Annotated in this window: 56 protein-coding genes (1 of these 56 running past the window's edge); 27 read left to right on the top strand and 29 right to left on the bottom strand. The window is 62.7% G+C overall.

Annotated features, from left to right (window positions below; all coding sequences use genetic code 11):
* Nucleotides 1–224 precede the first annotated feature (224 nt).
* From JVX98_RS11525 to JVX98_RS11510, 4 genes are read left to right on the top strand one after another with little or no spacing between them, the layout of a single operon-like run.
* Entirely contained in the window at nt 225–1,013 is a 789-nt protein-coding gene (locus JVX98_RS11525) for an adenosylcobinamide-GDP ribazoletransferase (RefSeq protein WP_205238670.1), read from the top strand.
* 35 nt (nt 1,014–1,048) lie between these two features.
* A complete protein-coding gene (locus JVX98_RS11520; protein ID WP_043626030.1) occupies nt 1,049–1,270 on the top strand; it encodes a DUF1289 domain-containing protein in 222 nt (73 codons plus the stop codon).
* Nucleotides 1,267–1,968 (top strand): TIGR02281 family clan AA aspartic protease, encoded by a 702-nt coding sequence (locus JVX98_RS11515; RefSeq protein ID WP_205238669.1) that lies wholly within the window; start codon nt 1,267–1,269, stop codon nt 1,966–1,968. Before JVX98_RS11520 ends, JVX98_RS11515 begins: the two co-directional genes overlap by 4 nt.
* Before the next feature lie 57 nt (nt 1,969–2,025).
* Complete coding sequence (locus JVX98_RS11510; RefSeq protein WP_246765002.1) at nt 2,026–2,715, top strand: permease; 690 nt, start codon at nt 2,026–2,028, stop codon at nt 2,713–2,715.
* A gap of 13 nt (nt 2,716–2,728) precedes the next feature.
* On the opposite strand, the gene JVX98_RS11505 is transcribed toward JVX98_RS11510, so the two are convergent.
* From JVX98_RS11505 to JVX98_RS11470, 8 genes are all read right to left on the bottom strand, one after another.
* Nucleotides 2,729–3,490 (bottom strand): ABC transporter permease, encoded by a 762-nt coding sequence (locus JVX98_RS11505; RefSeq protein WP_192446301.1) that lies wholly within the window; start codon nt 3,488–3,490, stop codon nt 2,729–2,731.
* Nucleotides 3,487–4,413 carry an ABC transporter ATP-binding protein gene (locus JVX98_RS11500; RefSeq protein WP_205238668.1) on the bottom strand — a complete coding sequence of 309 codons (927 nt, stop codon included), beginning with the start codon at nt 4,411–4,413 and terminating at the stop codon, nt 3,487–3,489. Before JVX98_RS11500 ends, JVX98_RS11505 begins: the two co-directional genes overlap by 4 nt.
* Nucleotides 4,414–4,519: 106 nt before the next feature.
* Nucleotides 4,520–5,005 carry a YeeE/YedE family protein gene (locus tag JVX98_RS11495; RefSeq protein ID WP_192446303.1) on the bottom strand — a complete coding sequence of 162 codons (486 nt, stop codon included), beginning with the start codon at nt 5,003–5,005 and terminating at the stop codon, nt 4,520–4,522.
* Entirely contained in the window at nt 5,002–5,409 is a 408-nt protein-coding gene (locus tag JVX98_RS11490) for a YeeE/YedE family protein (protein WP_205238667.1), read from the bottom strand. Before JVX98_RS11490 ends, JVX98_RS11495 begins: the two co-directional genes overlap by 4 nt.
* Nucleotides 5,406–5,738: a metalloregulator ArsR/SmtB family transcription factor gene (locus JVX98_RS11485; protein WP_043626019.1), complete on the bottom strand. Its 333-nt coding sequence runs from the start codon at nt 5,736–5,738 to the stop codon at nt 5,406–5,408. Before JVX98_RS11485 ends, JVX98_RS11490 begins: the two co-directional genes overlap by 4 nt.
* A 600-nt stretch (nt 5,739–6,338) precedes the next feature.
* A complete protein-coding gene (locus tag JVX98_RS11480) occupies nt 6,339–7,577 on the bottom strand; it encodes an extensin family protein (protein WP_205239431.1) in 1,239 nt (412 codons plus the stop codon).
* 322 nt (nt 7,578–7,899) lie between these two features.
* Nucleotides 7,900–8,451, bottom strand: a complete 552-nt coding sequence (locus JVX98_RS11475; protein WP_205238666.1) for a Kazal-type serine protease inhibitor domain-containing protein — start codon at nt 8,449–8,451, stop codon at nt 7,900–7,902.
* A 238-nt stretch (nt 8,452–8,689) separates the two neighbouring features.
* Nucleotides 8,690–10,504, bottom strand: coding sequence for a methyl-accepting chemotaxis protein (locus JVX98_RS11470; protein ID WP_205238665.1), 1,815 nt, complete (start codon nt 10,502–10,504; stop codon nt 8,690–8,692).
* A 273-nt stretch (nt 10,505–10,777) separates the two neighbouring features.
* On the opposite strand from JVX98_RS11470, the gene JVX98_RS11465 reads away from it, so the two are divergent.
* The 3 genes from JVX98_RS11465 (at nt 10,778) to JVX98_RS11455 (ending at nt 12,525) form a co-directional block, all read left to right on the top strand.
* Nucleotides 10,778–11,167 (top strand): acyl-CoA thioesterase, encoded by a 390-nt coding sequence (locus tag JVX98_RS11465; protein WP_192446307.1) that lies wholly within the window; start codon nt 10,778–10,780, stop codon nt 11,165–11,167.
* Nucleotides 11,168–11,178: 11 nt separating this feature from the next.
* Complete coding sequence (locus tag JVX98_RS11460) at nt 11,179–11,769, top strand: hypothetical protein (RefSeq protein ID WP_205238664.1); 591 nt, start codon at nt 11,179–11,181, stop codon at nt 11,767–11,769.
* Nucleotides 11,770–11,889: 120 nt separating this feature from the next.
* On the top strand, nt 11,890–12,525 hold the full coding sequence (locus tag JVX98_RS11455) for a TerC family protein (RefSeq protein ID WP_205238663.1): 636 nt from the start codon (nt 11,890–11,892) through the stop codon (nt 12,523–12,525).
* 102 nt (nt 12,526–12,627) lie between these two features.
* Here the strand turns inward: JVX98_RS11455 and JVX98_RS11450 are convergent, their stop codons facing one another.
* Complete coding sequence (locus tag JVX98_RS11450; RefSeq protein WP_192446310.1) at nt 12,628–12,981, bottom strand: DMT family protein; 354 nt, start codon at nt 12,979–12,981, stop codon at nt 12,628–12,630.
* Nucleotides 12,982–13,466: 485 nt separating this feature from the next.
* Here JVX98_RS11450 and JVX98_RS11445 point away from each other — a divergent pair, with 485 nt between their 5' ends.
* Nucleotides 13,467–13,910, top strand: coding sequence for a TIGR02594 family protein (locus JVX98_RS11445; protein WP_192446311.1), 444 nt, complete (start codon nt 13,467–13,469; stop codon nt 13,908–13,910).
* A gap of 66 nt (nt 13,911–13,976) precedes the next feature.
* Here JVX98_RS11445 and JVX98_RS11440 read toward each other — a convergent pair whose 3' ends face one another.
* Entirely contained in the window at nt 13,977–14,492 is a 516-nt protein-coding gene (locus JVX98_RS11440; RefSeq protein ID WP_205238662.1) for a GNAT family N-acetyltransferase, read from the bottom strand.
* A 72-nt stretch (nt 14,493–14,564) separates the two neighbouring features.
* Complete coding sequence (locus tag JVX98_RS11435; RefSeq protein WP_246765001.1) at nt 14,565–15,065, bottom strand: GNAT family N-acetyltransferase; 501 nt, start codon at nt 15,063–15,065, stop codon at nt 14,565–14,567.
* A 252-nt stretch (nt 15,066–15,317) separates the two neighbouring features.
* Here JVX98_RS11435 and JVX98_RS11430 point away from each other — a divergent pair, with 252 nt between their 5' ends.
* Both JVX98_RS11430 and JVX98_RS11425 read left to right on the top strand, forming a co-directional pair.
* The gene (locus JVX98_RS11430) at nt 15,318–17,072 is read left to right on the top strand and encodes an adenylate/guanylate cyclase domain-containing protein (RefSeq protein WP_205238660.1); all 1,755 of its coding nucleotides are present in this window, start codon (nt 15,318–15,320) and stop codon (nt 17,070–17,072) included.
* A 6-nt stretch (nt 17,073–17,078) separates the two neighbouring features.
* Nucleotides 17,079–19,250, top strand: a complete 2,172-nt coding sequence (locus tag JVX98_RS11425) for a CHASE2 domain-containing protein (RefSeq protein ID WP_205238659.1) — start codon at nt 17,079–17,081, stop codon at nt 19,248–19,250.
* 166 nt (nt 19,251–19,416) lie between these two features.
* Here JVX98_RS11425 and JVX98_RS11420 read toward each other — a convergent pair whose 3' ends face one another.
* The 3 genes from JVX98_RS11420 to JVX98_RS11410 form a co-directional block, all read right to left on the bottom strand.
* A complete protein-coding gene (locus JVX98_RS11420; RefSeq protein WP_205238658.1) occupies nt 19,417–20,427 on the bottom strand; it encodes a FecR domain-containing protein in 1,011 nt (336 codons plus the stop codon).
* A gap of 227 nt (nt 20,428–20,654) precedes the next feature.
* Complete coding sequence (locus JVX98_RS11415; protein ID WP_205238657.1) at nt 20,655–20,831, bottom strand: hypothetical protein; 177 nt, start codon at nt 20,829–20,831, stop codon at nt 20,655–20,657.
* 153 nt (nt 20,832–20,984) lie between these two features.
* Nucleotides 20,985–22,046 carry a hypothetical protein gene (locus JVX98_RS11410; protein ID WP_205238656.1) on the bottom strand — a complete coding sequence of 354 codons (1,062 nt, stop codon included), beginning with the start codon at nt 22,044–22,046 and terminating at the stop codon, nt 20,985–20,987.
* A 145-nt stretch (nt 22,047–22,191) separates the two neighbouring features.
* Here JVX98_RS11410 and uvrB point away from each other — a divergent pair, with 145 nt between their 5' ends.
* On the top strand, nt 22,192–25,131 hold the full coding sequence (gene uvrB / locus JVX98_RS11405; RefSeq protein ID WP_205238655.1) for an excinuclease ABC subunit UvrB: 2,940 nt from the start codon (nt 22,192–22,194) through the stop codon (nt 25,129–25,131).
* 587 nt (nt 25,132–25,718) lie between these two features.
* On the opposite strand, the gene JVX98_RS11400 is transcribed toward uvrB, so the two are convergent.
* The gene (locus JVX98_RS11400) at nt 25,719–27,809 is read right to left on the bottom strand and encodes a hypothetical protein (protein WP_205238654.1); all 2,091 of its coding nucleotides are present in this window, start codon (nt 27,807–27,809) and stop codon (nt 25,719–25,721) included.
* Nucleotides 27,810–28,234: 425 nt separating this feature from the next.
* On the opposite strand from JVX98_RS11400, the gene tyrS reads away from it, so the two are divergent.
* A complete protein-coding gene (gene tyrS / locus JVX98_RS11395) occupies nt 28,235–29,494 on the top strand; it encodes a tyrosine--tRNA ligase (protein WP_205238653.1) in 1,260 nt (419 codons plus the stop codon).
* Nucleotides 29,495–30,094: 600 nt separating this feature from the next.
* Here tyrS and JVX98_RS11390 read toward each other — a convergent pair.
* Nucleotides 30,095–30,442, bottom strand: a complete 348-nt coding sequence (locus JVX98_RS11390; protein WP_192446323.1) for a helix-turn-helix domain-containing protein — start codon at nt 30,440–30,442, stop codon at nt 30,095–30,097.
* 162 nt (nt 30,443–30,604) lie between these two features.
* Between JVX98_RS11390 and JVX98_RS11385 the strand changes: the two genes are divergently transcribed.
* On the top strand, nt 30,605–31,486 hold the full coding sequence (locus JVX98_RS11385; RefSeq protein WP_256442674.1) for an NAD(P)-dependent oxidoreductase: 882 nt from the start codon (nt 30,605–30,607) through the stop codon (nt 31,484–31,486).
* 276 nt (nt 31,487–31,762) lie between these two features.
* Here JVX98_RS11385 and JVX98_RS11380 read toward each other — a convergent pair whose 3' ends face one another.
* Nucleotides 31,763–32,350 carry a J domain-containing protein gene (locus JVX98_RS11380; protein ID WP_192446325.1) on the bottom strand — a complete coding sequence of 196 codons (588 nt, stop codon included), beginning with the start codon at nt 32,348–32,350 and terminating at the stop codon, nt 31,763–31,765.
* Between the two features lie 622 nt (nt 32,351–32,972).
* Between JVX98_RS11380 and JVX98_RS11375 the strand changes: the two genes are divergently transcribed.
* Nucleotides 32,973–33,185, top strand: coding sequence for a cold-shock protein (locus tag JVX98_RS11375; protein WP_034788487.1), 213 nt, complete (start codon nt 32,973–32,975; stop codon nt 33,183–33,185).
* A 109-nt stretch (nt 33,186–33,294) separates the two neighbouring features.
* Here JVX98_RS11375 and JVX98_RS11370 read toward each other — a convergent pair whose 3' ends face one another.
* Both JVX98_RS11370 and dusA read right to left on the bottom strand, forming a co-directional pair.
* Nucleotides 33,295–33,612, bottom strand: a complete 318-nt coding sequence (locus tag JVX98_RS11370; RefSeq protein ID WP_205238651.1) for a hypothetical protein — start codon at nt 33,610–33,612, stop codon at nt 33,295–33,297.
* Nucleotides 33,613–33,636: 24 nt separating this feature from the next.
* Nucleotides 33,637–34,734 carry a tRNA dihydrouridine(20/20a) synthase DusA gene (gene dusA, locus JVX98_RS11365; RefSeq protein WP_205238650.1) on the bottom strand — a complete coding sequence of 366 codons (1,098 nt, stop codon included), beginning with the start codon at nt 34,732–34,734 and terminating at the stop codon, nt 33,637–33,639.
* 383 nt (nt 34,735–35,117) lie between these two features.
* On the opposite strand from dusA, the gene JVX98_RS11360 reads away from it, so the two are divergent.
* The gene (locus JVX98_RS11360; protein WP_205238649.1) at nt 35,118–35,873 is read left to right on the top strand and encodes a hypothetical protein; all 756 of its coding nucleotides are present in this window, start codon (nt 35,118–35,120) and stop codon (nt 35,871–35,873) included.
* A gap of 115 nt (nt 35,874–35,988) precedes the next feature.
* On the opposite strand, the gene JVX98_RS11355 is transcribed toward JVX98_RS11360, so the two are convergent.
* Nucleotides 35,989–36,789: a glycosyltransferase family 25 protein gene (locus JVX98_RS11355; RefSeq protein ID WP_205238648.1), complete on the bottom strand. Its 801-nt coding sequence runs from the start codon at nt 36,787–36,789 to the stop codon at nt 35,989–35,991.
* 396 nt (nt 36,790–37,185) lie between these two features.
* On the opposite strand from JVX98_RS11355, the gene JVX98_RS32550 reads away from it, so the two are divergent.
* From JVX98_RS32550 to JVX98_RS11325, 7 genes are all read left to right on the top strand, one after another.
* Entirely contained in the window at nt 37,186–37,308 is a 123-nt protein-coding gene (locus tag JVX98_RS32550) for a hypothetical protein (RefSeq protein WP_256442673.1), read from the top strand.
* Between the two features lie 190 nt (nt 37,309–37,498).
* Nucleotides 37,499–37,891, top strand: coding sequence for a hypothetical protein (locus JVX98_RS11350; RefSeq protein WP_192446331.1), 393 nt, complete (start codon nt 37,499–37,501; stop codon nt 37,889–37,891).
* 110 nt (nt 37,892–38,001) lie between these two features.
* Nucleotides 38,002–38,238, top strand: a complete 237-nt coding sequence (locus JVX98_RS11345) for a hypothetical protein (RefSeq protein WP_246765000.1) — start codon at nt 38,002–38,004, stop codon at nt 38,236–38,238.
* Between the two features lie 196 nt (nt 38,239–38,434).
* Nucleotides 38,435–38,671: a DUF982 domain-containing protein gene (locus tag JVX98_RS11340; RefSeq protein WP_192446332.1), complete on the top strand. Its 237-nt coding sequence runs from the start codon at nt 38,435–38,437 to the stop codon at nt 38,669–38,671.
* Between the two features lie 326 nt (nt 38,672–38,997).
* Nucleotides 38,998–39,204 carry a hypothetical protein gene (locus tag JVX98_RS11335; protein WP_034788476.1) on the top strand — a complete coding sequence of 69 codons (207 nt, stop codon included), beginning with the start codon at nt 38,998–39,000 and terminating at the stop codon, nt 39,202–39,204.
* Between the two features lie 254 nt (nt 39,205–39,458).
* A complete protein-coding gene (locus tag JVX98_RS11330; protein ID WP_192446333.1) occupies nt 39,459–40,145 on the top strand; it encodes a fumarylacetoacetate hydrolase family protein in 687 nt (228 codons plus the stop codon).
* 75 nt (nt 40,146–40,220) lie between these two features.
* Complete coding sequence (locus tag JVX98_RS11325; protein WP_205238647.1) at nt 40,221–40,751, top strand: gamma carbonic anhydrase family protein; 531 nt, start codon at nt 40,221–40,223, stop codon at nt 40,749–40,751.
* Between the two features lie 50 nt (nt 40,752–40,801).
* On the opposite strand, the gene JVX98_RS11320 is transcribed toward JVX98_RS11325, so the two are convergent.
* The 3 genes from JVX98_RS11320 to JVX98_RS11310 are packed head-to-tail and all read right to left on the bottom strand — an operon-like array spanning nt 40,802 to nt 42,922.
* On the bottom strand, nt 40,802–41,197 hold the full coding sequence (locus JVX98_RS11320) for a Fur family transcriptional regulator (RefSeq protein ID WP_192446335.1): 396 nt from the start codon (nt 41,195–41,197) through the stop codon (nt 40,802–40,804).
* Nucleotides 41,197–42,027, bottom strand: a complete 831-nt coding sequence (gene znuB, locus JVX98_RS11315) for a zinc ABC transporter permease subunit ZnuB (RefSeq protein ID WP_205238646.1) — start codon at nt 42,025–42,027, stop codon at nt 41,197–41,199. The genes JVX98_RS11320 and znuB overlap by 1 nt, the downstream gene beginning before the upstream one ends.
* A complete protein-coding gene (locus tag JVX98_RS11310) occupies nt 42,020–42,922 on the bottom strand; it encodes a metal ABC transporter ATP-binding protein (protein WP_205238645.1) in 903 nt (300 codons plus the stop codon). Before JVX98_RS11310 ends, znuB begins: the two co-directional genes overlap by 8 nt.
* Nucleotides 42,923–43,107: 185 nt before the next feature.
* On the opposite strand from JVX98_RS11310, the gene znuA reads away from it, so the two are divergent.
* The 3 genes from znuA (at nt 43,108) to JVX98_RS11295 (ending at nt 45,796) form a co-directional block, all read left to right on the top strand.
* Nucleotides 43,108–44,094, top strand: a complete 987-nt coding sequence (gene znuA, locus JVX98_RS11305) for a zinc ABC transporter substrate-binding protein ZnuA (protein WP_205238644.1) — start codon at nt 43,108–43,110, stop codon at nt 44,092–44,094.
* A gap of 287 nt (nt 44,095–44,381) precedes the next feature.
* Nucleotides 44,382–45,584 carry a GTP-binding protein gene (locus tag JVX98_RS11300; protein ID WP_205238643.1) on the top strand — a complete coding sequence of 401 codons (1,203 nt, stop codon included), beginning with the start codon at nt 44,382–44,384 and terminating at the stop codon, nt 45,582–45,584.
* A complete protein-coding gene (locus JVX98_RS11295) occupies nt 45,584–45,796 on the top strand; it encodes a hypothetical protein (protein WP_192446340.1) in 213 nt (70 codons plus the stop codon). Before JVX98_RS11300 ends, JVX98_RS11295 begins: the two co-directional genes overlap by 1 nt.
* Nucleotides 45,797–45,830: 34 nt before the next feature.
* Here JVX98_RS11295 and JVX98_RS11290 read toward each other — a convergent pair whose 3' ends face one another.
* Together JVX98_RS11290 and JVX98_RS11285 are read right to left on the bottom strand one after the other, a co-directional pair.
* Complete coding sequence (locus tag JVX98_RS11290) at nt 45,831–46,232, bottom strand: RcnB family protein (RefSeq protein WP_034788451.1); 402 nt, start codon at nt 46,230–46,232, stop codon at nt 45,831–45,833.
* A 124-nt stretch (nt 46,233–46,356) separates the two neighbouring features.
* Nucleotides 46,357–47,985, bottom strand: a complete 1,629-nt coding sequence (locus tag JVX98_RS11285) for a glycoside hydrolase family 43 protein (protein ID WP_205238642.1) — start codon at nt 47,983–47,985, stop codon at nt 46,357–46,359.
* Between the two features lie 345 nt (nt 47,986–48,330).
* Here JVX98_RS11285 and JVX98_RS11280 point away from each other — a divergent pair, with 345 nt between their 5' ends.
* Both JVX98_RS11280 and JVX98_RS11275 read left to right on the top strand, forming a co-directional pair.
* Nucleotides 48,331–48,906: a TRAP transporter small permease subunit gene (locus tag JVX98_RS11280; protein ID WP_205238641.1), complete on the top strand. Its 576-nt coding sequence runs from the start codon at nt 48,331–48,333 to the stop codon at nt 48,904–48,906.
* Nucleotides 48,903–50,747 carry a TRAP transporter large permease subunit gene (locus JVX98_RS11275; RefSeq protein WP_205238640.1) on the top strand — a complete coding sequence of 615 codons (1,845 nt, stop codon included), beginning with the start codon at nt 48,903–48,905 and terminating at the stop codon, nt 50,745–50,747. Before JVX98_RS11280 ends, JVX98_RS11275 begins: the two co-directional genes overlap by 4 nt.
* A 311-nt stretch (nt 50,748–51,058) precedes the next feature.
* Here JVX98_RS11275 and JVX98_RS11270 read toward each other — a convergent pair whose 3' ends face one another.
* The 4 genes from JVX98_RS11270 to JVX98_RS11255 form a co-directional block, all read right to left on the bottom strand.
* Nucleotides 51,059–51,472, bottom strand: coding sequence for a cupin domain-containing protein (locus JVX98_RS11270; RefSeq protein ID WP_205238639.1), 414 nt, complete (start codon nt 51,470–51,472; stop codon nt 51,059–51,061).
* 143 nt (nt 51,473–51,615) lie between these two features.
* Nucleotides 51,616–52,722, bottom strand: a complete 1,107-nt coding sequence (locus JVX98_RS11265) for a TRAP transporter substrate-binding protein (RefSeq protein WP_205238638.1) — start codon at nt 52,720–52,722, stop codon at nt 51,616–51,618.
* A gap of 278 nt (nt 52,723–53,000) precedes the next feature.
* On the bottom strand, nt 53,001–54,029 hold the full coding sequence (mgrA, locus tag JVX98_RS11260) for an L-glyceraldehyde 3-phosphate reductase (protein ID WP_043625145.1): 1,029 nt from the start codon (nt 54,027–54,029) through the stop codon (nt 53,001–53,003).
* Between the two features lie 129 nt (nt 54,030–54,158).
* On the bottom strand, nt 54,159–54,352 hold the 3' end of the coding sequence (locus JVX98_RS11255; protein WP_205238637.1) for a Gfo/Idh/MocA family protein. It continues 985 nt past the right edge of the window; only the last 194 of its 1,179 coding nucleotides appear in the window; its start codon lies off the right edge, out of view — the gene reads right to left on this strand; its stop codon occupies nt 54,159–54,161.

Raw genomic sequence — 54,352 nt, 5'->3', positions numbered from 1 at the left:
GAAGCTCTATCTACGCCCCTCATAGAGGTCGCTGAAAATTCGGGCAACGACATTTGCGTCAATCGGCGTCGCCGCCTCGATCCGTCAGCGGTTGCAGGCGGCCGGTGAAAGGTCTTGGAAAAGTGTGGCCGGTACGCACCGGCGGGCCCGTCCGGCTTGCGAGACTCGCCGCAGTCGGCGAGTTTGGCAGAGGCCGGCTCAATGGCCGCAACCTTGGAGGAGCCATGGGCTTCGTTGGCGATTTCTGTGACGATGTGGCGCGGTCGATCGGCTTCTTGAGCCGCATCCCCATGCCCGCGCGCCATTTCGAAGGCTATGACGGGCGCTTGAGCCGCGCCGTGCGCGCCTTCCCGCTCGCCGGCCTGCTGATCGCCTTGCCGTCGGCCGCCGTCGCCATGGGCCTCGTGGCGCTGCAGGTGAGCTCGCTCTTTGCCGCCTTTGTCGTCGTCGCCATCCAGGCGCTTGTCACCGGCGCGTTGCACGAAGACGGGCTTGGCGACACCGCCGATGGCTTTGGCGGCGGCCGCGACCGCGACGCGGCGCTTGCGATCATGAAGGACAGCCGCATCGGCACCTATGCGGCCGTCGCCCTGATCCTCTCCTTCGGTCTGCGCGTCTCGGCGCTCGCCTCGATCCTGCCGCTCTTTTCACCGCTCGGCGCTGCCATGGCCATCCTTGGTGCCGCGTGCCTCAGCCGCGCCGCCATGGTCTGGCACTGGTCGTCGCTACCGCCGGCACGCAGCGGCGGTGTCGCGGCAGCAGCCGGCGCGCCCGAGCCGACGGCCACGCGCTTCGCGCTCGCCTCGGGCGTTCTTGTCGCGATGCTGCTCTTCTATCTTGCGCAGGTTCCAGCGCTCGGCCTCGTCGCAGCGCTCGTCGCATTCCTTGCCACCGTCAAGGGTTTTGCTCGGCTGGCAATGCGCAAGATCGGCGGACAAACGGGCGACACGATCGGAGCCACGCAGCAACTGACCGAAATCGCCGTACTCGGTGCCCTTGCGCTGACGGTTTGAAACATCGATATATCAAGGGAAAACTGAGCACGCCCATGGAATCTCCCTGCATTCTCGTCTGTTCGATCGATGACAAGACCGGCTACTGTTTCGGCTGCGGCCGCACCCGCGACGAAGTCGGCCGCTGGACGCTCTATACCGATGCCGAACGCCGGGCGATCATGAGCGCGTTGCCTCAGCGCCTCGAGACCGTCGAGCGCAAACCGCGGCGTGAAACCCGGCGCACGCGCATGGCGAGGGAACGCGGCGAAGCATGACCCGTCTTGCCATCCTGCTCTCCATCCTAGCCATCGGTCTCGTCCTGCTGATCGTCAACCACGACACCGGCCGCACAATGGGGCTTGCCAACGACCAGTTCGGACAACTGGTTTCGCTCGGCGCCATCGCCACGCTGATCGGCGCCGGCATCCTGCAAAGCCGCCACCGCTTCGGCGAAGGGCTGCGCCAGATCGCCATCTGGCTCTTCGTCGTTCTGGCGCTGGTCTCGGCCTATGTCTACCGCTTCGAGCTGCAGGGCTTCGGCAACCGCCTGCTCGCCGGCCTGATCCCCGGCCGCGCCACCATCATCACCGACAGCGAAGGCCAGCAGGAAGTGGTGCTGCAGAAGATGCTGAACGGTCATTTCGAGACCACCGCGACGGTCGACGGCAAGGACATCAGCATGCTGGTCGATACCGGCGCCAGCAGCATCGCGCTCACCTATGAAGATGCGGAAAAGATCGGCCTCGACCCGGGCAACCTCAATTACATCGTCACCGTCATGACTGCCAATGGCCGCGCGCAGGCAGCCCCGGTGATGCTTCAGGAGATTTCGATCGGCCCGATCACGCGCCGCAACATCGGTGCGACCGTTGCAGCCGAAGGCAAGCTCGACCAGAGCCTGCTTGGCATGAGCTTCCTGTCGACGCTGGAAATGCTGCAGATGCGCACCGACGAGTTGCGCCTGCGCGACTGACCGCACATCCGGCCGGTCACTGCTCCGGCCCGATCAATCCTGGCAGAGGAGCCGCTCATGGATTTCATGCGACTGCTGAAGTCGATCGAAGAGCTGCTCTACGAGCTCGTCTGCTGGCTGCTGTTCTATCCGCTGACCCTTTGGCGCACGCTGCGACACCCGCAGGCGATGATGCGCTATGCCGACGTCGAGCTCGGCGACGAGCTTCAGGACCAGTATTCGGATGCGCTGAGCCCACCGCTCTTTCTGCTGATCACGCTGCTTCTGGCACACGCGCTGGAGCTTGGCCTCGTCAGGCAGGCTGTTCCGTGGACCGCGACGTCGCTCCTTGCCTCCGATTCCAACCTGCTGATGTTTCGCGCCGTCGCCTTCAGCATTCTACCCTTGCTGATGGCGGTGAAGCTCCTGCGCAGCAAGGGTGCGAAGCTGACACGCGAGACGCTGCGTCCGCCCTTCTTCAGCCAATGCTATGTCACCGCGCCCTTCGCTTTTGCGATCAGCCTCGGCGGCCAATTGCTGCTTGCCGGGCACAACGCCTTCACCTCCGCCGGCGTCGTCTTCGTCGTCGCCTCGATCGTCTGGTACATCGTCGCCGAAACGCGCTGGTTCATGGCCGACCTCGGGCTTTCCGCCGTGCGGTCGTTCCTCCACGTCGTAATCACGATTCTTCAGGCGCTGCTTGCGATGGCCGTCGCCAGCACAATCATAGCCTATGCCAGCGGAGCTGTGCCGGCGCCGACACACTGACGACCGGCGGCCGTCAGTTTCTCAGGCGGTAGCCGGTGCGGAAGATCCAGGCGAGCACCGACATGCAGACCGTCAGGAAGGCGACGATGATCACGGCGCTGAAGATCGGGCTGACGTCGGAGACCTCGAAGAAGCTCCAGCGGAAACCGCTGATGAGATAAAGCACCGGGTTGAAATGGCTGACCGCCTGCCAGAAGGGCGGCAGCATCTTGATCGAGTAAAAGCTGCCGCCGAGGAAGACGAGCGGCGGGATCACCAGCATCGGGATCAGGTTCAGCTGCTCGAAATCCTTGGCCCAGATGCCAATGATGAAGCCGAACAGGCTGAAGGATATGGCCGTCAGCACGAAGAAGAAGACCATCACGAAGGGATGAGCGATGGTCAGGTCGACGAAGAGCGACGCCGTCAGCAGAATGATCGTACCGATCATCATCCCCTTGGTCGCCGCCGCGCCAACATAGCCGAGCACGATCTCGACCATCGAGACCGGCGAGGACAAAACCTCGTAGATCGTGCCGGTGAATTTCGGGAAGTAGATGCCGAAGGAGCCGTTGCCGATGCACTGCGTCAGCAGCGTCAGCATCATCAGGCCGGGCGTGATGAAGGCGCCATAGGAGACGCCGTCGATCTCCTGGATGCGTCCGCCGATCGCCGCCCCGAAGACGATGAAATAGAGCGAGGTGGAAATGACCGGCGACACCACGCTCTGCAGCAGCGTGCGACGGGTGCGGGCCATCTCGAAGAAATAGATCGACTTGATCGCTTCGATGTTCATCGCCCTGCCCCCACGATTTCGACGAAAATGTCCTCCAGCGAACTCTGCCGCGTGGAAATGTCCTTGAGCCTGATGCCGGCCTCGGCCAGGGCGGCAAGCAGGGTGGTGATCCCGGTCCGCTCCGCGCTGGTGTCGTAATCGTAGATCAGGCAATGGCCATCGCCTTCGAGCGTCAGGTTGTAGCCCGAAAGCACCTCGGGCACGCCGTCCAGCGGATGGGCGAGATCGATGCGCAACTGCTTGCGACCGAGCTTCGACATCAGCGCAGCCTTGTCTTCGACCAGCAGGATCTCGCCGCCATTGATGACGCCGATGCGGTCGGCGATTTCTTCCGCCTCTTCGATGTAGTGCGTCGTCAGGATGATCGTCACGCCCGAGGCGCGCAGCCGCTCGACCACGTCCCACATGCTCTTGCGCAGGTTGACGTCGACGCCGGCCGTCGGCTCATCGAGAAACAGTATCCGCGGCTCATGCGACAGCGCCTTGGCAATCAGCACGCGTCGCTTCATGCCGCCCGAAAGCTCGCGCAGCATGTTGTCCTTCTTGTCCCAGAGCGACAGGTCCTTCAGCACCTTCTCGATATGGGCGGGGTTCGGCTTCTTGCCGTGCAGCCCGCGGGAGAAGGAGACGGTGTTCCACACGGTCTCGAAGGCGTCGGTGGTCAACTCCTGCGGCACGAGCCCGATCATCGCGCGGGTCTTGCGGAAATCGCGCACCACATCGTGGCCCCCGACCATCACCGTTCCGCCGCTCGGATTGACGATGCCGCAGATGATCGAGATCAGCGTCGTCTTGCCGGCGCCATTCGGCCCGAGCAGCGCCAGGATCTCGCCCTCCTCGATATCGAGGCTGACGCCCTTCAGCGCCTTGAAGCCGGAGGCATAGGTCTTCGACAGATTGGAAACGGAAACGATTGGCGCCATGAAAACTGATCCGGAAGCAGGGGCAGAGTCTTGAGGTCCCGCCCTATATGGGACAATTCATTCCGATTTGCAGCCGGCTGGAATGAAAAAACAAGATGACTGTGCGTCAACGCGGCTGAGACAGTCGCGTATCGGTGCCCGCTCCGGCCGTTGTCTGCCTCGGGAGCTTGCGGTCGACCAGCCGGTCATGGACCAGCATCCCGGCCAGCATTGCCACCACGAAGAGCACCGTTGCCGGCAAGCCAAGCGACAGCGAGGCGAGCGCCGGACCCGGGCAAAGCCCGACCAGCCCCCAGCCGACGCCGAAGATCGCCGAGCCGACGATCAGTCGCCGGTCGATGACCTGGTTGTTGGGCAGATGAAAGGTCTCGTCGAACAGCGGACGCTTCAGCCGGCGCGTCACGAGAACGCCGAGCGCCGAAACGAAGACGGCCCCGCCGAGCACGAAGGCAAGGCTGGGGTTCCAGTTGCCGGTCACGTCGAGGAATGCACGCACGCGGGCCGGATCGAGCATGCCGGACAGCGAAAGACCGAACCCGAATACGACGCCTGAGACGAGCGTCGCGGCAAGGCGGAGCAAGACGCTGTTCATGCGAAGAAACCCGCAACGAAGACGGTGACGATCGCCGCTGCCATGAAGGTGGCGACCGCTGCGATCGAGCGGCGCGACAGCCTCGCAAGCCCGACGACGCCATGACCGCTGGTGCAGCCCGAGCCCATGCGCGAGCCGAAACCCACCAGCAGGCCGCCAGCCACGAGAAGCGGCCAGGAGGCCGTCACGGTCACAGACGGCCAGGCATCGAAGACGAGGCGGTACAACACCGGTCCGGCGATCAGCCCCAGCACGAACAATGCGCCCGACGAAGCCTGTACGCCCTGCAGCAGGCGCCCTGCTATGCCGCTGATGCCGGCCACCCGGCCATTGGCGACCATCAGGATCGCCGCAGACAGGCCAATCAACAGCCCGCCCGCCAGCGCATTCCCGTATTCATTCATGCTTTAGAACCATCCCGACAGAAGATCTGATAGAGCGCGCCGACGAGACGCGCCACCTTGTCGTGACTGAGCCGATAGAAAACCTGCTTGGCCTGCCGACGGGTCGAGACAATGCCGGCATCCCGCAACACCGTCAATTGCTGCGAAAGCGTGGGCTGGCGAATGCCCAGCATTTCCTCGAGCGCTGCGACAGAATGCTCGCCTTCGAGCAAGGCGCTCACAATCAGCAACCTATTGCGGTTGGCAAGTGTCCTGAGGATTTTTGAGACTTCAGCGGCGTGCACAGCCATATCGCTGCGCATTCCCGGAAATTGCATGACCGTTCCCATTTCGTCCTCTGTGGCTCCAGTAGTGATATACGGCCCCCAATGCTTGCAGCGGCCAACCAGACACTATCCAAGATTGTTATTAGAAAATAATATAATATCGTATTACTTATTACAAAACCAGACGAAAGGGAAAGATCATCACGGCCCCGCATTCCGAGGTTTAGTTGCGTGCTAGAAATTAGATAGAAAATTCAGTTAGTTATAACAAGGTTCGGAAAAAGTCGCGAAATCGCCATATTTGGGCAACCGTTCGGAACACGATCCAGATGACTAAAACCTAAAGTATAATACACTTAATTAGGGAATCGGCGCGGTCCGCAGACCTTCGCCGCAGCCGGCCGCAACGTATTCGAACGAAAGCGCGCAAGATTTCGACCACGCCAATTGCCCCGCTGTCACGAAACCGTGACGCTTTTCGATCATTTTGCAACGCGCGGGCCGCGACATCGCCCTTTGATTTGCGCTCGTGATTTGCACGCCGGAGCCTCCCCCTTTTGCTCCGGTCGTTGGGCCGGCCTCCCCGCCGGCCTCTTTTTTATGCCGGCTTCCGAGCTTCGGTAGCCGGCGGCTCGAAAGCACAGCTGCTGACCGACCGAACCACTAATCGCAGTGCCGATAGCCGGTCTTGCGAGTTCTCAGGTCGAAGTGGAAGTGGTCCTTGTGGAACGGATCGCTGCCCGGGCCGAGCACGGTGTTGAAGTACTTGCAGCTGTCGGAACGCACGGCCTTCAGCAGCGCCTTCTCGCGGAAGGCGAAAAATCCCGGCTTGCGCACGTCGATTTCCTTGCCGTTCTTCAGCACGAACTTGCCGACATCGATGGCGTTGCCGCGCGCATGTTCAGACATCGGATTGCCGCGACGCGAGTTCATGGTGCGGCAGGAGTAGCCGCCGAGCGGCTTGATCGTCTTGATGCCAGACCAGTAGCGGTAGCGCGACGACGGCGCGAGTTCGTACTTCACCCACTTCGCAAAAGCCTCGGTCACCTCGCAATTGAGCTTCACCGCCGGCTTCACGCCGATGCCGCCGGACAGTCCGCTGAGTTCGATCGGGTAGTCGATGCCGCAGGACGGACCGTTGCTGATGCGCGAAATGTCGCGAAAGGTGACGCCGAGCTTTTTCAGGCGCTGGCGGCAGGCGATTTCGGAACCGGGCATCGCGCCGGTATCGTCGGGCGTCGACATCGGATTGTTGGCGCGCGGCAGGAAGGCGACCTGCTGTGGCTCCTGCGTGCGCTGAAGGGCGCGCTGCCGTTCCATGGCGCGGGCGCGCTGCGCCTCTTCCGCGGCCATCTTGTCCGGCGAAAGCGGCGGCAGATCCGGATCATAGCCAAGGTTCGCCTCGGCCGGTGCTGCGCTGTTTGCGCTGCCGAGCTGACGCACATTCTCGTCACCAATGCCGCCGACCACCGGCTGGCTGGCATTGCCCTCGGCGATGTCGTTGCTCTGCTCTTCCGCGAGCCCCACCACGGGCTGCTCGACGCCGAGCATCGCATCCATGTTGACGCCCTCTTGCGGAATGGGGCTCGAGCCGGCGCCTGCCGGTTGCGCGCCCGTGGCCACAGCCTCGTCGCTATCGAGCATCGGAAGCGCGCGGCGCGTCTGCTGGGGCGCTGCATGCTGCGAATTGGCCTGGAAGGTCGAGGGTTGCGTGGCGGCGGGATAGGCGGCCACCTCCTCTGCCGGCACGGCATCGACAGGAACCGGCCCGATCGACCCGACCCGCGCCCCGCCATCGATGCGGCCGGGCGGCGACAACGCATCATCGGTCGAGCAGGTGACGAGCGAAAACGAAAGAACGAGCGCCGTCAGCGGGCGATGGAGACGAGTAACATAGGCCATACCGAACTGCGCCTTCCTCCAGATGGCCAGAAAGACCACCGTCATCGCCCCGCCGCCCCTGCAGCCGACTTGCGCTCGATTGGCACGCAATGGTTGCTGCAGCACCTGCAATTGCTGCCTTTCGCCTGTGTCGCAAACCGGGCACAGTGGTCAAAAAGGCTGATTTGCCTGGGATTTTATTCAAATACGGTAAACGAAGGCTTGCGCGTCACTTGCAGAAAATCGGGTGCGCCGGGCGAGAGCCGGCCGCTATATGATGAAAAAAGAGCCCGCGTCCTCATCGGACGCGGGCTCGCATGCTCAAGACTAGATCGCGCAGGGGTTAGCGGCACTCGCCGCGATGGACGATCTGGAAACCGGCACCACCCGCCTCGCAGGCGTTGGAGAAGGTTTCGATGCGGCTGCCGCGCTGGCCGCAGACCGGGGCGTATTCGCGGGTGCAGAACTGACCCTCGGACGGACGGTCGTCCTGCCTGCGGCATTCGCCGCGACCGATCACCTGGAAGCCCTCGGAACGAGCCTGGCAGGAATTCGGGAAGGTCTGCATGCGACCGCCGCGCTGGGCGCACACCGGGTTGTACTCCATCGTGCAGGCCTGCGGCTCGCGATCCGGCGGGCGATAGTCCGGGCGGCACTCGCCGCGGTGGATCACGTTGAAGCCGTCCGCGCGCGCCTGGCAGGAGTTCGGGAAGCTGCGCATGCGATTGCCGCGCTCGCCACAAACCGGCGCATACTCCATCGTGCAGGCCTGCGGGCGCGTGGGCCTCGGCCCCGGCCGCGGCTCATCGACGACCACGGTACAGGCGGAAAGAAAACCGAGCGCCAGCATCAGCAAGGCGATCGGCCGGGTCAGAAGTAGTTTGAGAAGTGCCATGGTGTCCCCTCTGGTGCAGCGGCCGGCAACCGGAGCGACGCCCCGTCGAACACCTCCCGCTTCTCGCGTATCTATCCCCGGCGGTGCTGAGGTCAAGACGGAGAATGTCTCCGTACACGACAACCGGCGTGACGACGGCGGCACCTAAACAACGATCCTTGCGACAGCATTGCGGTCAGACCCAAATGAAAAAACCCGCGCGGCGTGCCGCGCGGGTCGCAATCGACAAACCTATGGATCAGGCGGCGCGGCCGTAACCTGCGTGCGAGCCTGAAGGCTGCAACCGGAACTTCGTCAGCAGCGACTTCAGTTCGCGGCTTTCGGCTGCCAGCGTCTGGCTCGCTGCCGTGGTCTCCTCCACCATCGCAGCGTTCTGCTGGGTCATCTGGTCCATGCTGTTGACGGCGACATTGACCTCCTGCAGCCCGGTCGCCTGCTCGCGGGCGGCAGTCGCGATCGAGGCCACTTGCTCGTTGACGCGGTTGACCTGCGCCTCGATCTCCGAAAGCGCCTCGCCGGTGGAACGGACGAGGTCGACGCCGGCGCCGACCTCGCGCACCGAGGCGCTGATCAGTTCCTTGATCTCCTTGGCGGCACCGGCCGAACGCTGCGCCAGCTCGCGGACTTCCTGGGCAACGACGGCAAAGCCGCGGCCCGCCTCACCGGCACGCGCCGCCTCGACGCCAGCATTGAGCGCCAGCAGGTTGGTCTGGAAGGCGATCTCGTCGATGACACCGATGATCTGGCCGATACGGCCGGAGGAGCTCTCGATCCGCCCCATGGCGTCGATGGCATTGCGCACGATGCCGCCGGACCTTGCGGCGCTGGTCTTGGTCTGATCGACCATCGCACGCGCCTCGTTTGCCCGCTCGGAGGCGTGGCGAACCGTCGAGGTGATTTCGTCCAGGGCCGCGGCTGTCTCTTCAAGGGCTGCTGCCTGCTGCTCGGTGCGGCGGGACAGATTGTTGGCGGCCTCGGAAATGTCGCCAGCGCTGGCGGTGACGATCTCGGTCGAATGCGAGATCGAGCCGATGACATCGCGAAGCGCTGCGACGGCGGTGTTGAAGTCGTTCCGCAGCTTGCCGTATTCCGGCGCGATGTGGCCGATCTCGGCGGTGAGGTCGCCGCTCGCCAGGAGTTCGAGCGCCGCACCAACCGTTTCCATCGTCTCGGCCTGCGCCTCGGCCGTCGCCCGCTGGCGCTGTTCGTTGCCGCGCCGCTCGGAACTCAGTCGCTCCTGCTGTTCTGCCTCGCGCGAGCGCAACTCCAGCCGTTCGCGAACCGAGTCGCGCAGGACAACGAGGACCTTGGCCATCTGGCCGATCTCGTCGCCACGGTCGGTTTCGGGCACCTCAGAGGAAAGATCCTCGTCGGCGATCGCCCGCATCGAGGCCTTCAGCTTTTCGACGGGCTTGACGACGCTGCGCACGATCGCCAGTGCCGCCATCAGGATGGCCAAAGCTGCAGCGGCAAGAATACCGGCAACCTGCCAGGCGCGCTCGCGGAACATCGCCGCCAGATCGTCGGCATAGACGCCGGTCCCGACCACCCAGCCCCAGGGCTTGAAGCCAGCGACGTGGGAATATTTCAGCACCGGCGCGTCGGCACCGGGCTTCGGCCAATAGTAATCGACGAAACCCTGGCCACTCTTCTCGACGGTCTTGACGAACTCGACGAAGAGCTGCTTGCCGTTGGGATCCTTGTTCTCGGTGAGGTCCTTGCCCTCGAGCTCCGGCTTGATCGGATGCATCACCATGGTCGGATGCATGTCGTTGACCCAGAAATAGCCGCTGCCCTGGTAGCGCATCGCCTTGATCGCTTCGAGCGCGCGCTTCTGCGCTTCCTCGCGCGACAGTGTGCCGGCCACTTCCAACTTGTGATAGGCGTCGAACATGGCGATCGCGTTCTCGTCCATCGCCGCCAGCATTGCCTTGCGTTCGCCGACGAGCTTTTCCTGCGCCTGAAACAGACCGAAGGTCAGCGCCGCCGCCATGGTCAAAAGCGCGAATGCCACCAGCGCGTAGAGACGCGCCGAAATCCTGAATTTCTTCATTGCCAATCCCCTGCCCCTCGGCGCTCCCCGCGCAGCCCCAAATCTGGCCGCCGCGGCATAGCCTGCAGGCACTCCCAGAGCCTGCAGGTTAGGGGTAGGTCTTTGCAAAGCTCCTAACGAGCACCCCCTAAATTTGACAATTCTCAATCAGCTTATGCGAAAGTCTAACGAGCCGGCAGTTCAAGGACCTCGCCGGCATTTGTGCGGCGCCGGGGTCTTCCCTCTAGAAGCGCGCTCGGGTTACATCTTGTCTCCAACAGGGAGACAGGCTGCATGACCGAACAGACGAAACCGACCGGCGAACTCACCTTGCGCACGCTCGCCATGCCGGGTGATGCCAATGCGGCGGGCGATATCTTCGGCGGCTGGGTGATGGCGCAGATGGACCTGTCCTGCGGCATCCGCGCGGCGGAACGGGCGCGCGGCCGCGTCGTCACGGCGGCGGTCAAGGAAATGGCCTTCGCGCTGCCGGTCAAGATCGGCGACACGCTCTGCATCTATACGGACGTGGTCAAGGTCGGCCGTACCTCGATGACGCTCAAGGTCGAGGCCTGGGCGCAGCGTTATCTCTCGCATCTGATGGAAAAGGTGACGGACGCGATCTTCGTCATGGTCGCGCTCGACGAAAACGGCAAACCGAAGCCGGTGCCGGCGGAAGAATAGGAGCGCGGCGCATGGAGCCTGCCCACACAGACCCGGAGATCTTCTCGCATATCCGCGTCGTCATGGGCATGATCGTCAGCCTGAGCCTCGCCCGGCTGTTGAGCGGCATTGCACTCTTCGTCCAGCATCCCGGCAAGACGCACGTCTACTGGATCCACCTCGGCTGGGTCCTGTTCATGTTCGTCTTCCTCGTGCACTTCTGGTGGTGGGAGTTCCACCTGCATTCGCTGGCGGTGATCGATGTCAGCGTCTACCTGTTCGTCGTTCTCTATTGCTGCGTCTTCTTCTTTCTCTGCGTCATGCTGTTTCCAACGACGCTCGACGACTACAGCGACTACGAACATTATTTCATGTCGCGCCGGGCCTGGTTCTTCGGCGCCCTGGCGCTTGCCTTCGCCGTCGATCTCGTCGACACCGCGCTGAAGGGAAAGGCCTATTTCGCCTCCTACGGCCTTGAGTATCCGGCACGCAACGCCGTCTACATCCTGCTGTGCATTGCCGCCGCCGGGACGCCGAACCGGCGCTTTCACGCGGTCTTCGTCGTCGCGGCCGTCGCCTACCAGCTCGTGTGGATGTACCGCGCTTTCGATCTTCTCGATTGAGGCCCGGCAAGGCCGTCGTTGAGGATTTCCGCCCGGCGGTCTTGATCCAGCGGCACGGCAGTGCTTTATCCGTTAGTCATATCTATATCTCGCATATGCAGGTCGGGGGACTGTTGCATCATGGAAATCTTTACCGCTGCCGGCCTGGCGGCGCTCCTTCAAGTCATCGTCATTGACCTCGTTCTCGCCGGCGACAACGCCGTCGTGATCGGTCTCGCTGCCGCCGGCCTGCCGACGGACCAACGCAAGAAGGTCATTCTCGTCGGCATCATCGCCGCCACCGTACTGCGCATCGCGCTCGCCAGCGTCACGGTGCAACTGCTCGAAATCATCGGCCTGCTGCTCGCCGGCGGCATCCTGCTGCTTTGGGTCTGCTGGAAGATGTGGCGTGAAATTCGCGAGCAGCAGGCAGCAAACGCTGCGGGCGAAAGCGGACAAGGCTCCGAGGCGCCCAGGAAGACCTTCATGCAGGCGGCCATCCAGATCGTCGTCGCCGACGTCTCGATGTCGCTCGACAACGTGCTTGCTGTCGCGGGTGCTGCCCGCGAACATCCGACGATCCTGGTCATCGGCCTTGCGCTTTCGATCGCCATGATGGGCATCGCCGCCGGCTTCATCGCCCGGCTGCTCAACCGCTATCACTGGATCGCCTATATCGGTCTCGTAATCATCCTCTATGTCGCGCTCGACATGATCTATCGCGGCTGGGTCGAGGTCTGGCCGCATGTCGCGCCAGCCGTGGCCGCCCTGGTCTGACACCGGCGCGCCGACAGAAGCCGTCCACAATAAAAAGGGCAGGGCCTCGGCCCTGCCTTTTTGTTTGCTAACGACTCGATCGCTGCAGCGCGGCGGACGTCATCACCCCTTGAAGATGAAAGAAGCGCCGGCCGCGATCAGCGCGAAGCCGACCAGATGGTTCCAGCCGATCGACTCCTTCAGCCAGAAGACGGAGAAGGCTGCAAAGACGATCAGGGTGATCACCTCCTGCATCGTCTTCAACTGCGCCGCCGAATAGACCTGGTGGCCGATGCGGTTTGCCGGCACCGCCAGGCAATATTCGAAGAAGGCGATGCCCCAGCTTGCGACGATCGCCATGTAGAGCGGCGACGACGTGTACTTCAGGTGCCCATACCAGGCGAAGGTCATGAAGACGTTAGAGACCAGGAGCAGCAGAACGGGCCAGAGATAGGCCGGAGCAAGGGTGAACGACATGAAGAACCTCGGCGCGCGAATCACGCTGAGACGATGCGCCGCTGCCCCGTAGGCGCGCAAGTGCCGCCGCTTCTCCCGCAAAAAAGTCCTGCCTTGAAAGGTGCCAGCCCACTATATTTTTGATGTCTGGCCCGGCGAATCGCCGTTTCGCATCAGCTATTTCGGCAATAAGCAATCCCTGCCCTAATATTTTACGGGTTTTGCCACAATTTTGCACCGGCGCATGGTGAATGAAGCTTTGCTGCCCGACGGGGCAGACAGGGGAATACCACACTTCGATACGGCAGTTGCCGTGAAGCTGGCTCCGCGTTTTAGCGCGGTTCGCAGACGTGCCCGATGCGGCGTCTTTTCGACGCCTGAACGCGTGCGCCCGCTGATATCTCCCCGCCCAACATGAGAAACCGTTGAGCAACCGGGTGCCATGCCGGCGATTGCCAGGCCGCCCCAACCGTTCGCACCAAGCACCTTGTCAAGGAGACCTGACCATGAAGGTCCTGGCGTTTCTTGCGGCTGCCTATGTCGCGCTACTGACACCTGATTTCGCCAATGCGGGCATGCTTGCCCAGGCGCAGCAATACAAGGGCCTGCACGAGGTCAAAAACAACAAGACCCTTCGTGCAGCGCTCGGCATCAACCCGGCCCGCACACCCTGGTGCGGCCACTTCATGGGCATGGTCGCCCGCAAGGCCGGGCGCAGCCCGCCACAAAGCTTCGGCATCGCCCGTTCCTGGCTGCGTTTCGGCGCACCCGTGAAAGTCGCCTATGCCCGCCCCGGCGACGTCGTCGTCGTCCGCACCGGCCGCGGCTATCACGTCGGCATCCTGTCCATGCTGTCGAAATCGACGGCCCAACTGATCGGCGGCAACCAGTCCGGCGGCGTCAGGGTCTCGCAGTTCGCACGCGGCCAGGTGGTCGCCATCAGGCGGTAGCGCGGCCACACCGCGCCCGAACGATCATCTTTCAGCGCCGGCTTTCCGGAGCGCGGAGGTGCGCCTTCAAGCGAGCCTCAGCCGCATAGCGCAGCGTCGCTCCGGTGGCAGACCATGCGTCGCCTCGTTGGCAAGGATTTCGGCAAGACGCGGATCGAGTTCGCCCGCATCGAGCGTCACGAAGCCGAGCTTGCGATAGAAGTGTTCGTTCCAGGCAAGATCGCGGAACGTCGTCAGCGTGACGGCGGCAAGCGATGTCACGCGCGCATGCGTGATTGCCGCCAGCATCAGCATGCGCCCGAGCCCCTGTCCCTGACGTTCCGCTTCGACGGCAAGCTGCCAGATATGCATGGCATCGTCGGCAATGGTGGCGCAAAGAAAACCGACCGGCCGATCGGAGGCATCAACGATCACTACCGACAGCCCGGTTCGCAGGAACGCGCCATGGGCTTCCGCCGATTGCACGTCGTCGTCGGCAATCCAGGCAAGCTCAGGGATCGTGCGGAACGCCTCACCGGAGGAGCGCTCGATATCGGGCAGAAGAGAAAGGTCGCTTTCGCGTGTCGGTCGAATCAGGGGCATGATGGCGCCATCCTACCGCCGCGCGGCGCGAGGTCGACCCCGCTTCGCGTTCCCTGGCGGATCGTCAAATGCTTAGAGCGGAAAGGCCATCAACATCTCGTCGAAATAGACATCGTCGACCAGCAGCGCGCGCTGTTCCAGGCCGTATTCGACAAATCCCGCCTTCCGGTAGAGGTTCAGGGCAGCAGCGTTCGACGAGACGACCGTCAGCAACAGCCGCTCCACCTTGCCTCGCGCCTCCGCGATGATCCCGTCGACCAGCAGCCGCGAAAGCCCGGTTCCCCGCGCCTCCGGCAAGACATACATACCCCAGAGCGTGCCCTTGTGCCTTGCCTTTACAGCCGTCGGGATCGCGAGGCCAGCAACACCCATGAGCCTTTCATCACCATCGAAGGCGCCGAGGACGAAGCCGCTATCAAGGCGTTCCGCTGTGACCTCGATCGGCCGGCCGGCCTCGTCCTCGTAGGATGCACCGAAGGCTTCCGGATGCTTCAGCAGCCCGTCCAGCCGAACGGCCCGGTAGGCCCCGGCATCCCTGGAGGTGAGCCGGCGAACGGAAAATGGCGCCGTCACTGTTGGTCCCATGAGCGAAAGAGGTGCCGGCCCGAACGAGGCGCGGCGGCGGGTAGGCTGCGAACCTTGCACAGTCGGCCGCCCCGGGGAAGCACCCGCGAGTACAATCTGTCGTAGAAGCAGCGCGGAGCATTTTTGCGCATTGTGCAGCGTCTTCAGGCCCGATCCGGGCGATTTACGCTTCTCGGACTTTCTAATTTAAGTTACGCTTAATTTCCTTCTGACCAGATGCCGCAGGAGGGGCCCGCCGCCTTGGAACGGAAGCTCGCCGTGATCCTTGCTGCCGATGTCGCTGGCTACAGTCGCCTCGTCGCGATCGACGAGGAAGGCACGCTTGCGACCCTGGCCACCTACTGCGAGACGATATCCGGCCTGGCTGCGGAGCACGGAGGGCGCGTCTTCGGCGCGGCCGGAGACAGCCTGGTCGCGGAATTCCAGAGCGCCGTACAGGCCGTGCGGGCGGCGGTTGCAATCCAGCGGACGCTACAGCGCCGCAACGCCGATCTTTCGCCGGAGCGGCGCATGGAGTTTCGCATCGGCCTCACGCTCGGCGACGTCGTCGTCGACGGCAGCAATCTGCTCGGCGACGGCGTCAACGTCGCCGCCCGGCTGCAACAGGTTGCACAGCCGAACGACATCTGCATTTCCGGCGCCCTGCACGACCAGATCGAAGGCAAGCTCGAGTTTCCGATGCAGCGGCTGGGCGAACGCGCGCTGAAAAACATTCCGCGCCCGGTCCTGGTCCACCGTGTCGACTGGCGGGAGGATCCGGTCGGCGGGGATCTGCCGGGCATGCCGCTGTCGCTGCCCGACAAGCCGTCGATCGCCGTGCTGCCCTTCGTCAACATGTCCGGCGATCCCGAGCAGGATTTCTTCGCCGACGGCCTGACCGAGGACATCATCACCGCGCTGTCGCTCTACCGCTGGTTCTTCGTCATCGCCCGCAACTCCTCCTTCGCCTACAAGGGCCGCGCCGTCGACGTGAAGCAGATCGGCCGGGATCTCGGGGTGCGTTACATCGTCGAAGGCAGCGTGCGCCGCTCCGGCTCGCGGGTGCGCGTCACCGGCCAGTTGATCGAGGCGGAGACCGGAAACCACCTCTGGGCACAGCGCTACGAGCGTGAATTCGCAGACCTCTTCGCCATCCAGGACGAAATCACCCAGCATGTGGTCGCCGCGATCGAGCCGGAGATCCTGATCGGCGAAAACCGGCGCGCGCAATTGCGGGGCACCGACAATCTTGGCGCCTATGAATGCCACATGCGCGGCACCCTGCTGCACAACGCGCAGGATTCCGCCGCGCATTTCGACGAGGCGATCGAATGGCAGCGCCGCGCCATCGCCCTCGATCCGGAATTCGGCCGCGCGCACATGATGCTCGCCCGCTCGCTGTTTGCCCGTTGTTTCTTCGGCTTCAGCAAGGACATCGACCGCGACAGCGCCGAGTTGCAGGCGGAGGCCGCGCGCGCGGTGGTGATCGACGATCACGACCCCTATTGTCACTATGTCATGTGTCTCGCCAACTTCGCGGCCCAGCGGCCGCACGCCGCGGTCGAGGAAGCGCAACAGGCGATCGACATCAACTCCAACTTCGCGCTCGCCCACATGGCGCTCGGCTGGGCGCGCATCTATATCGGCCGCTTCGCCGAGGCGCTGGACCCGCTGCACAAGGCGCTGCGGCTGAGCCCGCACGATCCGCTCACCTATCTCTTCCTCAACCGCATGGCGCTCGCCCACTACCATCTCGGCAACTACGACGAAGCCCTGCGCTGCGCCGAACGGGCGCTGCTCTTGCGCCGCACCTATTTCAACCTGGTGATGCTGATCACCTGTCTCGGCCAGCTCGGCCGCATCGATGAGGCGCGCAAGCTTCTTCCGGAAGCGATCGCCAACGCACCGGGTGACGTGCCGCGCTATTGGCGCTTCTTTACCGCCTACGTCGATCCTGCCGACCACGCGCATTTCAACGACGGGCTCGTCAAGGCGGGCCTGCCCATGGTTCCGTAGGCCGCCATGACACGATCGCAACTGTTCGGGGTTCTGATCGGCATGACGGTGGTGGCGTTCTTCACCATTCTGCGCGCCCAGGATCCGCAGTTGCTGCGCCAGGCGCGCGACGTCACCTTCGACGAATACCAGCGCATTGCGCCGCGCCGCTTCGAGCCCATGCCGGTCAAGATTATCGACATCGATGAGGCGTCGCTGCGCGAGCTCGGCCAATGGCCCTGGCCGCGCGACCGACTGGCGAAGCTGACCAACCGCTTGAGCGAGATGGGGGCCGCCGCAATCGCCTTCGACGTGCTCTTTGCCGAGCCGGACAGATTGTCGCCGCGCACCGTCGTGCGCGATGTCGGTGGCGTCGATCCCTCTTTCCTTGCCGCGCTACCGGACAATGACGAGATCTTCGCCGAGGCGATCCGCGACAAGCCCGTGGTACTCGGCTTCGGCCTGACCAACGAAGGCAGCTACCTGCCCCCGGTCAAGGCCGGCTTTGCCCTGACCGGCGAAAGCGCCAACGAAGCGCCGCCCCGCCTGCGCGCCGCCACACCGCTGAGACCCCAGCTCGAAGCCAATGCCGCCGGCCTCGGCCATATCAGCCTCAATCCCGGCTCGTCCTCGGCGGTTGTGCGCACCGCGCCGTTGTTCCTGAGCGACGGCCAGCAGTTCTATCCGAGCCTGGCCATGGAGGCCCTGCGGGTGGCACAGGGGGCTTCGACCTATGTGCTGGCCGCCGCACCCGACGTCGCCAACACGCTGACGGCGGTCAAGATCGGCGACTTCGTCGTGCCGCTGATGTCGACCGGCGAGGTCTGGCTCTATGTGACGCCGGACACGACGGAGCGCTATATCTCCGCCCGCCGCATTCTTGCCGATGGCGAACCATCGCCGGATATCCGCGCCGGCATCGAAGGCAGCATCGTCTTCATCGGCACTTCGGCGGCCGGCCTGCAGGATGTGCGCACCACCGCTCTCGGCCAGAACGTGCCTGGTGTTTCAATCCACGCGCAGATCGTCGAGCAGATCCTGTCGGGCCGCTATCTTTCGCGCCCGGATTGGGCGAACGGCCTCGAAATTCTCTCGATCGCGCTCGCCGGAACGCTGCTGGTGCTGCTCACCACCTTCGTCAGCCCGGTGGTCGCGCTCGTCTGCGGCCTGGCGGTGACGGTGCTGGCGCTCGTCGCCTCCTGGATCGCCTTCTATTATGGCGGACGGCTTTTCGATCCGCTGGCGCCTATCCTCGCCGCCTCGATCACCCATTTCGCGGCCACCGCCTATCGCTTCCTCGTGACCGACCGCGAACGGCGCGAGGTGCGGCAGGCCTTCGGCCGCTATCTCTCGCCGTCGCTGCTCTACCGCATCGAGCATACGCGCAATGCCCTCAGCCTCGGCGGCGACGATCGCGAACTGACCGTGATGTTCGTCGACGTGCGCAGCTTCACCGAGATGAGCGAGCGCATGACGCCGACCGAGGTTGTCGCCTTTCTCAATACGCTGCTCGATGCGCTGAGCCGGCATGTGCTGGCCAACGAGGGCACGCTCGACAAGTTCATCGGCGATTCGATCATGGCCTTCTGGAATGCCCCGGTCGACGTCGCCAACCATCCGCAAAAGGCGGTGCGAGCGGCGCTTGGCATGCGCGAGACGCTGGCGAGGCTCAATGCCGACAATGCGTTCGGCTTCGGCGCCGACCAGGAGGTGCGCATCGGCATCGGGATCCATACCGGGCTCGCCTGCGTCGGCAACATGGGCGCCGAGACGCGGTTCAACTATTCCGCCGTCGGCGACACCGTGAACATCGCCGCACGCATCGAAGCGGCTTGCAAGGACGTCAACATCGACATTCTGGTGTCCGAGGCGACCGCCCAGGCTCTGCCGGACCATGCCATGCTCGACGCCGGCTCCCTCGCGCTCAAGGGCAAGACGACGCGAACACGGGTCTATGCCGTCGCCGGCGACGAAAACCTCGCGGCCTCGCCCGCCTTCGCGGATCTGCGTAGCCTGCACGATCGGCTGGTCGCCGCACTCGGCGCCCGCACGCAGACAAGCCGCAGCATCGTCAACGCCGCCAAGCTGAAGGCGGCGGCACTGACGCCGGCGCTCGCCGGCTTCTATGCCCGGATCGGCCGCCGCGCCGACCACTTCGCCCAAGCGACCGACGAGAACACCAAGCGTCCAGCCGAATGAGCTTTGCCCGCGACCGCTCGAATGCCAGCTCACCGGACACATGCGGAAACGACGGTAGCTTTCTGATTCAGGGACATTTTCAAGAATAGCGCCTCGCCAGAGAAGACGGCGAGGCGTGCCCGTTCGGCTTTGAAATCAGCTGACCAGCAAAACCCTGGCCGCCCGATCAATCGTGGCTTTCGCCCTCGTGCTGCTGCTGCGATCCCTGGTCCTGGCTCGGTTGGTCACCGCCACCGCCCGTTTGCGGTCCCGGATCGCCGGGGGCGTCGTTGCCTGGACCGGGGTCGCCGGGCTGCTCGGTTTGCGGACCGGGGTCGCCCGGGTTGTTCGGCTGCGGCCCCGGATCGCCCGGATTATGCGGCTGCGGTCCGGGATCGCCCGGGTTCTCCGGCTGCGGGCCCGGATCCCGGGGCTTTTCTTCCGGCGGCGGTTTCTGTTCGCGCGGCTTTTCTTCAACGCGCGCCGGCTGCTCCGGGACGGTGCGGGTGGTGCCCTCGAACTGGGCCGCGCGCAGGCCGCAGCCGCCCCCTACCCAACCGAGCGCGCCGGTCAGGCGTTGCCCGCCAGAGAGAAACGGCAGCGCCTGCGCATTGCCGAGCGCCTTGAGCGTCGTGCGGCTGACCCGCGTCGGTGCGGTGGCGCGACGGCCGGGCTTGGCGACGACGCAGTCGCAGCGCTGCGTCAGCTGCCGGCAGCCGCCGGCACCGCAGAAATCGGCAGCACCGCTGAGCAGCACCACGGCAGTTGTGCCATCCGGGGCGACGAAGAAATCGAAGGCGGTGCCGCGCACGCCGATGGTGCCGGCCGGCGTGACGATCTCATAGGCGGAGTGGCCGGATTTGCCGCTGATCCAGCGGAACGTGCCCTTGGCGGCCATGATGGTGAGCTTCTTCACCGACTTCTTGTCGTCATAAACGAACTTGTCGATGACAACGGAAGAACCCCAGCCGACGGCCAGCTTGGTGCCATCCTCGAAGACAAACTGCCCGAGTCCGGATTTCGACGTCGAGATCCGTTCGTCCCGGTAGACAGGGTCCCTCACCGCAATCGCGCCGCGCGCACCGCTGACGGCCGTCCGGATCTCCACCGCCTTGCCCACCGGTTCGGCGGCAAACAGCGATGCCGGACCAAGGACCGCGGCACAAAGCACGAATACGGCACCACGCAAGCAGAACATGGCACGCTCCAAAGAACTATTGTTATCACGTGGCAGGCTTTGGTGTCTTCTCGCCCAATCGGGGTAACGCAGCGTCAGGTGCGCAACCGTAAGGGCTAGGCGGCAAGATTCATCTCAGCGGCTGTCGCCAATGGTCGCGTTGCGGCCCGAGAACGTCGTTGCGTCCCGCCGGAGGCGGCCGACGATCAGGCATCTGGGACAGGCAACCTGCGTCAGACGCTTGGCGCTTACAAAAATGACGCGATGCCGATGCTGACAAGAAGACCGGCCGCCATCAAACACAGGCCGACCCCTGCATGGCGAACCTTGAACGGTGCAAGGCCGGCCAGCGCCAGCATGACGATCGATGCCACGCCTGTTCCGATATGGGCAGCTTTGCTTTCGTAGCGCCAGAGGCCCGCCACCGGCCCCTCGCTGCCCCAGGGAAAGCAATCCCCTCCTGAGCCGGGTTCGCTGCAGGCATAGCTCCGCATTGCGTCGAGAACATCGACGGTGAAAAGGACCACGACTGCTGCGATGACAAGCTGGATCGCCAGCTCAAGGATCGTTGGTCGACGTTATCGTTGAGCTCCGGCGACGGATTCCGCGGGACCTGGCTGCGACACTCCGATACGAGCGCTTAGCTTGGCAATCTCCAGCAAGGTCACGAAGTCCGAGAGCATCGGCATGATCTTGGCCTCTGTCATCTCCAGATAGATGTTCGGCAGTTCGAAGAAGTCGTGCTTGGACGGCAGCATGAGGATGCAGCTGTCGCCGTCGAGCGCCAGACGAACGACATCATCGTCGAAAGAACTGGAGAGGAACGCGATGGTCCTGGCCACATCGTCGATCACGCCGGCCGCCGCGGCCAGATTGTCGGTCACGAATTCGTGGCTTTCATCGAGCGCCGCACGGCCACTCAGAATGGCGCCCTGCGCCTGCCACAGATCCCTGACGTCATTGGCAGACAGCGCGATGAGGTCCTTGCTGTCGGCAGCACTGAACCCCTTGTCTATTGCGTCCAGCAGCCCGCCGAAGCGCTTCTTGCGCGCCACCAGCCAGCCCGGAAACGGAGTGTCGAGCTTGACCTTGAGCACGAGCCCGCGAAACTGATTGACGACGGAGCTGCGCCGGCTGCTCTTCTGGAGCCCCAGATGCGCCTCACACAGCGAGAAGCAAACGCCTTCGACAGTGCCGTCGATGAGGTCTTCATAGTCAGCAACGTCGAACGCCACGAGATCCAGTCGCGTGAGCGCAGCCGCAACGTCCGGCCACCCACGTTGCCTGAAGCGGAAACCATCGACGAAACCGAAGATCGCCGGCAGCAGGACATCCTGCGTGCGTTCAAGTCGGTGCCAGACCGTCTCGCCGATTTTGGACCAAGCCCAGACCATGCCCGCCAGTGGCAGCAGCATCAATGGCCCCGCGTCGGACCCGGAGAAAAAACTTCCCGCATAGGCACAGAGCAGCACCCCGGCCGCCGATCCACAGCCGATCCACAGCCGCCGCCACCACAATTCGACGATGACCTTCTTGCGCTCCGCATTGTGTTCGGCGATCACGGCCCTGACCTTCGCAAGCGCCTGCTCGTCTGGCAGGATCCTCGACAGATCGCCGTCCGCGCCCCTCCCTTGCGTCATTGCCTAACCTCCGCCACACCCGAATCGGCCATGACAACCGTGGCGTCCGGGCCGAAATTTCGCAACCGATACGCGGGAGAAATGTTGCCGTTTTGTACTCTTGCGCCCCTTTTCTTTCGACCGGACTCTCGCCATATTCCCCGCCATGACCAAAGCTCCGAAGAATGCACCGCCGAAGCCCTCCTCTCCGTCCGGTTTCGAAGAAGCGCCTCAGGCGCCGTTTTCCGGCGCGCCGCTTTCCGGCAATGTTTCCGATTGGGTGAAGCAGCTCGAGGCGGATGCGGAAGCCTCCGCCTTCGAAACCCAGCGCCAGATCGCCTCCAAGGCCGGCAAGCACCGCAAGACGGTGGAGATCGCCGCCTCCAAGGCGGCGCGCAAGGCTGCCGGCGCGGATGACGAGGCGCAGCCGAAGAAGGCGGGCAAGAAGGGCAAGGTCGAGATCGTCGGCAGCAAGTCGGCGCGCGGCACCTCCATGGGCGGCTCGACCGACCCGAAGACCCGCGCCGCCGCCGGCCTCAATCCGGTCGCCGGCCTCGACGTGTCGCTGGAAGATGCCGCCAAGCTGACCTCGACCTCGGGCGTTACCGCGACGGTCGAAGCGCTGTCGGCGCTGATCGAAAGCGGCAACCCGCTGTTCAAGGACGGCAAGCTCTGGACACCGCACCGGCCGGCCCGGCCGCCGAAATCCGAAGGCGGCGTCGAGATCCGCATGGCGTCGGAATACCAGCCGGCCGGCGACCAGCCGACGGCGATCGCCGATCTGGTCGAGGGCCTGAATTCCGGCGAGCGCAGCCAGGTGCTGCTCGGCGTCACCGGCTCGGGCAAGACCTTCACCATGGCCAAGGTGATCGAGGCGACGCAGCGCCCCGCCGTCATCCTCGCGCCGAACAAGACGCTGGCCGCCCAGCTCTATTCCGAGTTCAAGAACTTCTTCCCCGACAACGCGGTCGAGTACTTCGTCTCCTACTACGACTATTACCAGCCGGAAGCCTATGTGCCGCGCTCGGATACCTTCATCGAGAAGGAATCCTCGATCAACGAGCAGATCGACCGCATGCGCCACTCGGCCACCCGCTCGCTGCTGGAGCGCGACGACTGCATCATCGTCGCCTCGGTCTCCTGCATCTACGGTATCGGCTCGGTCGAGACCTATACCGCCATGACCTTCCAGATGAGCGTCGGCGACCGGCTCGACCAGCGGCAGCTGCTGGCCGACCTGGTGGCGCAGCAGTACAAGCGCCGCGACATGGATTTCCAGCGCGGCTCGTTCCGGGTGCGCGGCGATACCATCGAGATCTTCCCGGCCCACCTGGAGGATGCCGCCTGGCGCATCTCCATGTTCGGCGACGAGATCGACGCCATCACCGAGTTCGACCCGCTGACCGGCCAGAAGACCGGCGACCTGAAGTCGGTCAAGATCTACGCCAACTCGCACTATGTCACCCCGCGCCCGACGCTGAACGGCGCCATCAAGGCGATCAAGGAAGAGCTGGTGCATCGCCTCGCCGAACTGGAAAAGGGCGGCCGTCTGCTGGAGGCGCAGCGGCTGGAGCAGCGCACCCGCTACGACATCGAGATGCTGGAGGCGACCGGCTCCTGCGCCGGCATCGAGAACTATTCGCGCTACCTCACCGGCCGCAATCCCGGCGAGCCGCCGCCGACGCTGTTCGAATATATCCCCGACAACGCCCTTCTGTTCATCGACGAGAGCCACGTCTCCGTCAGCCAGATCGGCGGCATGTATCGCGGCGACTTCCGCCGCAAGGCGACGCTGGCCGAATACGGCTTCCGCCTGCCCTCCTGCATGGACAACCGCCCGCTGCGCTTCGAGGAATGGGACGCGATGCGCCCGGATACGATCGCGGTTTCGGCAACGCCCGGCAGCTGGGAACTGGAACAGTCCGGCGGTGTCTTTGCTGAACAGGTCATCCGCCCGACCGGCCTGATCGACCCGCCGGTCGAAGTGCGCTCGGCGAAAACCCAGGTTGACGACGTACTCGGCGAAATTCGCGAGACGGCGGCCGCCGGCTACCGCACGCTCGTCACCGTGCTCACCAAGCGCATGGCCGAGGACCTCACCGAATACCTGCACGAACAGGGCATTCGCGTCCGCTACATGCACTCAGACATCGACACGCTCGAGCGCATCGAGATCATCCGCGATCTTCGCTTGGGTGCTTTCGACGTGCTCGTCGGCATCAACCTGCTTCGCGAAGGCCTCGACATTCCCGAATGCGGCTTCGTCGCCATTCTCGACGCCGACAAGGAAGGTTTTCTCCGCTCCGAAACGTCGCTGGTCCAGACCATCGGCCGCGCGGCGCGTAACGTCGACGGCAAGGTCATCCTCTATGCCGACCAGATCACCGGCTCGATGCAGCGCGCCATGGACGAAACCAGCCGCCGCCGCGAGAAGCAGATGGCCTATAACGAGGCCAACGGCATCACGCCGGAATCGGTCAAGGCGAAGATCTCCGACATTCTCGACAGCGTCTACGAAAAGGACCACGTCCGCGCCGACATCTCCGGCGTCGCCGGCAAGGGCTTTGCAGACGGCGGCCACCTCGTCGGCAACAACCTGCAGGCACACCTCAACGCGCTGGAAAAACAGATGCGCGACGCCGCCGCCGACCTCGACTTCGAAAAGGCCGCCCGCCTGCGCGACGAAATCAAACGCCTCAAGGCCGCCGAACTCGCAGCGATGGACGACCCGATGGCACGGGAAGAGGCGAAGTCGCTGGAGAGCCGCAAGGGTGGCGCCTCTCCGTCATCCCCATCTTCTCCGTCATCCTCGGGCTCGACCCGAGGATCCAAAGCCACGGATGACAAATCACTCTTCCAGAAACCCCACCTCGACGAGATGGGCCGCGACGTCGCCACCCCCGCCGGCGCGGACAAATCCCTGTTCCGCCGCAACACCCTCGACGAAATGACCGTCGGCCGCACCGAAAAACCGGTCATCGGTCATGTGCCGGACAAGCCGATCATTACGCGGGCAAAGCCGGGTGTGGGGTCGTATGAGGACCCGGCGGACCAGAAGCGGCAGAAGGGTCGGACGAAGGGGAAAACGGGAAGGCCGGGGCGGTAGCCAAACGATAGTCAGCCTCGTCACTCCTACGAGATCAAACGATCCGGCAATGGCGAGCCCAGCGCCCCCCTTGTGGGGGAGATGTCCGGCAGGACAGAGGCGGGTAAGCCCCTTCCTCCGCCAAGATACCCCGCCTGCCTGTGGCGGGGCGTCTTCCTCATAAGGGACAGATTATCCGATGGCGACTTCGAGAAACCCGACCTCAACGAGATAGCCTACAACGTTGTGGCCCGGACCGATCGCTATTCTGCAGGAACACACCGGACGAAATGACAGTTGGCCGCATCGAAAAGCTGGTGATCCACCAAGTGCCGAGAACCCCATCTTCACGCGGGAGAAGCCGGCACCGGTTCAGGATCAGGTGGACCGGAAGTTGCAGGCGGGTCGGAGCGAAGGTAAGAGAGGGCGGTGAATCAAAACTGCGCTTGTAAGGTCACGGCGCAGCCGTAGCTGACACCAGATTATCCCACGCCCCCGCGAAGGATCACGACGCTAGCCTGCGCTGTCCCCACGACTGATGATCGATCTAGAGACTCCGGCAAAAAGTGTCGGTCTAGCGAGGAGACGTGCCGCAGCATGCAGAAAAGTCAGTGTTGCAGGCCTTCGAGATACTCGGCGTCAATACCAATTGGTACATGAACGTAAAACGTCCCATCTTTTTTCTCTTCAACGACGATGCCGAGCAATAACAACCATCTCTCAAAATGTCTGTGTGTAAAAAATATCTGCTCGAAGTCATTCCACTCGTCTAGACCGAGATAAAACTGATCTAAATCATTAGCAAACAACCTTGCCCAATCGCTCAGTTGATACTCCCGAAGCAATCCTTCAAGTGCAGCAGGAGTTGTCGCTTTTTTGGCGACAGCAGCATGCGCCCCAAGCACCCGAACAATCTGGAGTAGCAACAATTTTACATTAGAGAATGCGAAATCTAAAAATCCATCGAGGTCGGCGTCAGTCCTGTAAGCACGACGCCTCGTTATGCAATCAGCGATGATTTGCGGCAGATGCTCCTGCAAAGATTCGATATGAGAATCTGCATCCCTAAGATCCAACGCGGACGCTCGGCTACGAAAGTAGACATCAAACAGGCCACCAGCGTGTCCATAGAAGAAGGACTCAATAGGTGTTTCAATGGGACGCAGCATCCAACTGGAAAACCGCGTGCGCACAAGGAAATCCAAAGACGCGCCGGCGAGCAGATCGCGGATGACTTCCGCTGACATTCTTCGATATTCATCGTCTGACGAAGCAAGACCCTCGGCTACGAATCCGCGAATTACAAATCGTGTTTGAGGTCTATTGTCTCTCAAAACTGTAATTGGCATTGCCACTCCGGTAGCCAGGGGAGATGCAATGGTCTGGATTGGTCCTGATGTTTGGAAACCGCGTTCAACGGTTTTTATCGCTTCCTGATAGTCATGTGCGAAGGTAAAGCCATCAATTGTAAGGCATGCCTGTCCAAGTCCATATTCGTCGATCAGCGCAATCAGGGCAGTCGCGACTTCCTGTGCGAAGGCGTTGTCGCCAAAATCGAAGAGGGAGATCTGATAGCTGTGATGGCCTGATGGTTCGGGGTACTCATTGATGCCCTCTAGAGCAGAAGCTTGGTCAGATGGCTGCACCCGAAAATATTCGTCGAATGCTTCCAGCACGCCCCCTGATATAAGACCGTCAATTTGACTACGGACACTCCCACCCAACGCCGCCGAGTCAAAGCCTTTGATACCAATCGGCTCTTTCGCCAAAAAGAAGTCAAAACACGAACTAGCGGCAATAGAGTTAAAATCCGCTGCCTCAAAGGATAATTCACCTTCTATTTTCCCAACTAGAAGTGCATTTGGCGACAATGGCAAGACAAGAAGCGAAATATCATTGCCTAAAATCAGGGGCATCCACTTCCCGGAACTGTCGCTAGCTATACAGATGCAATCCGGGAGGATTGCGGCACCACATTCGTGAGCGACGATTTTCCAGCTAAGCTCTTGAAGCACAGATACCCTATGTCTTGGAGCAAGGGATTCTGACAGCATTTTTCTGTGAGTGTCACGAGCCATTGTCTTCGCCCCATCAGCAAACTGATCAACCACAACTGAGAGGGTGCTACGTGCCTCGTCAACAAGCTGATCTATCTGCTCTCGGATTGCGATGTATGCGATCCGCATTAGCGCAGACGAGTTAACGCCCGTGACCTTGTCGAACTCGTTTGCCGTGATTCGTTCGAGTATCGCTTGTGAAATAGCTTCGGGCGGCCGATGCGAAGGAAGTCGTCGGCTCCCCAGCATTTGAGGCTCACGGATGATTGCAGAAAGCGCTTTCGCCAGGCCGCTTGAGGCAGCGGAGATGACACTTCGCGTATGGGACGATCTCACAGCAAAATGTACAGCAACTTCAGCCGCGATTGCGCCATCAACTTGAGAACCAGCAGAGAGGTGACGCAACTCATCCACAAGCGCAAATATGGTGTGTTCGTATTCGGTAATCAGATCATCGAGCGTATTTACACCGTCGAGGTTGGGCTCGGAATAGAAATCACGCTGTTTTGCCGCGTCGCTTCGCGCTACCAGAATGGGCTCTCGCTTTCCTCGCCGATGTAACCACAATTGATCTTTGGAGTCGGTGACCGTGAACGGCTTCTGGAAGTGCTGCGGTATGAAATGCTGCCCCCTACCCGACATATTCTGCCTTCCTACTCAAAGAGATACGCTCCTTGACCGTTTTAGAAGATTCTTTAAATGGTTGCAATTTCAACAAAAAACAATCTACAGGTTAGTGAAACACAGGAGCGCTGACCTTCGAACCGTTCGATCGTGGAAGTCGACGTTGACAAGTACTCCCTCTCAGCGATCGACAGCAGGCAGCTAAGGTCGAGATTTGGATTGCTACGCCCCTTCTCACGCAGGCCCAATCTTCTCCCCCACTTGCCGCCTCCCCCATTCCCAGCTACAACCTCCCGATGATCAAAACTGCGCTCATCGCTGCCACCTATTATGCGACGTCCCCATAGGGAGCGGCGCGTTTCGATCATGTCTTGAAACAAGCCGCCGTCAGGCGGCTTTGTTTTGTTCGGTGCTTCCTGGCGGCATAGCCATGGAGAGTACCGATGACAGATGCAGACAACCCCACCGATGCCTTTGAACCGCAGTCCGCGATCGCCCGGACGTTGGTCGAGCGCGGTTATGTCAACCAGGTGACGGACCTTGCGGGCGTCGATCGCGCCTTTGCGGGCGGCATCGTGCCTGTTTATGCCGGTTTCGATGCAACGGCGGACAGTCTGCATGTCGGGCATCTCATGCCGATCATGGCGCTCAGGCGGCTGCAGCAGGCGGGCCACAAGCCGATCGCGCTGATCGGTGGCGGCACGACGCGCATCGGCGATCCGAGCTTTCGCTCGGCGGCGCGGCCGATGCTGTCGGAGGCGGAAATCGCGGCGAATGTCGCCGGCATCCGCAAAGTGTTCGAGCGGCTGCTGACGTTTGGCGACGGGCCGACCGATGCCGTCTTGGTCAACAATGCCGACTGGCTGGACCGGATGGCCTGGATCGACATGCTGCGCGATGTCGGCAAGCATTTCTCGGTCAACCGCATGCTCTCCTTCGACAGCGTGAAAACGCGGCTGGAGCAGCAGGAGAATTTGAGCTTCCTCGAATTCAACTACATGATCCTGCAGGCGGTCGATTTCCTCGAACTGTTCCGCCGCACCGGCTGCCGGGTGCAGCTCGGCGGCGGCGACCAATGGGGCAACATCGTCGGCGGCGTCGATCTGTTGCGGCGGATCGAGGGCGTCGAAGTCTTCGGCATGACCACGCCGCTCTTGACCACCGCCTCCGGCGCCAAGATGGGCAAGACGGCGGCCGGCGCCATCTGGGTCAACGAAGACCGCCTGTCGCCCTACGACTACTGGCAGTTCTGGCGCAACGCCGAGGATGCCGACGTGGCGCGCTTCCTCAAACTCTTCACCGACCTGCCGCTCGACGAGATCGAGAGCCTCGGCCGCGCCGAAGGGGCGGAACTGAACGCGGTGAAGGAACGGCTCGCCAACGAGGCGACGGCGCTGGTGCATGGGGTCGATGCTGCAAGGCTGGCGCTCGAAACGGCGCGGCAGGCTTTCGGGCAAGGCGAAGCCGCCGCAGGCTTGCCGACGGTCGAACTCGACGCCGAGCGCGCCGCCGGCGTGGTGCTGGTCGACCTGCTCGTCCTGGCCGGATTGGCGTCGTCGAAGAGCGAGGCACGGCGGGCGATCAGCGGCCGCGGCGTCCGCATCGACGGCGAGGTCGTCGAGGATGCGGACGGACTGGTGACCATCGGCAGGCGCCCGCTCCGGCTCTCGCTCGGCAAGAAACGCCATGTGGTGGTGAAGTAGGCCGGCGCGCGCGGCGGCTGCCCGACCCAGGCCCCCCCGCCGCGCCCGTTCCTGTGCCCGTCGCTTGATGCCAGCATCGCATCTGCCGCGCGACGGGATGCGTCGGTCAACCAAGGGGACTTGAGTGCGTTGGCTCGGCATTTCCAGCCGCGCCAACGCGCGGCGGCTGGATCGCTGTGACAGGAGAGGGACGCATCCGAAGAGATCCTGGCGGCATAGGTGTGACGACGGTAACCGGAGCGCGGCCCTCTCATAAAATCGGCTCGCGGCGTCAGCAGCGTCGCCGAAGAATTGCCGGGATTTACCCGGCCGCCCTCATTCCTGTGCCTGTCACAGGAATCCAGCAGCGCCGCGTCTGCGGCGCGAAGGGCTCATTTCCGAGAATGCAAGCCCCAGCGTGCTGCCGGCGCTGTCCGCCGTGCGGCCGCATGGCTACGTGATCCCTGTCACGAGCAGGGATGGAGGCAGACAGGGCTGCAGCCGCCAAGATCGCGGCGCCAACGGACCCGGCAACAGATCGAGGAGCTGCTGCGGCCGGCATCGTGGCTTCAATGCCGCTCGAACGCGATCTCGCACATAGCCACGCTGACGTCGCGGCGGTCAGCCCGCCGCAACCGCCCTCGCCTCGACCTGCCCCGCGTCGCCGAACTCTTCGCCCCACTTGCAGAGCGCATCCGCCGCCACGTTCAGCGCAGCACCGCGTTTGGTCAGCGAATAGACCACCTTTGGCGGCGTTTCGGCATAGATGGTGCGGCTGACGAGGCCGTCGGCCTCCAGTTCGCGCAGCTGCTGCGCCAGCATCTTCTCGCTGATGGCGGGCATCGCCTGGCGCAGGCGCCCGAAGCGGCGCGCCGCCTTGCCGAGTTCGCAGAGGATATCGACCTTCCACTTGCCCTCGATCGCCCGCAGCGCGGTCATGAAACCGCAGTTCTCCATCGCATCCGTCATGTCTTCCTCCCTTACGCAGGGGTAACCACTTACCCGCGGGTGCGTATTGCGACCGGGTTGCCCCACCTTACGTCTCAGCCGCGACGACAATCCCGTCGCGTCGAACAATCGAAGCGGGACGCGCACCAGCGCCGACCCGCGCCATGGATATGGAGACTGGACATGCAACCTGCAATCAGCGTTTTGGGAATGGGGCGAATGGGATCGGCACTGGCGCATGCGCTGCTGAAGGCCGGACACCCGACGACGGTATGGAACCGCACGCCGGCAAAGGCGGCGTCGCTCGCCGCTGCCGGAGCCGAGGTGGCGGCCAGTGTGCGCAACGCCGTCGCCGCGTCCGACATCGTCATCGTCAATGTCAGCGACTACCAGGCGACGCAAAGCCTGCTGCGCGACCCCGACGTCACTGGCGCCCTCAAGGGCAAGCTGATCATCGAGCTGACCTCCGGCACGCCAGACGGCGCCCGCGAGGTGCAGGATTGGGCCGGGCGACATGGCATCCGCTACCTAGACGGCGCAATCCTGGCGACGCCGGATTTCATCGGCACCGAAGCGGGCACGCTGCTCGTCTCCGGCCCAGCCGCAGCATTTGAGGAAAGCCGCGCGGTGCTCGCCGCGCTCGGCGGCAATGTCCAGCATATCGGCGCCGATCCGGGCCTTGCCAACGCACTCGACAGCGCCGTGCTCGCCCTGATGTGGGGTGCGCTGTTCGGCGGACTGCAGGCGATCGCGGTTTCGCGCGCCGAGGCGATCGATCTCGAAACGCTCGGCAAGCAATGGTCGGCGACGGCGCCTGTCATCGATGGCCTCGTCGGCGACCTGATCAGGCGCAGTGCCGCCGGGCGCTATGCCGCCGACGGCGAGACGCTGTCCTCGGTCTCGCCGCACTATGGCGCTTTCCACCATCTGGTCGAGCTGATGGCCGCCCGCGGCATCGACCGGACGATCACCGACGGCTACGAGGCGATCTTCCGCCGCGCCATCGACGCCGGCCACCTGCACGACGATTTTGCGTCGCTGTCGCTGTTCATGGGGCGTCGATAGCGCGTAAGGCGAAGGGGCGCGCGCTGTCACCTGCGCCGCCCCGCGCCACAACTTTTGGCATCAATGCCTCGCACTTCAAGCCCTTGAAACGAGGCCGCGTTCCGCTTGCACCGGCGGGCACTCGCCTCCCGGCCGCCGCGCCGCTCTTGAGATCGCCGATAACCCGATTGCGTACGGTATCGAGGCTGACGTCGGCCGTCCGCGAGCTGTGCAGAGCATGGCTGTTGCCACCGCCCCGACGCGCTTGGCAAAGGGAAGAAGTCGAGACGGCGCCGCCTATTCCGCCGCGTGGGCGTTCACCGCCAGCGCCTCCAGCTCGTAGGAATAGCCTTCCAGCATTTCATAGGCCTGCTCGATCGTCTTGATCTGCTCGTCGGTATTCTTGATCGCCTCGGCGATCGAGCGCGAGCGGGCGCGCAGCATCGAGCCGAGCACGTCGGTCTCCGGCCGGCGGCCGAGGCGGTCGAGGTGCTTGCGCACGCGGGCGCGGTGACGCTCCAGCTCGAGAATATGGAAGCGGCTCTTGACGATATCGTCGGAAAGCTTGCGACGCATGGCGGCGACGGGATCGAAGCTGCCGGGCTCGCGCTCGTCGAGGATGAACTCGTTGACCAGCGTCTCCAGCATCATCAGGCCTTTGAGATCGCGCGCGTCGGCCAGCTGCGGATCGTAGCCGGTGTCGTCATAGACCTTGCGACGGACCGGATCCTTGAGCAGCTCATAGGCCACCTGCAGCCGGGCAAACTGTTCGGGATCGCCGCCGGAATCCGGATGCGCGGATTTCGCCGCCTTGCGATAGGCGTTGCGGATTGCCTGATTGTCGGCATCGCGTTCCAGTCCAAGCAGTTCGTAAGGGTCGATCACGCTGTCCCTCTCCGTATTTCACTCCCACCGCAGGCCAAGGCCGTCGGCGCATTCTTCAGGCACGTCACGCCGTCCCGCTTTGCGCGACCGGCAGGGCATCGCTAAGCCATTGCCGGCCGAGACGGAACCAACCTTCGGTAAAACCTGCGCGTTATCCTGGGGATGCGCAAGTCTTATAGCGAGGCGCAAGCCTACCCCCGGCAGTCCACCCCAAGACGCGAACGCCCGTTGGCGGCGCGCACGTTCGGTCGCGGTCGGGACGAAATTGTGTCCGGAAACCTGCCATCCCCGATTTTTCTCCCTGCCCGGAAAGCGACGGTCGAGAACCGGCCAAAGCCCTGCAAAGACAGAGGCCGGACGGCTTGCAGCGGCGCACAAGGCGCTTGCCTTTTTCTGCAAATCCTGTCACTTCTTCCGCCGTTCGGGCGATTTCTATCCCGGAGACTGGACTTTCAACTGCGCCCGGCCTTGTGTCGGGACCGCCGGCAGCGGCACCGTAGACGTCTTTTCCCCGATATCGTGACCACTCGACGCCTTTCCGCTTGCAAGCGGAAGACGAGATGCCCACATCCCCCAGGGGGCGCGGGCAACGCAAATTGACTGAAGGAAAAGGACTTCTTCCATGGCCACCAAGGGCATCGTAAAATTCTTCAACCAGGACAAGGGCTTCGGCTTCATCACGCCGGATGGCGGCGCGAAGGACGTGTTCGTACACATCTCCGCCGTTCAGGCCGCTGGCCTCGCTACCCTCAAGGATGGCCAGCAGGTCACCTTCGACACCGAGCCGGATCGCATGGGCAAGGGCCCGAAGGCCGTCAACATCCAGGCTGCCTAAGCCGGATCGTCCAGTCGGACATTCATTTGGAAACGGCGCCCCGCAAGGGGTGCCGTTTTCGTTTTGAGGGATCGGTATTCCAGGGGCATGCCCCGGACAATCCTGTCCATCAGTTCCGAAACCCCGCCTCGTAAGCGGCCTCGTGCTCCGGAAACAACGCGTTATACGGCGGGCAATCCACGCCAAGGATCGCGACCTCGATTTCGCCCATCTCCTCGAAATAGTCTTCGATGTACGCGCCGCCGGTCGATCTGATCGTCGTATCCCCGATCTTGACGACGATGACGCTATCGTCGGTGATCATGTCGCGGCGATAGGCACTGGTCGGCAAAAACCGTCCAAACGCAACGCCCATTGCGGCATCGCCGTTCTCGAACGCCGTGTGCCCAATGAGCTGATCGTCGAGGTAGATTTCAAACCGCTTCATTCGATCGTTCTCAGCGGTTCTCAGTTACTCCGCAGCCTGCTTTGCCGCCGTCGCCTCGAACACCGCCTCGAAGGCCGCGTGGATCACGTCCGGACCCGCGCCCTGGCGGGTCGCATCGGAGGACAGGATCTGGCGATAGCGTCTGGCGCCCGCCCAGCCCTGGAACAGGCCGACCATATGCCGCGTCACATGGATCAGCCGTCCGCCATTGGCGATATGCGCGGCGGCGTAGTCCGCCATGGCGTCGCGGACGCCGAGCCAGAAATCGAGATCGAGGCGATGGCCGCGCTCCGAGAAGGTGGCACCGTTTTCAACGACGGACTCGGCCCCGGTCAGCGGATGCGGGAAATGGCGATCCGCCGACGTCAACATGGCGCTGTCGTGATAGGCGGCGCGGCCAAGCATGACACCGTCCAGATGCTGAAGCTGTTCAAGCGCCTGATCAAGGGTCTGAAGACCACCGTTGATGCCGACGAAAATATTGGGGTTTTCCTGCTTCAGCCGATGCACGAGACCATAATCGAGTGGCGGGATCTCGCGGTTCTCCTTCGGGCTCAGGCCCTGCAGCCAGGCCTTGCGCGCATGCACCCAGACGGCATCCGTGCCGGCATCGACCACCTGCGCGACGAGCGTGCGCAGCGCCACTTCCGGATCCTGATCGTCGACGCCGATCCGGCACTTGACCGTGACCGGGATTTTTACCGCCGCCTTCATCGCCGCAACGCAGGCAGCCACCGTCGCCGGCTCCTGCATCAGGCAGGCGCCAAACGTGCCGGATTGCACCCGGTCCGACGGGCAGCCGACATTCATGTTGATCTCGTCATAGCCGAAGGATTCGGCGATCCGTGCCGCCTCCGCCATCTTCGCCGGATCATTGCCGCCGAGCTGTAGCGCGACGGGATGCTCCGATGCATCAAAGCCGAGCAGCCTCTGCCGGTCCCCCCGCAGGATCGCCTCAGCGACGATCATCTCCGTATAAAGCAGCGCATGCCGCGACAACTGCCGCGCGAAGAAGCGATAATGCCTGTCCGTCCAGTCGATCATGGGCGCTACGGCAAAGACAGGTCCCCTGAAGTACCTGCACCCACCCACGCTCTCAACCGTTTGCGCTGTCTTCATCATCTCTTGTCAGCTCTTGCTTGAGCCCTGCTCTGACCGCCGTCGCTGGGCGATTGCTACATTGTAGCAAGTGGTCCGGGGCTTGTCGTAAATCCATGGGCAGCATCGTCAGGCCAATGCGCCCCAATGGGCCCGGGTCATATACCGCGTGGATCCGCAGAATGCGAGAGGGCAGACAGTCCAAGGTTAGAAGACGTGGCAGACCGGACAGAGTTGAAGGCCCCGACCACTCTCACCAGCGTGCGCGACCGACATCTGAGGCCGAGCAGTCTTGTCGGGCGCACGAAGGCGTAGACGCGAGAATGACGGCAGGCTCGAACCCGTCTAACTCGTTTACAAACCACAATTTTTGTTTAGTTAGAGCTGACCGTCGCAATGAGGGATTGATGTCGAATATTGTCAACACAGTTTGGATCGGCAAGCAGCTCGGCCCTGTCCATGCCGCCTGTTTGCGATCCTTTCTCCGCAACGGCTATGATGTCGTTCTGCACGCCTTTGGAATGCCCGAAGATGCGCCTGAGGGCGTCAGATTATTCGATGCAAGCAAACTGATGTCCGTGCAGGAAGTTGAGATTTTTCGAGAAGCAAACAGGTTGGCTTTTGCCTCAGACATCTATCGTTACCGTATCCAACGGGAGAGCCTGGGCCTCTACGTCGACTGCGATGTGTATTGCCTGAAGCCTTTTTTCGAAGACGAATATGTATTTGGCTGGGAAAGTTCCAAGCTGATCTGCAATGCGGTTCTCAAGATGCCGTCTGGGAGTCATTTGCTGAAGAATATCTTGAAAGCTTCAGAGGATATCTACTTCATTCCTCCTTGGATCCCCTCCCGCAAGAGAAACAAGATGGCACTGCGGAAAAAGCTCGGGTTTCCGGTGCATGTCGCAGATCAGGCTTGGGGCGTCATCGGTCCGCAACTCTTGACGCACCACGTGCGCGAGATGAACCTGACGAACCACGCGTTCAGCATAGATGCCTTCTACAATCTGCATTTCGAATGCACGGGCCTGCTGTACGAACCCGGGCTTTCCGTTCGCGACCTGGCGACCAGCCGCTCGTCCTTTCTTCATCTCTGCAACTCCCGCCTGAAGCCAAGTGGCGTTCCGGCCGGCAGTCCGATGCATGAAATTCTGAATGCGTGACGTTGGATGACGTCAGAAAGAGCGGGCCTGGATGAAGATCGCCCTGCCCGCCTTTCGGCCGCAAAACGCGCAGCGCAAATGAGTGATAATGCCGCCAACGTGGACAGCGTCAGGCTTAGCCGAACGGCACGGCCGTCCAGCGGTAGCGAATGCTGCGGAAAAGGAACGGCGGCAGCGCCGCTGCCTGCAAGAACAGGCGCTTGCACTCGCGCCAGAGCTTCTGGTGTATCCTGAGCTTTGGCTTCACGCGGACCGTTGCGCCGGCCGGCTTGCGGATCGTGCTTCCATGCGCGGGGTCGGCACTGTCGAGCAGCATGCCCTGGATGCAGACGGCCGGATAGAGCTGATGGATGCGGCAGTCCTCCGGCCGCGGCACCTCGTCGTCGAACATGAAATGATCGACGGGGCATGGAAACGCCGCTTCCGAAAGATCGAGCAGTCTTTTTGCATAGTCCCGAGAGATGACATAGCCGCCCGTGCCGACATGGCATCCCCGCAACGCGTGGATCGAGCGCGCGGCATCGGCGAGCACACGGGCGCGGCTGAGAAACACCTTCTGCCGGAAGGTCTCGATCTTCAGCAGCCCCACTTCGGCCGGTATCCAATCCGATGACGACAGCGCATGGGTGGCGCTCGGCGAAAAGAAGACATCGTCCTCGATCACCGCGCCATAGGCATCGTTCCCTTCCGCAATAATGGCCCAGCAACTCCGATGGCTCATGAAGCAGGCGATCTCGGCCTTGTTCATCCTCTTCCACTGCTTCGACGCCGGCTGCATCGCCAGAACGGAGTCATCGAGCTCTCGCCCATCAACGGCAGCGACGCGCTCGAAATTAAGGCCGAGGGTAAAAAACTGGCTACCGATATGGATCAGGCGCTCAGGGGAACGGTCGAGATTGATCACCAGGCAGCGCATGGATACCCCTGCTTCCTTCCATCTTGGCGTGTGTGGGTCGAAAGCGCACGCCGCATGGCGTGCCGCACGCGCCCGAACACCGGAACTCCGAAAAAACGCTCCGAAATCAACGGCAGGGTGACCGAACACGTCATCGGGATTCGTACAACTGCGCGACGAGCTATCACGGATCGCCCAGCGTCACAACGATCAGCCCTGCGGCGACAAGCTGCTGCGCGACAACGACGCCTGCGAGTTCCTCGCGATACGAGGCTGACGAGATTACCAACTGGGTTCCGTCAAAGTGCCCCCAATGGGGGCGCCGCGCCGGCGCGCGCCCATTCGGGCATGGTTTCCATTTTGTTAAGCAAAATCACCGATTGTGCCGCATCGACTGGATCGTCATCGGAGCGAAACATGAGCTACGATTGGAGCGGCGCACGGCGCCGGCGGACAATAGCGACCGTCATCGGCGCCGCATTTCTGCTGCTGGCACTGGCGGCCACGGTGGCAGCATCGGTTGGCGCGAGCCTTTTCTGAGCGACAGGCACTTTTTTTTGCGGCTTTGAACGACAGAGGACGAGCGTGTGATTGCCAACGGAAGGAAGGCAGATTGATCGGCCCGCCTCGCCCTCTCCGTTCCACCCCTCACGGGCTTGACGGCGCTCGCGGACAGGACTAGGGCAGCGTTCCTGTATCGTTACCGGTCACAGGAATAAGGACGGACGGCATGAAACGCGCGATCGCGGCACTTCTCACGCTTCTCTTGGCCGGATGCCAATCGATGGAGTTGGAGGCGCCCGAAGTCGCAAGGCCCCGGCCGACTGCCCCGTCCGTTCCGACGCTGTCGGGCGATGCGCTCCAGGCCTTTCTTGTCGGCAAGACGCTCCGCTACAATCTCAACGGCGTCAACTCGACCTTCTTCGCCGACGGCCGCTACGGCTATCGCGACTACGAGGTGCGCGACGGCGGCAGCTACACGATTACCGGCGATGAGGTTTGCATCACCTTCGAGGATGGCGGCCGGCGCTGCGACCAGTATGCGCAGATCGGTTCCGACTATTACCGGATCGAGGAAGGCGGCCGCCGCACCAAGGTCGACCGCGTCGTCCCGGCGGCCTGACAATCCCGACGGCAACGGGCGTGCCCGTATAACCCCTCATTCCCGAGGGGTTCAATTCGCCGGCCTTCTGCCATAGTGCACGCGGGAATGCGACCTTGTGGGAGGGACGGGTGGCCCCATTGCGAGCGACACAATGCCTGGCGCTGTCGAAGGTCGACATGGCGAGGCTGCAGCGTGTCTTCGACGCGCTTTGCATTGAGCAGGGCTGGGCACGCGACGGGGAGCCGGCGCGGCGCCATGCCAGGATGCTGATCGACGACTATCTCGCAGGCAATACGAGCGAGGGGCGACTGCTCATTGCCGGTCGCGCATTTGCCGAAAGATTGCAGCGTGATATGCCCCGATAACGCCACCAGCGACGTTCGCACGACATGGCTTCGCCACCGCCGCTGGCAGCCGGCCCTGCCATAGCCGAAAAGCTGCTTACAAAAGCAAACTCCTGCGCTACATTAGCAAGATCGATTGTCGGCGCTCTCGAGAGGAGCCAGACGCCGGCGGTCGCAAATGCCGATGTTCATTGAGATGATCTCGAGGAGGAGACGCATGCAATTAGTCTGGAAACAGCCGATCGAACTCGACTTCGTTAGCGGCGATTGCCGCACCGTCAAAGGCCCCTCAGACGCCCTCGCCTGCCTTGCAGACCACTGGCCTCGCCGCGGACCATTCTATGTCGCCGCCCGCAGTGCCTGCCGTGCCGCCATCGACGGCCGTCGCACCCCCGAGGAAGCCCGATCGCTGTTCATCTCGGCCGCCGAAGAAGCCGAGCTGCATACGCACTGACGCGCCAGTCGGCGCAGAATTGAAGATGCCGCCGTCAAGGTGGCGAGCGCTTGCCATCGGGCAAGCGGCACAATGATATTTTGATTGAAAACCACGGCCTCTGATGGCCGATTACGATTGTTCAAGCTCCGGGCATTCGCCCGACAAACGCATCATTTCAGCACATTACTGCCCAATCTCGGGTGATTTTTCCAGAAATGGCCCGATTTCTGTCGTGAAGCATTCATTTCTTTCTACTATATTCTGAGGTGCCTCACAAAAACCCATTTCGGAGCGCCTTAGTCCCACAAGGGAATTCAAGAAAAACGATATACGGGAGAGAACATATGAGCGAGAGCAATCTCTATCGCATCGTTGAAGTCACCGTGAAGCGTGAAGGTGGCCGTCGTGATCTCGGCATCATGACCGTGCGCCAGGCCCTTGAGCTTCCCCAGGTCCCCAGCCTTGAATACAGCCATCCCGAACTCAATTCGCGTTCGGACGGTCGGTTCCTGACCCGCGACCAGCTTCAGGCCTACGCTCATTGCGCCTGACTTTGCCGATGATGGCATCCTTTCGGATGCCGTGATCGCGCGCGCCCAGGTGGGCGCGCCTTAATCAAAATCTTCGTCCCCAATCCTTGTTCCTAATTTTTCTGCGGATCGATTCCGATTCGCGGATTTATGCAGTAACGTCCGGATTCTCTCTTGCCTCGCCTCAACCGAAATCGGCCAACGGCGAGCACCCAACAAACGCGCGGTGTTCTTCCTGTCGGTTGCGACAGACGGATGCCCAAGACCGGACGATCATGGAAACAATCATCCCCCCACCGCTTCCCGTGCTGCTGCCGATTTCCGGCAGCCTCGTCGGCTTTCCGGTTCGCCGGGTCTATTGCGTCGGCCGCAACTATGCCGCCCACGCCATCGAAATGGGCCACGACCCGGACCGCGAGCCGCCGTTCTTCTTCCAGAAGAACCCGGACAACCTGCTTGCCGCCGGTAGCGCCTTCCCCTACCCGCCCTTGACCATCGACGTTCATCACGAGGTCGAACTGGTCGTGGTGCTGAAGCGTGGCGGCAGCAACATCGCCGTCGAGGACGCGCTCGATTGCGTCTATGGCTATGCCGTCGGCATCGATTTCACCCGCCGTGACCTGCAGGCGGAGGCGAAGAAGGCTGGCAAGCCCTGGGCCGCCGCCAAGGCGTTCGAGCATTCCGCCCCGCTCTCGGCGATCGCATCGGCCGAAACGATCGGCCATCCGGTCAACGGCAATATCTGGCTGAAGGTCAACGGCGAACTGCGCCAGCAGGGCGATCTCGACCAGATGATCTGGAAAGTGCCGGAGATCATCGCCGAACTCTCCAAGCTCTTCACACTGGCCCCCGGCGACGTCATCATGACCGGCACGCCCTCTGGCGTCGGACCGGTCGCGCGCGGCGACGAGGTCACCTGCGGCGTCGATGGCGTTGCGGCACTCGCCGTCAGCGTCGTCTGACCGGCTCACTTCCGGCAGGCGGTCCGCCGCCTGCCGCCCGGCCGCAATCGGCCATGTTGCGAAAGGACAGAATGGATGCCGCTCTACGCCCTTGGATCACTGCGCCCACAGACGCCGCCGAAGGGTAGCTATTGGGTGGCCCCGGACGCCAATGTCGTCGGCCAGGTCGAGATCGGCGACGAGGTCGGCATCTGGTTCGGCGTAACTCTGCGCGGCGACAACGAACCCATCCGGCTCGGCGCGCGCACCAACATCCAGGAAAACGTCGTCATCCATGTCGACCCCGGTTTCCCGGTGACGATCGGCGAAGGCTGCACCATCGGGCACGGCGCCATCATCCATGGCTGCACCATCGGCGAGAATTCGTTGATCGGCATGGGCGCAACCGTGCTCAACGGCGCCAAGATCGGCCGCAATTGCCTGGTCGGCGCCAATGCACTGGTCACCGAAGGCAAGGAGTTCCCGGATAATTCGCTGATCGTCGGCGCGCCGGCCAAGGCGATCCGCACGCTGGACGAGGCGGCGGTGGAAGGCTTGAAGCGCTCGGCGGCGCATTACGTCAAGAACTGGCGGCGCTACGCCGCCGATCTCACGCGGCTGGATTGACCGCAGGACAGTTCAGGGAGCGCTTTCCGGCCTCCCTGAAGCAACCGCCCTTACGCGCAGCTCTGGCAATGGCCGCGAATCTCGATCGTCGTCTTTTCGGTCTTGAAGTTTTGCGCCCGCGTCAGCGTCGAAAGCCGCTGCTCGATTGCCTCGTCATGAAATTCGGTCACCTGGCCACAGCCTTCGCAGATGGTGAAGGCCGTGACGCCATGGTCGTGCTCGTGATCGTGCGGGCAGGTGCAGGCAACGAAGGCATTGATGCTCTCAAGCCGATGCACGAGACCGTATTCGAGCAGCTTGTCGAGCGCCCGATAGACCTGCAGAGGTGCGCGAAATCCATGATCGCGCAGCTTGTCGAGGATGGTGTAGGCGCTCATCGGCCCTTCGGAATGGCTGAGCGCATCCATCACCAGCGTCTGGTTCTTGGTCAGTTGCGGCGTAGCCATTAGTGGTGCCCTCCAGGCGTGGAATGATGCGCCGCCTCGATCGGGCGGCGGCCGATCGGTAGCAGACTCAGAACGAAAAGCCCAACCGCGGCAACGACGATAGACGGTCCCGACGGGGTATCCCAGTGCAGCGAGCCGAAAAGCCCGCCGGTGACGGCGAGCGCGCCGATGACCGAGGCGAGCACCGCCATGATTTCCGGCGAGGTCGAGAAGCGCCGTGCTGTTGCTGCCGGGATGATCAGCAGCGAGGTGATGAGCAGGATGCCGACGATCTTCATGGCGATCGCAATCACCAGCGCCATCAACAGCATGAAAAAGAGCCGCGTGCGCTCCGGCTTCAGCCCCTCGGCTTCCGCCAGTTCCGGATTAACGGTCGAAGCCAAAAGCGGGCGCCAGAGATAGACAATCGCAAAGATCACCAGAATTCCGCCGCCCCAGATGATGTCGATGTCGGATTCGGAGACCGCGAGAATATCGCCGAAGAGGAAGCCGACGAGATCGATGCGCACCCAGGTCATGAAGGCGACGATGACGAGACCGAAGGACAGTGCCGAGTGTGAGAGGATGCCGAGCAGCGCATCGGTCGACAGCGCCCCGCGCCGCTGCAGGAAGAGCAGCAGCACCGAGACGACGGCCGCAACGATGAAGACGCTGAGCATCAGGTTGAGTTCGAGCAGCAGCGACAGCGCCACGCCCAGCAGCGCCGAATGGGCCATGGTGTCGCCGAAATAGGCCATGCGCCGCCAGATGACGAAGCAGCCGAGCGGCCCGGCCATGACGGCAATGCCGACGCCGGCGATCAGCGCGCGCACGAAGAAATCGTCAAGCATCGCGCTTCTCCTTCACGTCATAGCCATGCAGCCTCGAATGGTGGCCGCAGCCGCAATCCTCGCCATGGTCGTGCACATTTTCCTCGTCGTGGTGATGGCCGTCGCCAGGGTAGCAATGTTCGGTGATCGAACCGTCGGCATGCAGCACCCGGCCGTCGGGCAGATGGGTGTGGTCGTGATTGTGGCTGTAGACCGCAAGCGTATTGGCCGCCCGCCTGCCGAAAAGCTTCTGATATTCCGGGCTCTGGCTGACCGCCTGCGGTGTGCCGCGGCAGCAGACATGGCCGTTCAGACAAACGACCGTATCGGTCTCGGCCATGACGATGTGCAGGTCGTGCGAGATCAGGAGAATGCCGCAGCCGGTGCGGTTGCGGATCTGCTTGATCAGTTCGTAGAGCGCGATCTCGCCGCTGAAATCGACCCCCTGCACCGGCTCGTCGAGCACCAGCAGGTCGGGCTTGCGGGCAATGGCGCGAGCGAGCAGCGCGCGCTGGAACTCGCCGCCGGAGAGATGCTGCACCTCGGCTTTCGCCAGATGCAGCACGCCGGTCGCCGACAACGCCTCTTCGATCTCCCGCCCCTTCAAAGGACCGGTCAGCGTCATCAGCCGCTCGACCGTCAGGGGCAGCGTCCAGTCGACAGCGAGCTTCTGCGGCACGTAGCCGACCTTGAGGCCCGGCTTGCGCTCGACATAGCCCTCGTCCGGCTTGAGCACCCCGATCGCCGTCTTCGCCGTCGTCGATTTGCCCGAACCGTTCGGCCCGATCAGCGTGACGATCTCGCCGGGACTGATCGAGAACTCGACGCCGCGCACCAGCCAGCGGCCGTTGCGGCGCACGCCGGCATTGCTGAGATTGACCAGCGGCAGCGTTTCTGGGGAGCGGACATTCAGCATGAAAAAATTCCGGATTGCATGGTTGCCACTGGCTATCGCACACGTTATAGCATAACGCAATTGATGTAATAACATTACATTACGACTTCAAGGCAATCAACGGCCTGTTGAAGCGAGAGATTTGCATGCCCGACAGTACCTCTGGCCGATGCGGACAGGGGCGTCAATCAAGCCCGGAGAACCCGATGAAATCGACATCCGCCCTGCTCTTTGCCTCCACCATGCTTCTTGCGGCACCCGCCGCGGCCGACAGCCCCAATGTGGTGGTTTCGATCAAGCCGATCCACTCCCTCGTCGCCTCGATCATGCAGGGCGTCGGCGAGCCGTCGCTGATCGTCGAGGGCGCGGCCTCCCCGCACACCTACAACATGAAGCCTTCGAACGCGTCGGCCTTGCAGGCGGCAAAGGTGGTCTTCTGGGTCGGTCCCGGCCTGGAAGCCTTCCTCGACAAGCCGCTCGACGCATTAACAAGCGGCGCAAAGGTGGTGGAACTCAGCGAAGCCCCAGGCATCCAGAAACTGAAGTTCCGTGAAGGCGGTGCGTTCGAGGCGCATGACCACGGCGACGAGGGTCATGGTGAGGAGGGCCACAAGCATGCGGAGGGCGAAGCCGGGCACGATCATGGGCATGACCACGATCACGGCCACGGCGATACCGATCTGCACATGTGGCTCGATCCCATGAATGCCAAGGCGATGGCGGCCGCGATCGAAAAGACGCTCACCGAGGCCGATCCCAATAATGCCGGCGCCTACAAGGCCAATCTGGACGCGCTGAACAAGCGCCTGGACGCACTCGACGCCAAGCTCACGGAGACGGTGGCGCCGATCAAGGACAAGCCCTTCGTCGTTTTCCACGACGCCTACCAGTATTTCGAGCACCGCTACAAGGTTCGCGTCGCCGGCTCGATCACCGTCAGCCCCGAGGTACTGCCAGGTGCGGAGCGGGTGTCCCAGATCCATGCCAAGATCAAGGAACTGGGCGCGACCTGCGTCTTCGCCGAGCCGCAGTTCGAACCGAAGCTGATCAATGTAGTGATCGAGGGAACGCCGGCGAAATCCGGAACGCTGGACCCGGAAGCCGGTACGCTGGAGGCCGGCCCCGATCTCTATTTCCAGATGATGGAAGGGATCGGCACCTCGCTGAAGACCTGCCTCACCTCGGCAAGCTGACCCGTCCTCCCAAGACGGTATCGGTGGGCGTTCGCCTGGCTCGATTATGGGGGCGCCCACCCCTCTCCTTCACTTTCACGCTTGATCCGTCATCCGCAGGCTTGACCCGAGGATGACGAGCCTGGCGGCCGACCGGGAATACAGAAACGTCAAGCGAAGATCTGCCTAGACGGGAACCGAGGCATGCCGCGGCTTGAGGCCGGTTTCACACGCGGATAAGGCGAGCAATCGCGCTCGCCTTTTTTAACGACTGCATCTGTAACGATATAACATACAGGAACCAATCGATGGAAAAGCTCCCCGTCACCGTTCTCTCCGGCTTCCTTGGCGCCGGCAAGACGACGCTGCTCAGCCACGTGCTTTCCAACCGCGACGGCCTGCGCGTCGCCGTCATTGTCAACGACATGAGCGAGGTCAACATCGACGCAGCTTTGGTGCGTGACGGCGGCGCCGATCTGTCGCGCACGGAAGAGCAACTGGTGGAAATGACCAATGGCTGCATCTGTTGCACGCTGCGCGACGATCTCCTGAAGGAGGTCCGCAATCTCGCGGAACAGAACCGCTTCGACTATCTGCTGATCGAATCGAGCGGCATTTCCGAGCCCCTGCCCGTCGCCACCACCTTCGATTTTCGCGACGAGCACGGTGAAAGCCTGGCCGATGTCGCCCGCCTCGACACGATGGTGACCGTCGTCGACGCGGCAAATCTTCTCGCCGACTATTCCTCGCTCGATTTCCTCGCCGATCGCGGCGAAACGGCGGGCGAAGGCGATACACGCACTCTCGTCGACCTCCTGGTCGAGCAGATCGAGTTCGCCGATGTGGTCGTCTTGAACAAGGTCGGCACTGCCACGCCCGAGCAGGTGGATGCCGCCCGCAAGATCATCGTCGGGCTCAACCCCGATGCGCGGCTGATCGAAACCGATTTCGGCAAGGTGAACCTGCGCGAGGTCCTTGGAACCGGTCGCTTCGATCTCGCCAAGGCCGAAGAACACCCGCTCTGGTATAAGGAACTGCACGGCTTCAAGGATCATATCCCGGAGACCGAGGAATACGGCATCCGCTCCTTCGTCTATCGCGCCCGCCGTCCGCTCGATCCCATGCGCTTCCAGGCCTTTCTCAACCGCTCCTGGCCGGGCGTGCTTCGCGCCAAGGGCTTCTTCTGGCTGGCGACCCGACCGCATTATGTCGGCGAGATCAGCCAGGCCGGCCCGCTCGTTCGCACCGGCAAGATGGGGCTGTGGTGGTCGGCCGTGCCGCAGGAGCAATGGCCACGCGAACCCGGCTTCCTGAAGGCGGTCGGTCCCTACCTGGACCCGGTCTGGGGTGATCGTCGCCAGGAGATCGTCTTCATCGGCGCCGACCCGATGGACGAGGCGGAACTTCGCGCCGAACTCGATGCCTGCCTGATCGCCGACGAGCGTTTTCGTCCGGAACGCTGGCGCGATCTTGCCGACCCCTTCGCCAGTTGGTCGCCACGGGCCGCCTGATGGCCGACGCCGCACGCGCACCGCGCCGACCGCGCTTCATCTGCATGGCGCTCAACGCCGCCGGGCGGCCGGTGCCGATGTTCGATCCGTTTCTGGGCGATGAGCCGGAGGACGAGGACGCGCCGCAAGCGGCAGGCGCCATCGAACTGCTGCTGTTTGGCGACCGGCAAAACCCACGCTCCGGTCACCGAAAAGGCGAAGGGGCGGCGTGAAACGCCGCCCCTTCGCTGAACCCAGTGGGTGGTATCAGCGTGCTGCCGCCAGACCGACGATGACGCCGGTCGCAAGGCTGATCAGCAGGAAATCGTTGCCGGACCGCACCCACTGCTGGCCGCGCGGCGGCTGGCGAAGCTTGTAGTAACGGTAGTCGCGCACCTGCGCCATGTGGCGACGCTCGGCCGGCGACAGGCGATGGCCCCGCGCCCAGCGCTCCTTCTTCTTGACGATGACCCGCTTTTCGATCGTGACGTGCTTGTCGACGTGACGATCCACGCGGCGGTCCATGTGACGATCGTAGTCGCGATCGACGGGTCGACGCGAACGATCATAGTTCTGCGCCACCTCGAAGGATCCTGCCGGCTGGGCAAGGGCTGCGACCGGCGTAATCAGAACGGAGCTGGCGACGAGCGCGATCAGGAGACGTTTCATTCGGGTGTCCTTTCGTTGTCTGCACCCGAAAATTAGGCCCCGCTTCCTGAACCGAATATGAAACTCTACATTACAAATACGTAATCATATCCATCACTTATTTCGCATTCCTAATGTTCACAGATCAACCGGCCGCAAGGCTGACGTAGCGGAAGCGATCGAAATCGGCAGCCTTACCAGCGCCTGACGTGTCGAAGGCGAACAGGCCGGCGAAGGCGCCGGTGAAGGATCCGTGCTCGCCGCGGCCGCCCTCGTCCGAGACCACGCCCGCGTCGAGAACCGGGCCGATCGGCTGCCATTCCGCTGTGCCGCTCGCCCGCCAGAGGAACTGCAGGTCGTTGTCGCGGACCTCCATCGCAAGCTTGAGCGGACCATCGGGAATGGCGATGCCGCCGCCGACGGGAAACTCCAGCCGCGCATGCGGAAAATCGCCGGGGCACGAGAGGATCATCAGCGTACGTCCCAGCGTCTCGTGCCAGGTGACCCCGAGCGCATGAAACTTGTGGCGGTTGTAGTAATGCGTCAGGCCTGCCACCTGCTGATAGGTTTCTGCCGTGAACTCGACCGTCGTCTCGGCGCGGAAGGAATGATGTTCCTGCCGCCGCGCCACCAGCGCCTGCTCGAACCAGCTGCCGATGCTCTCGCGACCGATGAGACGCAGATGGCCCGGACGCCGGTCGAGCGAGAAGATCCGCTCCGGCTGCGGCGTGCGCAGCCACTGGAAGTCGATCGGCAGCACGCCGTCGTCGAACTCCGTCTCCACGGCGACGGGTGCCACCACCTGCTCCACAGGTCCCGGAGCCGGGACGAGCACCTCCGGCACCGGCCCGCCATTTTCTAGATAGAGCCAGCCATCCTCGCGCCAGACACATTTCTGCAGTGCCGTCTCGCGGCCGAGCGGAGAGCGACGCTGCGGCGGAAGCGGCCTGCCGGTTAGATGGGTGTGATAGGCCTGTCCGTCGGGCGTCTCGATGTACTGGCCATGGCCGGCGCGCTGCAACGGCGCTTCGGGGTGATCCTTCGACGTGATCAGGTAGATGTCCGGATGCATCTCATAGGGACCGTCGATCGTGCGTGAGCGCGCCATGGTGACGGCATGGTCGTAGCCGGTGCCGCCTTCGGCCGTCGTCAGATAGTACCAGCCGTTCTTCTTGAAGAGATGCGGCCCCTCGACGAGGCCGAGCGGTGAGCCGGCAAAGATGTTCTTGACAGGACCGACGAGACGGCGTGTTCGCTCGTCCCACTCCTGCAGCAGGACGCCGTCGAAGGCCGGATGTTTCGGCGAGCCGCCAAAGCTCATCGTGCGGTGGTTCCATTGCATGTTGAGGAACCATTTGCGCCCGTCATCGTCGTGGAAGAGTGAGGGATCGAAGCCTGAGGAGTTGACATAAACAGGATCCGACCAGGTCGCCTCGATCGCCTCGGCCGTGACGATGTAGTTGTGCGCGTCCTTGAAGTTGCCGTCGAAGCGCTTGACGTCGGTATAGACAAGCCAGAACAGCCCGTCGCAATAGGACAGGCACGGCGCCCAGACGCCGCAGCTGTCGGGGTTGCCGCGCATGTCGAGCTGGCTTGCCCGCTCCAGCGGCCGGCGGACGAGCTTCCAGTTCACCAGATCGCGCGAGTGATGGATCTGCACGCCCGGATACCATTCGAATGTGGAGGTGGCGATGTAGTAATCGTCGCCGACGCGGCAGATCGAAGGGTCCGGGTTGAACCCTTTAAGGATCGGGTTTCGGATCATGGCGGTCATTTCCAGGCGTCCTCCGTTGGCGGCGCCATCCGACCCCAAAAATCATACAAATTCAAGCCTGCAACGTTACAGTAAAACATTCTCCCCGCTATTTGCGGCCAGCGATCCACATCGATTCGAGACTGCGATCTGCCCCTAGAGATGGCTGACGATCGTCATGTTCCGGCATCGGCGGCCGGATTGCACAAACAATGAGCAAAGCGCCGAAACGGGCTATTCTACTTTAGTCGGAAGCGGCCCAACTAGACGGGAAAATCGCGGCCCGGACTTGAACGCGCGCTTGAAATCGGCACTCTTGCTGTGCTTGGCACAAGAACCAAAAAAGCCATCGCGGGGAGGAAATCGATGAGAGCTTTGCTCGGCTTCAGCCGACTCATAGACACGATCACGGAATTTATCGGAAAGAATGTTGCGTGGCTGATCCTGGCGGCCGTGCTTGTGAGCGCCGGCAACGCCGTCATCCGCAAGATCTTCAACATTTCGTCGAACGCCTGGCTCGAGGCGCAGTGGTACCTGTTCGGCGCCGCGTTCATGTTCGCCGCCGCCTATACGCTGAGCCAGAACGAACACATCCGCATCGACGTGGTCTACGGCCAATTCTCGCGCCGGGTGCAGCACTGGATCGACCTCTTCGGGCACGTCTTTTTCCTGATGCCCTTCGTGCTGCTCGTGCTCTACTACCTCTTCCCCTATGTGAAGATGTCCTATGTCTCGGGCGAAGTCTCCTCATCAGCCGGCGGCCTGATCATCTGGCCCGCCAAGGCCATTCTGCTCTTCGGCTTCCTGCTTCTGGCCTTCCAGGGCGTGTCCGAGATCATCAAGAAAATCGCGATCATGACCGGAAACATGGACGACCCGACACCCTATGTGCCGACCCATGCGCCGCTTGACGATGCCCTGTCGACGGAGCCACGCCCATGATCGAATTCATTGCCGAAAACCTGGCGCCGATCATGTTCGTGTCGCTGATCGTGTTCCTGCTCCTGGGATACCCGGTCGCCTTCTCGCTCGCCGCCAATGGTCTCCTGTTCTTCATCATCGGCGTCGAACTCGCGCCGCTGTCGGACTCGATCAATCTCTCCTGGCCGTTGCTCAATGCGCTGCCGGACCGGTTCTGGGGGGTGATGTCGAACGACACGTTGCTTGCCATCCCCTTCTTTACGTTCATGGGGATCGTGCTCGAGAAATCGGGCATGGCGGAAGACCTGCTCGACACGATCGGCCAGCTCTTCGGCCCGATCCGCGGCGGTCTCGCCTATGCGGTCATCTTCGTCGGCGCGCTGCTTGCAGCCACCACCGGCGTCGTCGCCGCCTCGGTCATCGCCATGGGCCTGATCTCGCTGCCGATCATGCTGCGTTACGGCTATGACCGCAAGGTCGCCTCGGGCGTCATTGCGGCTTCAGGCACGCTCGCCCAGATTATCCCGCCGTCGCTCGTGCTCATCGTTCTTGCCGACCAGCTCGGCCGTTCGGTCGGCGACATGTATGCCGGCGCGCTGATCCCGGGCCTGGTCCTCACGGGCCTCTACATGGGCTACATCCTCCTCATGACCTTCATCCGGCGCGACTCGATGCCGGCATTGCCGCTTTCAGCCCGCACCCTCGGCTCCGGCGTCACCTCGCTTGCCGTCGCCCTCGTCGTGGCAGCTGCATTCGCCTATGGCGCCCACGTCTACCTCTACCCGACCCATGGCGCCAACGCCGACATCCTCGGCGCAACGGCCGGCGTCGCCTTCATCTATGTCGTCGCCCTCATCGACAAGAGCTTCAAGATCAACGCGATGTCCAGGCTTGCCCAGCAGGTCATCATCGTGCTGATCCCGCCGCTCGCCCTGATCTTCCTCGTGCTGGGCACCATCTTCCTCGGCATCGCGACGCCGACGGAAGGCGGCGCCATGGGCGCGGTCGGTGCACTGATCATGGCTGCCGCCAAGGGCCGTCTCAACATGGATGTCGTGCGCGGCGCGCTGACGGCAACGACGCGCCTGTCGGCTTTCGTGCTGTTCATCCTCATCGGTGCTCGGGTCTTCTCGCTCACCTTCTACGGCGTCAACGGCCATATCTGGGTCGAACACCTGCTGACGGCGATGCCGGGCGGCGAAACCGGCTTCCTGATCGCGGTCAACCTGCTCGTCTTCTTCCTGGCGTTCTTCCTCGACTTCTTCGAGCTCGCCTTCATCATCGTGCCGCTGCTCGCACCCGCCGCCGACAAGCTCGGCATCGACCTCATCTGGTTCGGCGTGCTGCTCGGCATCAATATGCAGACGAGCTTCATGCACCCGCCCTTCGGCTTCGCGCTCTTCTATCTGCGCTCGGTCGCGGCCAAGGTGCCCTATCTCGACAAGATCACCGGCAAGAACATCCAGCCCGTCACGACCGGCCAGATCTACTGGGGTGCCGTGCCCTTCGTCGGGATCCAGATCCTGATGGTGGCGCTGACGATCATGTTCCCGCAGATGGTCATGCACTACAAGGGCACGGGAACGGTGGTCGATCCGAACACGATCAAGATCGAGGTGCCCGGCTTTGCGCCCGGCGGCGGCCTCACCTTGCCGGACAATGGCGGCGGCCTCGGCCTTCCCGGCGGCCTGCAGCTTCCAGGCGGCAGCCCGCTCGACCAAAAGCCGGCCGATCAGGGCGGCGCCCAGCCGCAGACCGCTCCGTCGAACGACCTCAGCCAGCCGCCGTCGTTTGGCAGCCCGGGTGCCCAGCCGCAGACCGCACCTTCAAACGACCTCAGCCAGCCGCCGTCGTTCAAGTAAGACGGCCGGCAGACAGACAGAAGGGCGGTCCGCAAGGGCCGCCCTTTTCGTTTGGCGAAAAACCGGATGCGATGATTGCCAAGACCTCCGTCCTTCCTGTGCTCGTCACAGCAATCCAGTAGCGTCGCGTCCGCGGCGCGGAAAAATCATTTCAGCCCAAGGACTTGGACCGGCCGGATGCCTGTGAGAAGCACAGGAATGACGGCGCATTTGAAGTCGCGGTCTCCGCAAGCTTGAGATGATCGACCCAGGACGATACCAGCCCCTCAGGCGGTCGCCATTTGCCGCCACTCCCGCCCACCGAAGCTCGCTCACTCGATCCGCTTGGCCGGATTGTCCCGATACCAGTCGACAATCATGGGCATCGCCTCCTCGAAAGGGCCGCCGACATAGACGTTGAGCAGCCCCATGCGGGCCCGGCTCTCATTCTTGAAGTCATGCATCGTCCCGCGCGGGATGACGAATAGCGAACCCTTCGGCTTCCGGTGCCAGATGTCGCCGACGAGCACGCTCGCCGTACCCTCGATCACATAGAAGATCTCGTCATTGTCGTCATGGCTGTGGGCGCCCGGCCCTTCATGCCGCGCCTCCAGCCACCATTCCGAGATCGAGAAGCGCCCGGCGGTCTCGGCGCCATCGGCTTTGAACACCGCCTGGATCGCGCCCATGTCGTAGCGCCGCCCCTCGTCGGGACCGAGCACGACGGATTGGCCTTCGCTTGGCATGGCTCTTCCTCCGTCCTGTTGAGGCAGCAACCATACCACGAAATTCGGAAACGACGGCGCGCAACACGCTGTGCGAGCCGCAAAGAAAAGGCCGCCCGCGAGGATATCGCGAGCGGCCCGTTTCCATGAGCAAGGGAGAAAGCTTAGAGCTTGCCGCCGCGCTGCTGGATCATCATGAAGGTGTCGTAGTTGTATTCGGCGATCTGGGCGTTGAGGTAGTACTCGCCGCGGAAAGCCTTGATCGAGTCCCAGATCTTCTTGAAGGTCGGGTTCGAGGCTTCCATCTCCGCATAGACTTCGTTGGCCTTGTCAAAGCAGGCCGACAGGATTTCGGCGCTGAACGGGCTGAGCTTGGCACCGGAAGCCACCAAGCGCTTGATCGCCGCCGGGTTCAGGTAGTCATACTTCTGCAGCATGTTCGCGTCGGTCGCCTGGCAGGCGGTGCGCAGCAGCGACTGGTAGTTCTTCGGCAGCGCTTCGAAGGCCGCCTTGTTGAACATGGCGTGGACCGTCGGGCCACCTTCCCACCAGCCGGGATAGTAGTAGTAGGGCGCGACCTTGTAGAAACCGAGCTTCTCGTCGTCATAGGGGCCGACCCATTCGGCAGCGTCGATGGTGCCCTTTTCCAGCGCCGGGTAGATGTCGCCGCCGGCGATCTGCTGCGGCACGACACCGAGCTTCTCGACGACCTTGCCGGCGAAACCGCCGATGCGCATCTTCAGGCCCTGCATGTCGGCGACCGTCTTGATTTCCTTGCGGAACCAGCCGCCCATCTGCACGCCGGTATTGCCGCCGGGGTAGCCGACGAGGCCCTGGGCGCCGAGGAATTCGTTGAAGAGGTCGATACCGCCACCATGATAGTGCCAGGCATTCATGCCGCGCGCGTTGAGCGCGAAGGGCACGGCAGCACCGAGCGCCCAGGTCGGGTCCTTGCCCCAGTAATAGTATGCGACCGTGTGGCAGGCTTCGACCGTACCGGCGGCAGCCGCGTCAGCAGCCTGCAAGCCCGGCACGATTTCGCCGGCGGCAAAGACCTGGATCTGGAACGCGCCGTCGGTCGCTTCGGAGACGTATTTCGACAGCACTTCGCCGCCGCCATAGATCGTGTCGAGCGACTTCGGGAACGACGATGCCAGGCGCCAGTTCACCTTCGGGTTTGCCTGCGCAAGCGCCGGCGTCGCCAGTGCTGCGGCACCGGCTGCGGCCAAGCCGCCAAGGCTTGCGTTTTTCATAAATGAACGGCGATCCATGGTTCCTCCCCTAGTTCTCGCCAAAAGGGCGGGCGCATTCAGCACCACCGCCCATCAATCCACCCTGCCCCTTCCCGGACGATGGGTGGCTCTCCTCCTCGTTACCCGTCGAAGACGACGCAAACAGGCGTCGCAACCGCCAGGCATTGTCGCACCTTACAGAAACACCTGACCATGTCCAGAAGCCGCTTTCCGGCGCATATTCGACTTTTGTCTAATGCGCCGGAAAGCAATGAGATTTGCCCAAAATGCAGGCAAATCAATATTTTCGGTCAAAATCAGAGCTCGGCCGACTTGGCCCAGAGGTTGATGTCGGCCTCGCGCGCGTAGAGATCGATCTCGGCCAGTTCGTCGGCCGTAAACGTGTCGTTTTCGAGCGCCTTGACGCAATCGACGATCTGCTCCGAACGGCTGGCGCCGATCAGCGCCGAGGTGATGCGGCCATTGCGCAGCACCCAGGCAAGCGCCATCTGCGCCAGCGTCTGGCCGCGCTTTTCGGCAATGCCGTTCAGCTTGCGGATATTGTCGATGATTTCAGGACGGATGAAGTCCTTCTTCAGGAAGTGGTTCTGCGCCGCGCGGCTGTCGGAAGGGATGCCGCCGAGATATTTGGTCGTCAGCATGCCCTGGGCCAGCGGCGAAAACACGATCGAGCCGATGCCGAGGTCTTCGAGCGTATGGATCAGCCCGTCGTCCTCGATCCAGCGGTTGAGCATGGAATAGCTCGGCTGGTGTATGAGGCAAGGCGTGCCCAGGTCCTTCAGGATCGCGGCCGCTTCGCGGGTCCGCTGCGAATTGTAGGAGGAGATGCCGACATAGAGAGCGCGGCCCGAGCGCACGATATGGTCGAGCGCCCCGCAGGTTTCCTCAAGCGGCGTCTCCGGATCGAAGCGGTGCGAATAGAAGATGTCGACATAGTCGAGACCCATGCGCTTCAGGCTCTGGTCGCAGGACGCGATCATGTATTTGCGGCTGCCCCATTCGCCATAGGGACCGGCCCACATGTCGTAGCCGGCCTTGGACGAGATGATCAGCTCGTCGCGCAGGTGGGCGAAATCCGTGCGCATGATCTCGCCGAAGGCGGTCTCGGCCGAGCCCGGAGGCGGGCCGTAATTGTTGGCGAGGTCGAAATGAGTGATGCCGAGATCGAACGCGGTGCGGCACATGTCGACCTTGCGGTCATGCGGCGTGTCGCCGCCGAAATTGTGCCAGAGCCCCAGCGAGATCGCCGGCAGCTTCAGGCCGGAACGGCCGACGCGGTTATATTTCATGGTGTCGTAGCGGTTTTCCGCCGGTAGCCAGGTCATCGCAAAAATCCTCCGCGATCCATGTCCGGATGGCGAACCTTTCCGCCACCCTCAAAATGAAACGGTTTCCGGTGCGGCTGGCCGCAGCGGAAACCTGAAGTCACAAAGGTCTAAACCTGTCGGCTGCCGCTATGAAGCCGCAGCGACGCGATTTCCCGATATTTCTTCCTGCGGCTCACGCAACAGCGCCCGCGCCTCCTCGATGCCGAGGGCGGCCGGCTGGGTGCAGGTGGTGGAAAGCTCGATGAACCGCCCCTCCTCGCCGGACTTCAGGATCGACACCATGACGTCGACGCCGTGCAGTGCGCGGTCGAGCGAGCAGC

The sequence above is a fragment of the Ensifer sp. PDNC004 genome, from assembly GCF_016919405.1.
Lineage (GTDB): Bacteria > Pseudomonadota > Alphaproteobacteria > Rhizobiales > Rhizobiaceae > Ensifer.
This window is presented reverse-complemented; position numbering and strand designations above follow the sequence as displayed.

What these genes read in the sequence shown, in the direction of transcription:
- JVX98_RS11525 (WP_205238670.1), top strand. Translation starts at nt 225, where the DNA reads ATGGGCTTCGTTGGCGATTTCTGTGACGATGTGGCGCGGTCGATCGGC.
- JVX98_RS11520 (WP_043626030.1), top strand. Translation starts at nt 1,049, where the DNA reads ATGGAATCTCCCTGCATTCTCGTCTGTTCGATCGATGACAAGACCGGC.
- JVX98_RS11515 (WP_205238669.1), top strand. Translation starts at nt 1,267, where the DNA reads ATGACCCGTCTTGCCATCCTGCTCTCCATCCTAGCCATCGGTCTCGTC.
- JVX98_RS11510 (WP_246765002.1), top strand. Translation starts at nt 2,026, where the DNA reads ATGGATTTCATGCGACTGCTGAAGTCGATCGAAGAGCTGCTCTACGAG.
- JVX98_RS11505 (WP_192446301.1), bottom strand. Translation starts at nt 3,490, where the DNA reads ATGAACATCGAAGCGATCAAGTCGATCTATTTCTTCGAGATGGCCCGC.
- JVX98_RS11500 (WP_205238668.1), bottom strand. Translation starts at nt 4,413, where the DNA reads ATGGCGCCAATCGTTTCCGTTTCCAATCTGTCGAAGACCTATGCCTCC.
- JVX98_RS11495 (WP_192446303.1), bottom strand. Translation starts at nt 5,005, where the DNA reads ATGAACAGCGTCTTGCTCCGCCTTGCCGCGACGCTCGTCTCAGGCGTC.
- JVX98_RS11490 (WP_205238667.1), bottom strand. Translation starts at nt 5,409, where the DNA reads ATGAATGAATACGGGAATGCGCTGGCGGGCGGGCTGTTGATTGGCCTG.
- JVX98_RS11485 (WP_043626019.1), bottom strand. Translation starts at nt 5,738, where the DNA reads ATGGGAACGGTCATGCAATTTCCGGGAATGCGCAGCGATATGGCTGTG.
- JVX98_RS11480 (WP_205239431.1), bottom strand. Translation starts at nt 7,577, where the DNA reads ATGGCCTATGTTACTCGTCTCCATCGCCCGCTGACGGCGCTCGTTCTT.
- JVX98_RS11475 (WP_205238666.1), bottom strand. Translation starts at nt 8,451, where the DNA reads ATGGCACTTCTCAAACTACTTCTGACCCGGCCGATCGCCTTGCTGATG.
- JVX98_RS11470 (WP_205238665.1), bottom strand. Translation starts at nt 10,504, where the DNA reads ATGAAGAAATTCAGGATTTCGGCGCGTCTCTACGCGCTGGTGGCATTC.
- JVX98_RS11465 (WP_192446307.1), top strand. Translation starts at nt 10,778, where the DNA reads ATGACCGAACAGACGAAACCGACCGGCGAACTCACCTTGCGCACGCTC.
- JVX98_RS11460 (WP_205238664.1), top strand. Translation starts at nt 11,179, where the DNA reads ATGGAGCCTGCCCACACAGACCCGGAGATCTTCTCGCATATCCGCGTC.
- JVX98_RS11455 (WP_205238663.1), top strand. Translation starts at nt 11,890, where the DNA reads ATGGAAATCTTTACCGCTGCCGGCCTGGCGGCGCTCCTTCAAGTCATC.
- JVX98_RS11450 (WP_192446310.1), bottom strand. Translation starts at nt 12,981, where the DNA reads ATGTCGTTCACCCTTGCTCCGGCCTATCTCTGGCCCGTTCTGCTGCTC.
- JVX98_RS11445 (WP_192446311.1), top strand. Translation starts at nt 13,467, where the DNA reads ATGAAGGTCCTGGCGTTTCTTGCGGCTGCCTATGTCGCGCTACTGACA.
- JVX98_RS11440 (WP_205238662.1), bottom strand. Translation starts at nt 14,492, where the DNA reads ATGCCCCTGATTCGACCGACACGCGAAAGCGACCTTTCTCTTCTGCCC.
- JVX98_RS11425 (WP_205238659.1), top strand. Translation starts at nt 17,079, where the DNA reads ATGACACGATCGCAACTGTTCGGGGTTCTGATCGGCATGACGGTGGTG.
- JVX98_RS11420 (WP_205238658.1), bottom strand. Translation starts at nt 20,427, where the DNA reads ATGTTCTGCTTGCGTGGTGCCGTATTCGTGCTTTGTGCCGCGGTCCTT.
- JVX98_RS11410 (WP_205238656.1), bottom strand. Translation starts at nt 22,046, where the DNA reads ATGACGCAAGGGAGGGGCGCGGACGGCGATCTGTCGAGGATCCTGCCA.
- uvrB (WP_205238655.1), top strand. Translation starts at nt 22,192, where the DNA reads ATGACCAAAGCTCCGAAGAATGCACCGCCGAAGCCCTCCTCTCCGTCC.
- JVX98_RS11400 (WP_205238654.1), bottom strand. Translation starts at nt 27,809, where the DNA reads ATGTCGGGTAGGGGGCAGCATTTCATACCGCAGCACTTCCAGAAGCCG.
- tyrS (WP_205238653.1), top strand. Translation starts at nt 28,235, where the DNA reads ATGACAGATGCAGACAACCCCACCGATGCCTTTGAACCGCAGTCCGCG.
- JVX98_RS11390 (WP_192446323.1), bottom strand. Translation starts at nt 30,442, where the DNA reads ATGACGGATGCGATGGAGAACTGCGGTTTCATGACCGCGCTGCGGGCG.
- JVX98_RS11385 (WP_256442674.1), top strand. Translation starts at nt 30,605, where the DNA reads ATGCAACCTGCAATCAGCGTTTTGGGAATGGGGCGAATGGGATCGGCA.
- JVX98_RS11375 (WP_034788487.1), top strand. Translation starts at nt 32,973, where the DNA reads ATGGCCACCAAGGGCATCGTAAAATTCTTCAACCAGGACAAGGGCTTC.
- JVX98_RS11370 (WP_205238651.1), bottom strand. Translation starts at nt 33,612, where the DNA reads ATGAAGCGGTTTGAAATCTACCTCGACGATCAGCTCATTGGGCACACG.
- dusA (WP_205238650.1), bottom strand. Translation starts at nt 34,734, where the DNA reads ATGATGAAGACAGCGCAAACGGTTGAGAGCGTGGGTGGGTGCAGGTAC.
- JVX98_RS11360 (WP_205238649.1), top strand. Translation starts at nt 35,118, where the DNA reads ATGTCGAATATTGTCAACACAGTTTGGATCGGCAAGCAGCTCGGCCCT.
- JVX98_RS11355 (WP_205238648.1), bottom strand. Translation starts at nt 36,789, where the DNA reads ATGCGCTGCCTGGTGATCAATCTCGACCGTTCCCCTGAGCGCCTGATC.
- JVX98_RS32550 (WP_256442673.1), top strand. Translation starts at nt 37,186, where the DNA reads ATGAGCTACGATTGGAGCGGCGCACGGCGCCGGCGGACAATAGCGACC.
- JVX98_RS11350 (WP_192446331.1), top strand. Translation starts at nt 37,499, where the DNA reads ATGAAACGCGCGATCGCGGCACTTCTCACGCTTCTCTTGGCCGGATGC.
- JVX98_RS11340 (WP_192446332.1), top strand. Translation starts at nt 38,435, where the DNA reads ATGCAATTAGTCTGGAAACAGCCGATCGAACTCGACTTCGTTAGCGGC.
- JVX98_RS11335 (WP_034788476.1), top strand. Translation starts at nt 38,998, where the DNA reads ATGAGCGAGAGCAATCTCTATCGCATCGTTGAAGTCACCGTGAAGCGT.
- JVX98_RS11330 (WP_192446333.1), top strand. Translation starts at nt 39,459, where the DNA reads ATGGAAACAATCATCCCCCCACCGCTTCCCGTGCTGCTGCCGATTTCC.
- JVX98_RS11325 (WP_205238647.1), top strand. Translation starts at nt 40,221, where the DNA reads ATGCCGCTCTACGCCCTTGGATCACTGCGCCCACAGACGCCGCCGAAG.
- JVX98_RS11320 (WP_192446335.1), bottom strand. Translation starts at nt 41,197, where the DNA reads ATGGCTACGCCGCAACTGACCAAGAACCAGACGCTGGTGATGGATGCG.
- znuB (WP_205238646.1), bottom strand. Translation starts at nt 42,027, where the DNA reads ATGCTTGACGATTTCTTCGTGCGCGCGCTGATCGCCGGCGTCGGCATT.
- JVX98_RS11310 (WP_205238645.1), bottom strand. Translation starts at nt 42,922, where the DNA reads ATGCTGAATGTCCGCTCCCCAGAAACGCTGCCGCTGGTCAATCTCAGC.
- znuA (WP_205238644.1), top strand. Translation starts at nt 43,108, where the DNA reads ATGAAATCGACATCCGCCCTGCTCTTTGCCTCCACCATGCTTCTTGCG.
- JVX98_RS11300 (WP_205238643.1), top strand. Translation starts at nt 44,382, where the DNA reads ATGGAAAAGCTCCCCGTCACCGTTCTCTCCGGCTTCCTTGGCGCCGGC.
- JVX98_RS11295 (WP_192446340.1), top strand. Translation starts at nt 45,584, where the DNA reads ATGGCCGACGCCGCACGCGCACCGCGCCGACCGCGCTTCATCTGCATG.
- JVX98_RS11290 (WP_034788451.1), bottom strand. Translation starts at nt 46,232, where the DNA reads ATGAAACGTCTCCTGATCGCGCTCGTCGCCAGCTCCGTTCTGATTACG.
- JVX98_RS11285 (WP_205238642.1), bottom strand. Translation starts at nt 47,985, where the DNA reads ATGACCGCCATGATCCGAAACCCGATCCTTAAAGGGTTCAACCCGGAC.
- JVX98_RS11280 (WP_205238641.1), top strand. Translation starts at nt 48,331, where the DNA reads ATGAGAGCTTTGCTCGGCTTCAGCCGACTCATAGACACGATCACGGAA.
- JVX98_RS11275 (WP_205238640.1), top strand. Translation starts at nt 48,903, where the DNA reads ATGATCGAATTCATTGCCGAAAACCTGGCGCCGATCATGTTCGTGTCG.
- JVX98_RS11270 (WP_205238639.1), bottom strand. Translation starts at nt 51,472, where the DNA reads ATGCCAAGCGAAGGCCAATCCGTCGTGCTCGGTCCCGACGAGGGGCGG.
- JVX98_RS11265 (WP_205238638.1), bottom strand. Translation starts at nt 52,722, where the DNA reads ATGGATCGCCGTTCATTTATGAAAAACGCAAGCCTTGGCGGCTTGGCC.
- mgrA (WP_043625145.1), bottom strand. Translation starts at nt 54,029, where the DNA reads ATGACCTGGCTACCGGCGGAAAACCGCTACGACACCATGAAATATAAC.